This window comes from Shewanella putrefaciens (genome assembly GCF_016406325.1).
In the GTDB taxonomy this organism is placed as follows: domain Bacteria; phylum Pseudomonadota; class Gammaproteobacteria; order Enterobacterales; family Shewanellaceae; genus Shewanella; species Shewanella putrefaciens.
This window is the reverse complement of the sequence record NZ_CP066370.1, coordinates 865,072-922,742: the sequence shown is the minus strand read 5'-3', so window position 1 is coordinate 922,742 and position 57,671 is coordinate 865,072. Positions and strand designations below refer to the sequence as shown.

Annotated in this window: 48 protein-coding genes and 2 pseudogenes (2 of these 50 only partly in view); 29 read left to right on the top strand and 21 right to left on the bottom strand. The window is 44.0% G+C overall.

The features are described 5' to 3' along the window. On the top strand, positions 1-132 hold the 3' portion of the coding sequence (locus JEZ96_RS04220) for a DUF2474 domain-containing protein (RefSeq protein WP_014609997.1). The gene continues 3 nt to the left of window position 1, outside the view; 132 of the gene's 135 nt are visible here — the last part of the coding sequence; the start codon falls outside the window, past its left edge; it ends in the stop codon at positions 130-132. 465 nt (positions 133-597) lie between these two features. After that, entirely contained in the window at positions 598-1,005 is a 408-nt protein-coding gene (locus tag JEZ96_RS04215; protein WP_011790511.1) for a GreA/GreB family elongation factor, read from the top strand. A 618-nt stretch (positions 1,006-1,623) separates the two neighbouring features. Here JEZ96_RS04215 and JEZ96_RS04210 read toward each other — a convergent pair. Beyond that, positions 1,624-2,403, bottom strand: a complete 780-nt coding sequence (locus JEZ96_RS04210) for an AraC family transcriptional regulator (protein WP_011918779.1) — start codon at positions 2,401-2,403, stop codon at positions 1,624-1,626. Between the two features lie 182 nt (positions 2,404-2,585). Between JEZ96_RS04210 and JEZ96_RS04205 the strand changes: the two genes are divergently transcribed. The 7 genes and pseudogenes from JEZ96_RS04205 to JEZ96_RS04175 all read left to right on the top strand — a co-directional run. After that, entirely contained in the window at positions 2,586-3,476 is an 891-nt protein-coding gene (locus JEZ96_RS04205; protein ID WP_025008450.1) for a DMT family transporter, read from the top strand. Positions 3,477-3,629: 153 nt separating this feature from the next. Continuing rightward, entirely contained in the window at positions 3,630-5,261 is a 1,632-nt protein-coding gene (locus JEZ96_RS04200) for a methyl-accepting chemotaxis protein (RefSeq protein ID WP_061783031.1), read from the top strand. 344 nt (positions 5,262-5,605) lie between these two features. Then, positions 5,606-6,943 (top strand): Na+/H+ antiporter NhaC family protein, encoded by a 1,338-nt coding sequence (locus JEZ96_RS04195; RefSeq protein ID WP_011918776.1) that lies wholly within the window; start codon positions 5,606-5,608, stop codon positions 6,941-6,943. 177 nt (positions 6,944-7,120) lie between these two features. Next, complete coding sequence (locus JEZ96_RS04190; protein ID WP_011790516.1) at positions 7,121-7,819, top strand: hypothetical protein; 699 nt, start codon at positions 7,121-7,123, stop codon at positions 7,817-7,819. Positions 7,820-7,827: 8 nt separating this feature from the next. Further along, complete coding sequence (locus JEZ96_RS04185) at positions 7,828-8,556, top strand: 23S rRNA pseudouridine(2604) synthase RluF (protein WP_128090162.1); 729 nt, start codon at positions 7,828-7,830, stop codon at positions 8,554-8,556. Between the two features lie 884 nt (positions 8,557-9,440). After that, complete coding sequence (locus tag JEZ96_RS04180) at positions 9,441-9,758, top strand: YdeI/OmpD-associated family protein (RefSeq protein ID WP_025008449.1); 318 nt, start codon at positions 9,441-9,443, stop codon at positions 9,756-9,758. A 105-nt stretch (positions 9,759-9,863) separates the two neighbouring features. Then, positions 9,864-10,010 (top strand): annotated as a pseudogene (locus tag JEZ96_RS04175) (transposase); the annotation flags it as partial. A 552-nt stretch (positions 10,011-10,562) separates the two neighbouring features. On the opposite strand, the gene JEZ96_RS04170 reads toward JEZ96_RS04175, so the two are convergent. Next, positions 10,563-12,719: a S46 family peptidase gene (locus tag JEZ96_RS04170; protein ID WP_011790519.1), complete on the bottom strand. Its 2,157-nt coding sequence runs from the start codon at positions 12,717-12,719 to the stop codon at positions 10,563-10,565. 262 nt (positions 12,720-12,981) lie between these two features. Continuing rightward, on the bottom strand, positions 12,982-14,169 hold the full coding sequence (locus JEZ96_RS04165) for an amino acid permease (protein WP_128090163.1): 1,188 nt from the start codon (positions 14,167-14,169) through the stop codon (positions 12,982-12,984). Positions 14,170-14,872: 703 nt separating this feature from the next. Here JEZ96_RS04165 and JEZ96_RS04160 point away from each other — a divergent pair. The 3 genes from JEZ96_RS04160 to JEZ96_RS04150 all read left to right on the top strand — a co-directional run bounded on the left by JEZ96_RS04160 (position 14,873) and on the right by JEZ96_RS04150 (position 19,653). After that, entirely contained in the window at positions 14,873-15,427 is a 555-nt protein-coding gene (locus JEZ96_RS04160) for a TMEM165/GDT1 family protein (protein WP_025008447.1), read from the top strand. A gap of 200 nt (positions 15,428-15,627) precedes the next feature. Further along, positions 15,628-17,901, top strand: a complete 2,274-nt coding sequence (locus tag JEZ96_RS04155) for a hypothetical protein (RefSeq protein ID WP_128090164.1) — start codon at positions 15,628-15,630, stop codon at positions 17,899-17,901. A gap of 9 nt (positions 17,902-17,910) precedes the next feature. Continuing rightward, complete coding sequence (locus tag JEZ96_RS04150; RefSeq protein WP_025008446.1) at positions 17,911-19,653, top strand: toxin-antitoxin system YwqK family antitoxin; 1,743 nt, start codon at positions 17,911-17,913, stop codon at positions 19,651-19,653. Positions 19,654-19,763: 110 nt separating this feature from the next. Here JEZ96_RS04150 and JEZ96_RS04145 read toward each other — a convergent pair whose 3' ends face one another. Beyond that, complete coding sequence (locus JEZ96_RS04145) at positions 19,764-20,081, bottom strand: hypothetical protein (RefSeq protein WP_014609989.1); 318 nt, start codon at positions 20,079-20,081, stop codon at positions 19,764-19,766. A 228-nt stretch (positions 20,082-20,309) separates the two neighbouring features. On the opposite strand from JEZ96_RS04145, the gene JEZ96_RS04140 reads away from it, so the two are divergent. Beyond that, positions 20,310-21,407, top strand: a complete 1,098-nt coding sequence (locus tag JEZ96_RS04140) for a calcium:proton antiporter (RefSeq protein ID WP_025008445.1) — start codon at positions 20,310-20,312, stop codon at positions 21,405-21,407. A 37-nt stretch (positions 21,408-21,444) separates the two neighbouring features. Here JEZ96_RS04140 and JEZ96_RS04135 read toward each other — a convergent pair whose 3' ends face one another. From JEZ96_RS04135 to JEZ96_RS04120, 4 genes and pseudogenes are all read right to left on the bottom strand, one after another. Further along, positions 21,445-23,016, bottom strand: coding sequence for a rhomboid family intramembrane serine protease (locus tag JEZ96_RS04135; protein WP_011790525.1), 1,572 nt, complete (start codon positions 23,014-23,016; stop codon positions 21,445-21,447). A gap of 56 nt (positions 23,017-23,072) precedes the next feature. After that, positions 23,073-23,363, bottom strand: a complete 291-nt coding sequence (locus JEZ96_RS04130; protein ID WP_011790526.1) for a hypothetical protein — start codon at positions 23,361-23,363, stop codon at positions 23,073-23,075. Positions 23,364-23,423: 60 nt separating this feature from the next. Then, positions 23,424-23,954 carry a class I SAM-dependent methyltransferase gene (locus JEZ96_RS04125; RefSeq protein ID WP_025008443.1) on the bottom strand — a complete coding sequence of 177 codons (531 nt, stop codon included), beginning with the start codon at positions 23,952-23,954 and terminating at the stop codon, positions 23,424-23,426. Beyond that, positions 23,954-24,365 (bottom strand): annotated as a pseudogene (locus JEZ96_RS04120) (hypothetical protein). Before JEZ96_RS04120 ends, JEZ96_RS04125 begins: the two are co-directional and overlap by 1 nt. A 497-nt stretch (positions 24,366-24,862) precedes the next feature. On the opposite strand from JEZ96_RS04120, the gene fccA reads away from it, so the two are divergent. From fccA to JEZ96_RS04100, 4 genes are all read left to right on the top strand, one after another. Further along, a complete protein-coding gene (gene fccA / locus JEZ96_RS04115) occupies positions 24,863-26,656 on the top strand; it encodes a fumarate reductase flavoprotein subunit FccA (RefSeq protein WP_025008442.1) in 1,794 nt (597 codons plus the stop codon). 255 nt (positions 26,657-26,911) lie between these two features. Continuing rightward, on the top strand, positions 26,912-27,901 hold the full coding sequence (locus tag JEZ96_RS04110) for a 2-hydroxyacid dehydrogenase (protein WP_025008441.1): 990 nt from the start codon (positions 26,912-26,914) through the stop codon (positions 27,899-27,901). Positions 27,902-27,969: 68 nt separating this feature from the next. Next, positions 27,970-28,707 carry a dienelactone hydrolase family protein gene (locus JEZ96_RS04105; protein ID WP_061783288.1) on the top strand — a complete coding sequence of 246 codons (738 nt, stop codon included), beginning with the start codon at positions 27,970-27,972 and terminating at the stop codon, positions 28,705-28,707. 51 nt (positions 28,708-28,758) lie between these two features. Further along, complete coding sequence (locus JEZ96_RS04100; protein WP_011790532.1) at positions 28,759-29,046, top strand: hypothetical protein; 288 nt, start codon at positions 28,759-28,761, stop codon at positions 29,044-29,046. Positions 29,047-29,184: 138 nt separating this feature from the next. On the opposite strand, the gene JEZ96_RS04095 is transcribed toward JEZ96_RS04100, so the two are convergent. The 3 genes from JEZ96_RS04095 to JEZ96_RS04085 form a co-directional block, all read right to left on the bottom strand. Continuing rightward, positions 29,185-29,646 carry a hypothetical protein gene (locus tag JEZ96_RS04095; RefSeq protein WP_025008440.1) on the bottom strand — a complete coding sequence of 154 codons (462 nt, stop codon included), beginning with the start codon at positions 29,644-29,646 and terminating at the stop codon, positions 29,185-29,187. A gap of 91 nt (positions 29,647-29,737) precedes the next feature. Continuing rightward, positions 29,738-30,181 (bottom strand): hypothetical protein, encoded by a 444-nt coding sequence (locus JEZ96_RS04090; RefSeq protein WP_011918760.1) that lies wholly within the window; start codon positions 30,179-30,181, stop codon positions 29,738-29,740. Positions 30,182-30,197: 16 nt separating this feature from the next. Continuing rightward, positions 30,198-30,743, bottom strand: a complete 546-nt coding sequence (locus JEZ96_RS04085) for a mechanosensitive ion channel family protein (RefSeq protein ID WP_011790535.1) — start codon at positions 30,741-30,743, stop codon at positions 30,198-30,200. A 103-nt stretch (positions 30,744-30,846) separates the two neighbouring features. On the opposite strand from JEZ96_RS04085, the gene JEZ96_RS04080 reads away from it, so the two are divergent. From JEZ96_RS04080 to ahpF, 4 genes are all read left to right on the top strand, one after another. Further along, a complete protein-coding gene (locus tag JEZ96_RS04080) occupies positions 30,847-31,590 on the top strand; it encodes a spermidine synthase (RefSeq protein ID WP_011790536.1) in 744 nt (247 codons plus the stop codon). 89 nt (positions 31,591-31,679) lie between these two features. Continuing rightward, a complete protein-coding gene (locus tag JEZ96_RS04075; RefSeq protein WP_014609982.1) occupies positions 31,680-33,236 on the top strand; it encodes a leucyl aminopeptidase in 1,557 nt (518 codons plus the stop codon). A gap of 361 nt (positions 33,237-33,597) precedes the next feature. Next, a complete protein-coding gene (ahpC, locus tag JEZ96_RS04070) occupies positions 33,598-34,167 on the top strand; it encodes an alkyl hydroperoxide reductase subunit C (protein WP_011790538.1) in 570 nt (189 codons plus the stop codon). Positions 34,168-34,277: 110 nt separating this feature from the next. Further along, positions 34,278-35,849 carry an alkyl hydroperoxide reductase subunit F gene (gene ahpF, locus JEZ96_RS04065; protein WP_061783289.1) on the top strand — a complete coding sequence of 524 codons (1,572 nt, stop codon included), beginning with the start codon at positions 34,278-34,280 and terminating at the stop codon, positions 35,847-35,849. 68 nt (positions 35,850-35,917) lie between these two features. Here ahpF and JEZ96_RS04060 read toward each other — a convergent pair whose 3' ends face one another. The 6 genes from JEZ96_RS04060 to brnQ form a co-directional block, all read right to left on the bottom strand. Further along, a complete protein-coding gene (locus JEZ96_RS04060) occupies positions 35,918-36,346 on the bottom strand; it encodes a GNAT family N-acetyltransferase (protein WP_061783290.1) in 429 nt (142 codons plus the stop codon). A gap of 35 nt (positions 36,347-36,381) precedes the next feature. Then, entirely contained in the window at positions 36,382-36,711 is a 330-nt protein-coding gene (locus tag JEZ96_RS04055; RefSeq protein ID WP_061783291.1) for a hypothetical protein, read from the bottom strand. Between the two features lie 23 nt (positions 36,712-36,734). Continuing rightward, entirely contained in the window at positions 36,735-38,459 is a 1,725-nt protein-coding gene (gene recJ, locus JEZ96_RS04050; protein WP_061783295.1) for a single-stranded-DNA-specific exonuclease RecJ, read from the bottom strand. Positions 38,460-38,553: 94 nt separating this feature from the next. After that, positions 38,554-39,279, bottom strand: coding sequence for a bifunctional protein-disulfide isomerase/oxidoreductase DsbC (gene dsbC / locus JEZ96_RS04045; RefSeq protein ID WP_198779854.1), 726 nt, complete (start codon positions 39,277-39,279; stop codon positions 38,554-38,556). Between the two features lie 133 nt (positions 39,280-39,412). After that, positions 39,413-40,315 (bottom strand): site-specific tyrosine recombinase XerD, encoded by a 903-nt coding sequence (gene xerD, locus JEZ96_RS04040; protein WP_025008436.1) that lies wholly within the window; start codon positions 40,313-40,315, stop codon positions 39,413-39,415. A 90-nt stretch (positions 40,316-40,405) separates the two neighbouring features. After that, positions 40,406-41,821, bottom strand: a complete 1,416-nt coding sequence (gene brnQ, locus JEZ96_RS04035) for a branched-chain amino acid transport system II carrier protein (protein ID WP_061783292.1) — start codon at positions 41,819-41,821, stop codon at positions 40,406-40,408. A gap of 519 nt (positions 41,822-42,340) precedes the next feature. Between brnQ and JEZ96_RS04030 the strand changes: the two genes are divergently transcribed. The 6 genes from JEZ96_RS04030 (at position 42,341) to JEZ96_RS04005 (ending at position 52,487) form a co-directional block, all read left to right on the top strand. Then, the gene (locus JEZ96_RS04030) at positions 42,341-43,057 is read left to right on the top strand and encodes a tRNA1(Val) (adenine(37)-N6)-methyltransferase (RefSeq protein ID WP_025008434.1); all 717 of its coding nucleotides are present in this window, start codon (positions 42,341-42,343) and stop codon (positions 43,055-43,057) included. Positions 43,058-43,170: 113 nt separating this feature from the next. Beyond that, the gene (srmB, locus tag JEZ96_RS04025; protein ID WP_011790548.1) at positions 43,171-44,430 is read left to right on the top strand and encodes an ATP-dependent RNA helicase SrmB; all 1,260 of its coding nucleotides are present in this window, start codon (positions 43,171-43,173) and stop codon (positions 44,428-44,430) included. A gap of 365 nt (positions 44,431-44,795) precedes the next feature. Continuing rightward, the gene (locus JEZ96_RS04020; protein ID WP_011790549.1) at positions 44,796-46,007 is read left to right on the top strand and encodes an efflux RND transporter periplasmic adaptor subunit; all 1,212 of its coding nucleotides are present in this window, start codon (positions 44,796-44,798) and stop codon (positions 46,005-46,007) included. Continuing rightward, on the top strand, positions 46,007-49,198 hold the full coding sequence (locus JEZ96_RS04015; protein ID WP_061783294.1) for an efflux RND transporter permease subunit: 3,192 nt from the start codon (positions 46,007-46,009) through the stop codon (positions 49,196-49,198). Before JEZ96_RS04020 ends, JEZ96_RS04015 begins: the two co-directional genes overlap by 1 nt. 175 nt (positions 49,199-49,373) lie before the next feature. Next, positions 49,374-50,081, top strand: coding sequence for a TatD family nuclease-associated radical SAM protein (locus JEZ96_RS04010; RefSeq protein WP_011918753.1), 708 nt, complete (start codon positions 49,374-49,376; stop codon positions 50,079-50,081). Between the two features lie 168 nt (positions 50,082-50,249). Further along, positions 50,250-52,487: a PAS domain-containing protein gene (locus JEZ96_RS04005; RefSeq protein WP_011790552.1), complete on the top strand. Its 2,238-nt coding sequence runs from the start codon at positions 50,250-50,252 to the stop codon at positions 52,485-52,487. Here JEZ96_RS04005 and JEZ96_RS04000 read toward each other — a convergent pair. The 3 genes from JEZ96_RS04000 to JEZ96_RS03990 all read right to left on the bottom strand — a co-directional run bounded on the left by JEZ96_RS04000 (position 52,468) and on the right by JEZ96_RS03990 (position 55,233). Next, on the bottom strand, positions 52,468-53,871 hold the full coding sequence (locus tag JEZ96_RS04000) for a hypothetical protein (protein ID WP_014609970.1): 1,404 nt from the start codon (positions 53,869-53,871) through the stop codon (positions 52,468-52,470). The genes JEZ96_RS04005 and JEZ96_RS04000 overlap by 20 nt on opposite strands. Positions 53,872-53,966: 95 nt before the next feature. Further along, on the bottom strand, positions 53,967-54,497 hold the full coding sequence (locus JEZ96_RS03995; protein ID WP_011790554.1) for a hypothetical protein: 531 nt from the start codon (positions 54,495-54,497) through the stop codon (positions 53,967-53,969). Then, a complete protein-coding gene (locus tag JEZ96_RS03990; protein WP_011790555.1) occupies positions 54,490-55,233 on the bottom strand; it encodes a winged helix-turn-helix domain-containing protein in 744 nt (247 codons plus the stop codon). Before JEZ96_RS03990 ends, JEZ96_RS03995 begins: the two co-directional genes overlap by 8 nt. 446 nt (positions 55,234-55,679) lie before the next feature. Here JEZ96_RS03990 and JEZ96_RS03985 point away from each other — a divergent pair, with 446 nt between their 5' ends. Beyond that, positions 55,680-56,501 (top strand): hypothetical protein, encoded by an 822-nt coding sequence (locus JEZ96_RS03985; protein WP_011790556.1) that lies wholly within the window; start codon positions 55,680-55,682, stop codon positions 56,499-56,501. 10 nt (positions 56,502-56,511) lie between these two features. After that, positions 56,512-57,042 carry a hypothetical protein gene (locus JEZ96_RS03980; RefSeq protein WP_011790557.1) on the top strand — a complete coding sequence of 177 codons (531 nt, stop codon included), beginning with the start codon at positions 56,512-56,514 and terminating at the stop codon, positions 57,040-57,042. Between the two features lie 83 nt (positions 57,043-57,125). Here the strand turns inward: JEZ96_RS03980 and nhaD are convergent, their stop codons facing one another. Beyond that, positions 57,126-57,671: the end of a sodium:proton antiporter NhaD gene (gene nhaD / locus JEZ96_RS03975; protein WP_198779853.1), read on the bottom strand. 924 nt of this gene lie beyond the right edge of the window; the window shows 546 of its 1,470 coding nt (coding positions 925-1,470); its start codon lies off the right edge, out of view — the gene reads right to left on this strand; it ends in the stop codon at positions 57,126-57,128.

Genomic DNA, 57,671 nt, shown 5'->3' with positions numbered 1-57,671 from the left:
ACAACCCAAACGAAATCCCTCGCCTATCGACTCGGCTGGTTAGTGCTGATTTGGTGTACGAGCGTAAGCTGTCTGTTCCTCGTTTCTATGTGTATTAAGATTTTATTGACAGGAGCAGGACTGACAACTTGAATGTTACAAATCAAGATATACACACTTTTGTATTAACTCACTTCAGTGAAAGATGCTTGCCCCATAATGTAGATAATAATATAAAAAATAGTAAACCAAATAAGTTAGCAAGTAGGCTTGATTTATTTTTTCACTTGTCCTATGGTAGAGGCAATTATTTATTAGGCATTCATCAACTCCGTGTGGTGATGCTTTTTATATATAAACATTATTGATTTACCATTTCGATTAACTAATGACTGGAGATGTAAAACCTATGTTTAGCAATGCATTTTCATCACAATTTTTTTCGACACTCGTCCCTCATAACGACTTTACTACATTAGTGCGTCCAGCCCCTAAATGCCCAGTCTAAGCCGAGCGCAACTAGCGCTCGGCAGAATATTAAAATAAATATGAAAACATAGAATAATCTTTTTTTGGACTATTCTATCTATATTTTGTCTTAGTTACTTAGAGGCGGTCATGGCTTATTCTTTTTTTGGCGACATTTTTCAGTCTTTTGTGCTAAAAACCAAGTCATACTATTTACAAAATAGCTTTAATTCCTCACTACGCCCAACGGCATTAGCAGGGATTATCGCTAAGCTCGAATACTTAAAGAATGATACTTCAAGTAATAAAATTACTGTAGGACGCCAGATTTGCTTGATTAATTTACAGGATCAACAGGAATACCAAGTAGAACTGGTCTACCCGCAAAAACACAAACCGAGTGCGGGTCGCTTCTCAGTCATATCAGACTTGGGATCTAGCCTACTTGGACGAACGAAAGGTGAACTGGCACAGGTTAATATTCTAGGTAAACCTGTACTTTTTATGATTAAGGATGTCAGTTGCATCGTAAAAAAAACAAGTCAATCTGTGCAGTAATTACGTATTGATAGCATTTTATTTTTAGCATCCAGTATGTTCAATTCAGTGGCAACATACTATTCATTCACTTTTAGCTCCGCTAATAGTGGTATAGCTTAATATGAAAATAAAAGGAGATATTATTTTGAAGTTCTCAACTGGCCGCGACATTTACTCAAGGTAATTAATTTTTATTTAACCGTTTTTACCCATACTTTACTCTCAAAAGTCATGGCAGCGCTTTAGTGTAAAGAGGTAAAAATTGCTAAAGAGTATATTTTAAGCATCTTGTGTTAAATAGATCATTTACCTTGCTAAATGGAACATCTCAATTTAAGCCTGAAATAAAAATTGAGCCCAACTATTGAAACCGAATTGCGGCGCGGATTTAAATAGTTACTTCACTTTGGAGTCAAAAACCATGAGTAAAGAAAAAGCAAAAAAACCGCCAATGAAAACCTTAAAAGAGAAGCGTCAAGATAAACGGAACCGCCAAAAAGCATCCGACTAATTTATCTCACAATGTAAAAACCCTTAAATCCTCTCTTTAAATAGGCCAAAAAGAGGGTACCAATTAAATTGGTACCCTCTTTTATTTCACATTACAGGTACAACCTTAAATCTTCTTTATTTATGCTAACCCACGCGGCGGCGATACTGTTCAGGTGAGCACTGGGCATATTTTTTAAACATCACAATATAAGGTGAAGTTTGGTTGTAGCCGAGCGTTAACGCCACCTCCTTGATCGCAAGTCCCTGACGCAAGAGTTGTAATGAATAGATAAACTTATGCCTTTGTCTTAGCTCAGTAAAACTCATGCCCAGAATCTCATGGCAGCGGCGAGCTAAGGTGCGCTCAGTGGTATGTAACTCACTCGCCCAAGTTTTGAAAGTCTTTGGGTTTGCGGGATCGGCTTCAAGCGCCTGCAAGAGTGGCAGTAATAACTTATCGGTGGCCGTAGGAATAAATTGCGGTAACACTTGAGCTAAGGTCAGTTGATCGAGCAAGACCTCAACTAAGCGCTGATCGGTTAGCGTTTCTACTACTTTGATTTGCCGCTCACGAAAGTCATTGACTATCGATTGAGCTATCGGTGTTAAAGCTAAAAGACAAGGCTCAAGTGGAAGGTTTTGTGACCTTTTCGCCGTGATATTCATCGAACAATAGTGGATACTGCGGCGAGTGAAACTCTCATGCTCAATCTCCGCGGGTACCCAAATCGCATATTGCGAAGGGGACAAAAATCGTTGCCCTGCGGCATATAACTCCATAATACCTCCGCTAATTAACTGTAGTTGCCCCCATGAATGTTGATGTTTAGGTGTGACTGTATTTGGCACAAATGCTTCATAGTTAAAGAAAATATCAGCAAGCGGCTCTTGCTCAAGTTGTTGCGGATGAAAAACCGTTTGCATCTTATTTTTACCTCAAGCGATAACCACAAACCAATATGAGACAATAACGCACTGCAATGGTAAATCTGTCCGTATTGGAACTGACCTTGTCTTATAAGCGATATTTATATCACAACAGACCGTAGATAATAGCAATCACTTTGATTTTGTCGACCCTGACATCGATACACTAAGGTAAGACCATGTTGTATTTATTTCCTCTGCTAGCAGTATTCATTTGGGCTGGTAACTCTATCGTTAACAAACTTTCGTTTGGGACAATAGATCCAGAGGCAATCGCTTTTTACCGCTGGTTTTTTGCGATGCTATTATTAACACCCTTTATGGCGACGTCTGTATGGCAAAAACGCCAACAAATAACGCCCTTATTACCCAAGCTTGCTGCCTTGGCACTACTTGGTATGGTACTCAATCAGAGTTTGGCCTATTTTGCTGCGGCCACCACAACAGCTACCAATATGGCGTTAATTACCTCACTCGTACCTATGATTAGCCTGTTTTTAGCCGTGCCACTCCTAAAGCAAAAGCTCTCGCCAATGGCATTTAGTGGAATGTTAGTCTCATTGTTTGGATTAATTTTTATGCTCAGCCACGGCAATATCGTCGAGATTGCCATCGGAATAACCGAAGGGGATTTATTGCTGCTTTTTAGTGCCTTTGTTTATGCACTCTATGGTGTGTTACTTAAACGCTGGCAACTCCCATTATCAACTTGGGAATCGGTTTATATTCAAGGAATTATCGCGGTAATAATGCTAACACCGCTACTCTTTTGTAGTCCGAGTATGGCAATTACCAGCCAATCGGCACCACTGATACTTTACGCTGCTATCGCTGCCTCACTTTTAGCGCCATGGGCTTGGATCAATGGCATAAGTAAACTCGGTGCAGACCGTACTAGCGTATTTTTTAACTTAATGCCCATTTTGGCAGCCATACTTGCAGCTATCATCCTCAATGAAACTTTAGCTGTGTATCACTATATTGGCGGCTCTATGGTCATTTTTGGCGTCATGCTAGTGCAGATAAAACCTAAGCCTAAAGTCACCCCTACCCTAGCTTGTCCTGAATAATCCAAAGTAATGCGTCAACGCCTTGCTAACAGTGACCAAGGTGGTTTCGCTTATTTCAATGTGTACAAAATCCCATCGCAATCTGCTGCATGCAAAGGCAATTCTATAAATAACGGCTAAGCTATTTATTAAGTTATTAATGGAGATCGTCCTATGTTTAACAGTATTCGCGTTAAATTTTCCCTTATGTTTATCATTATGGCCGTGGTGCTCATTGTTATAGCCGTCACAGGAGCAATGCAAAATAGATCAACACTCAAGCAGATGCAGGAGTTTAGCCAATTGTTTAATCCTGCCATTTCAGCCATTTTGAATGCGGATCGCGATCTTTACCAAGCTCAACTCAGTCAAGAGGTTCTACTTCAAGAGGAATTAAGTGCTGAAAAACGTAAAAGTGAAATAGACAATTGGCAGGAAAATGTCGACCAAGCAAGGGATAGAATGGGTGAATTCAAACAAATTCTCAAAAACCACCCACAAGTACTGCAATCAACCAACGGCTTTGAAGCCCAATTCTCACTCTGGCATCAAGCCTCATCAGAGATCATTAATGCTGTTAAAAATAATGATTTTGAAAAGGCCAAACAGCTCCATACCACGAAAGCCAATAAAGAATTTAAATCATTAAGGAGTATTTATAATGCGGCAGGTGAGGCGGCAGATGATCGAGTCAAAGAACTCGATTTACTGGCCTCAGAGCAAGCGACAACGCAAACTAAAGTCTCCATTACCATTGCCTCTTTGGTCGCCATTATTGCCCTTGTACTCGCTTATTTCGGTCCGAAGATCATAGTGAACGCTATCCAAGATATTACCGATAGGATCAACGATATTGTTGATGGCGATGGTAACCTCACCCAAAGGATCCCCATCAAACGTCAGGATGAAATCGGTGAACTTGCCACTGCGTTTAACCAGTTTGTTGCTCAGCTACAAGAAATGGTTATCGCCATTATCAGCCAAACCAAAGATGTAAGCCAAACCGTTGAAAGCCTAGCGACTAAATCAACAACAACGATAAACATCAGCCATGAACAAGAGCAATTTGTTGATACCATTGTCACCGCCGTCAATGAAATGAGCGCCGCCGTAAGAGAAGTCGCCAGTAATGCACTGCATACTGCCACCGAGATCACTAAGGTCAATGATCAGACAATTGAAGGAAAAAATATCCTGGCGCAATCGGTTAATCATATTCAGCAACTTTCTGAATCCGTTAAAAATGCAGTCGCGGTTATTGAAAAACTGTCAGTCAACTCTGCAAATATCGCTTCCGTACTTGATGTTATCCGCTCTATTGCAGAACAAACCAACCTACTTGCGCTTAATGCAGCCATTGAAGCTGCTCGCGCTGGCGAACAAGGGCGTGGCTTTGCTGTCGTCGCCGATGAAGTACGGACGCTGGCGAGTCGCACTGAAACATCTACCCAAGATATTCAGCGCATGATTGAAGAGTTACAACGTGGGGTTAATGATGCGGTTAAAAGCATTGAATCGGGCGCGACGCTTACAACATCAACGGTGACGCTTGCCAGTCAAACGCAAGATGCCTTGGATGAAATCCTTAACTCCACCTCCAAAGTCAGTGAGATGTCCACTCAAACAGCCACCGCGACGGAAGAGCAAACTCATGTGACTGAAGAAATTAACCGCAACTTAACTGAATTATCTGATAAAACAAGATACTGTAACTTGGTGATCCAAGAAACTCAGCAAATTGTGGTTAACACTAAAGCCATTTGCAGCAATCTACAAAAAGAAGTGGCTCGATTTAAAGTGGCTTAAATCCGCTAAAGTGTCCTTGGGGATTTTCCCCTTGGACACATATGTAAAAGCACAAAACCCATACTCCACTGTATTTACTTATGGCATTCCAGTCTCTTCAAACAGTAAAGCAATCCTCAAGTTAACGTCCCAAAAGCCAATTCAATGACTTTAGACAACCGACTAATAACCAATAATTCACAACGGAAGTAAAAACATCTAGACGTCTAAATTGACAGGCTCGCAGGGATCAAATATGCTTCGCTCCAAGTTGCTAGGATATGATGCCGACGCGACACTAAATTTAAGCGAGTTTGACTGCCAAGGATCCCGCGGGTAAAACTCTGAAAAAAAGAGAGACAACATTGAGCCATTCAGCACAAACATCTTCAACAAATAGCCCTGCATCTTTTATTGCTTTGCTGCCACTATTTGTTTTTCTAGGTCTTTTTATTGGCGCAGGCGTCTATTTTCAACGTCAGGGCGTTGATTTTGCCTTCTATCAATTACCCAGTGTTATCGCCATTTTACCCGCCATCATTCTGGCGTTGATTTTATCAAAACAGAAATTAAATCAATCAATTGATACTTTTATTTCGGGCATTGGCCACAGCAATATCATTGCCATGTGTTTGATTTATCTTTTAGCAGGTGGCTTTGCCGCCGTGGCCAAAGCCACTGGCGGTGTCGATGCCACAGTCGCTTTGGGTTTATCCTTTATTCCATCAAACCTGTTATTACCCGGTTTCTTTGTGATTGCAGCCTTTATTGCCACCGCAATGGGCACCTCTATGGGAACCATTGCGGCCGTCGCCCCGATTGCATTGGGCGTTGCTGACCAAGCACAAATTGACTATGCCATCATGGCGGGTGCAGTCATGTCTGGTGCTTTATTTGGTGATAATTTATCGATTATTTCTGATACGACGATTGCCGCGACTCGCACCCAAGGCTGTGATATGAAAGATAAATTCCGCGAGAATTTAATTTTTGCAATCCCCGCATCCTTACTGACCTTAATCGCCTTTATCTTTGCAGGCCAAGGCCAAGCAGAGTTAGCAACACAAGATATCGATTTGATTAAAGTGCTTCCTTATCTGACCATTTTGATTTTAGCGGTCGCAGGATTAAATGTGTTTGTCGTCTTAACCCTTGGCATTTTACTCGCGGGAGTAACAGGCTTATTAACGATGGATTATGGCTTAATCCAGTTTGGTAAGGATATTTACGCAGGTTTTAGTAATATGCAGGAGATCTTTATCCTGTCTATGCTTGTGGGTGGTTTAGCGGCACTGATGCAACAACAAGGCGGCCTTGCCTTTGTGAGTAAACAAATTGAAAAGCTGATCACTCGTTTCTCTAAAGCACAGGGTGAAGCCTCATGCCGTGCTGCGGAACTGGGGATGGCAGGTATAGTCGCAGTGACTAACTCTTGTGTGGCTAACAACACGGTTTCTATCGTAGTGACGGGTGATATTGCCAAGGACTTAGCCGAAAAACATGGTGTCAGTCCAAAACGTGCAGCCAGTGTACTCGATATTTTTGCTTGTATTATCCAAGGGTTAATCCCCTATGGCGCTCAGGCGTTACTTATCGCATCGACATTTAGTATCACGCCGCTAGCAGCCGTTTCACACGCTTGGTACTGCATGATTTTAGCTGTAGTTGCCGTCGTTATTGTGATTTTCCGCAAACGACACTAAATGACACTAAGAGTACTGCAGCATTCCATCGAGTAGATGAAAACTGAACCAAGGAACGCTAAGCGTTCCTTGGGTATTTTGGGCGGCTATTTTATGTCAAACAGCACTTGCCTTCATTAAACAATTCAGGCAAGTTACCGCACTCCGTCCAGTCATAGCAGTATATTGTTAGTATCCATGAATCCTCTACATCACCAAGAGCCGAGTTATTACGATTTACATCGCCTGATCACTTGGTTAATTGTAGGCGCAGCCTTTCTCAGTGCCTCTGGAGTTTTAGTTGCGATTTATGCTGAATATCAACATGTTGGAATGAGAGTATTCCAAATGCGAGCCGATTTTCTAGGTGACTATATCAACTCCCCACTCGCCTATGTGTTTAATTTAAGTTTATTGGCAGCAGGAATATCTATGCTGATTTCAATGATAGGACTCTACCTGCTCAAACTCGACACTTTTAGCCAATATGTCGCACTAACAGGTGCTTGGGTGGGAACATCCGTAGTGCTAATGGGCATATTTCCCATTAATTTTTTGAGCATACACAGACTGGTTTCAACGAGTTATTTACTCAGCACCCTCACACTACATGCCCTAGTGATCATCGCAGGTTTGGCGCCTCGATTTATATGCCCAAAGCCGCTGTTTTATTTAAGTATTATCAGTTTTTGTAGTGCGATGAGTTTAAGCCTGCAATTAGATTGGTCGATATTGGATTTCCCCCCCTGCGAGCCTCAAACACATTTTTGCGCAGTATCGGCCAATATGTGGATCCAAACTAACCTCAATATTATTTGGTGCTTAAGCCTTGCCTTTGCCATGCGGCGTCTCTCAAAAATACTGTATCATCGCGCTCAACTACGCCAATTACTCTAAGATAATCCATGCGCTTAGCAAAATACCTTGCCCAATGCGGCATTGGCTCTCGCCGTGAAGCCTGCCGTTTGATTAATGCTGGGCGTATTACACTTAATGGCAAGATAGCCAAACATACCAACCTAGTTCAACGCGATGCTCAAGGTCTATGCCTTGATAGCATTTGCTTAGATGCAGAGCCCATAGTTGAAACAGAAGCACTCGCTTATTGGATATTCAATAAAGCTGTCGGCACCGATTGCCGTTTGCTTGAACAAGATAAAACGAGCTTATTGCATCTGCTTCCCAAAGCGCCAAGACTCTACCCCGTCGGCAGGCTAGATAAGGACTCCCGCGGCCTGTTACTGTTAACTAACGATGGTGAGCTGACCCATAAACTGATGCACCCCAGCTTTGCCCACAGTAAAACCTGCCATGTGCGCCTCGATAAGCCATTCACTGATGATTTTGTAGAACAAATGGCAAGTGGAGTGCGTTATAAAGATCTGCAAACCCTGCCCTGCCAAGTACGCCGCCTCAGTTTGGACAGCTTTGAAATCGTGCTGACTCAAGGATTAAATCGACAAATTCGGCATATGTCCAAGGCACTCGGGTATCGCGTTATCGATCTTGAGCGCGTCACTATAATGGCGCTGAATTTACGCGAATTAGCATCTGGTGAGTTACCAGAAGGGCAAATGCGGCCACTGACAAAATCGGAAATTGCAGAGCTAAAAGCAGCACTGGCAATAATATAAATTGATGGTGAGAATTTTACATTAAACCAATATCTGTTAATCGTCTGCCCCAAAGTAAGACCTTGGAGTTTTCTAAACTTCATTTGAATACTTTAATCAAAATCAAAGTCGTGGGGCTTCCCCCCTGATGTTTAATCAAGAGTCGACCAAGGATGACTGCTCGTCCTATCAAAAACGTCCATGTTAAACTGCCTGCTCGATATCCCTATCTCGCGCTCAAAACGGCCGTTGGATGCTCCAAGACGCTCCCCAACGGAGTTGAAAGCCCCTTGTGCTCATTGACAAATTTGCTATCGCTTCCGAAGTCACCGCTTTACATCCATGTAAAGCACCTCAGTTCGGCAATCCTTGCCTCTCGCTCATAAGCGCGAAAATCATCGATTCTCATTCGCCCCTGCACCTGCGAAAGCGAGTCGGTCATATATGACCGAACTCACACACTCTTTATTAAATCAAGAGCTCTATTCGCCCTGCGGTAACTCCGAGGGGAGGTGTATTCCTTGGAGTTTTGTGTCATTAGATAGCCATCCATCAGTAAAAAATAAGCGCAAAAAATGAGAAAGCTAAAATGATATCAAATAATTACCTATCAAACTGTATAAAAACCGCTACCGCAAAAAAGCAAATTCCTATAGCATCATTCATACCCATTTACACGGATGTGGCAGCGGCCATATTTGAGATTGAGTCAACAAGCGATTTATGCCCTGCAAACAGCGCAGCGCATAAATACTAAGACGTTATGTGTGCAAGAAAATAGAAGTTAAACGTTTCGGATAAATCGCAAAATCAAAAGCTATAAATCTGAAAGATCGATACTTTAGTTTTTTTGGATCGACAACTTGATACCACAATTTTTAAACTGTTGATGATGAGTTTTAAATATGAAATCAAAAATTTCTGGAGGTCTTGTACACGAATTACCTGTTGATTTAGCTACAACGTTAACTGAAAGAGATATTATAAATATCTGGGAAGAGTTAACGCCAATCAGCCGTAACGAATTTATTTGCTGGATTGAAGACGCCAAACAAGAAAAAACTAGAACAAAGCGAATTCTTCGGGCAGTTGAAGAATTACTAGAAGGAAAAAAGCGGCCGTGTTGTTGGGTAGGATGTATTCATCGAACGGATAAAAAACCTAGTAAATGGCAACAGGATGTTTTAATAGATAAAAAGCCCAATAAATCAAGTGCAAAGTAAAATTAAACGAGCACATAATCGGGTAGCCGGAGATGTCTAGCCTCCAGCCCCCACACCACCCTGAATGCAGCTCCGAACAAAACTGGACAACAAAACAGGACACCCAGCTTTAATAGCGCCAAGTTACTGACCAGATTAAATATCCACCATGACAATTGGCTTAAACTGACCACTGAGTTTGGTAAGCTGTTTCATGACCCAGTGGGAACGCTGCAAGAACTAACCGATTACTGCGAACATTTAGAAAAGTGACGACGGCACTTTGCGGCAAGCTGTCAGCACTTTCACAGCAACTGACAACGACTATATCCCTTCGACAGCCATCATCGCCTAACACCTTTCAAGCACTATGGGCTCACTTACCACGTCTGAAATACACTTTTTTTTGAAGGAATTAGCTCAATCTATTGCCTCAGATGCTGTCCCTGCGACTTTTGATGACTCTCATTCAAATCATTTGAACCAGAGCAGATTGCAGGCAAACTGAAAGTACATTATGTTGTTGATCTAAAATGGATGGCCGGATTTATTCGCTGACCAACATGTTCCAGCCGCAAACCGAGTTACGATGAATCCCCGCAATTAGCTCAAACCCAACCAATTAAAAATTTATATAAAACGGCTTTCTCACCACCAAATTACACCAAACGGTTTCCAACCTCAGAATACAAAAATAGCGATAAACTCAGTGAGTTTATCGCTATTTTTTGTGTTGTTATTGCAGTATTTTTTAAACGCTACATCACGCTTAAATGCTGATAATCCAGCCATTATAGGCCGCACCATTGCTGGTGCGGTAATGGATTACTTAACAATTTCCATCTCGGCTAATAGATTGTCAGCATGATCTAAATACTTCATTACCCACAGCATATAACGGCTATCAACTTGGATTGAGCGGTTGATATTATCGTCATAGGCCCAGTCACCGATAATGCTTTCATAGACGCCATCGAACAGCAGGCCTACTAATTCGGCGCGGCCGTTTAAGGTAGGTGAGCCAGAGTTACCGCCAGTAGTATCGAGCGTCGATAAAAAGTTCACTGGTACAGAATCAATTGATTTCACATAGAAATCACCGTATTGCTTCTGTTTGATCAGATCTAACTGCTTTTTAGGGGCATCGAAGGGATCAATACCAGTGTCTTTTTGCACTATTCCCTCTAAACGCGTGAATGGCAGTGCAACTAAACCATCTTTTGGTGCATAACCTTTCACATGGCCCACTGTCACACGTAGGCTTGAGTTCGCATCGGCATAAACAGGCTTACCTTGCTCAAGGTTGTAGGCAATAATGGCATCCATATATTGCGGACGCACCTTCATCAGCTCACCGGCTAATTCTTTTTCTTTCTTCTCCTCGCTCATATCGGTGTCATACATAGCGACGGCAAATTGAATAAAAGGATCTTTAGACGCTTTAAAATCAGCAACCGATTTATCCATCCATGCTAAACGTACATCTTTGTTGCCTAGATCGGTTTTGGCGTACATTTTATCGAGTGTTTTAGCTAACTTAGCTTCGCTGAATTTGCTGTCGATACCAAAGGCTTTATCCAGTGCGGGTAAGCGCTTGTTCTCAGGAAGGGCGGCATAGCGTTTAAGCATATCGAGCAACACGGCTTTATCAACGCTTGGCGCATAACGGCGATCGATTCGCTCCATACTCGCTTTAAAGCGCGTCATATCACGCTCTTGGAAACCAGGCTCACGTTCCATATCGGGCAGTTGCTTCTCATTGGCTAAACGGTATAAATCACGCGCCGTAGGCACCATAGTCGTATTGCCAATATAACTTAAGATCATGTCACGCTCTTGATGCTCATTACCTTTAGCAATTAGCGTATCTAACTCTGCTAAAGTTTTGCCGTATTTAGCTTCACGACTGCTGTCTTTAGCTATCCACGCTGCAAGTTCAGCCTCGCGAGCTTGACGGTCGGCCAGCATGGTCGATTTACCGTAAAACTCAATCATAGAAGTGAAATTTTTCGCGTAATTGGCAAGGCCTGCAATTTGGCTTTCGTACTTGATACGCTCGTCACTGCCCTCTGGGGCGGTATCTTTAATGATCTCAATAAAGCGCTCGCGCAGGATCTTACCTTGAGGATAAGCCCACTCGAATTGATTTTGCACTTCGTTGGCGGTGCGATATCTATTGGTACGGCCGGGGTAACCTGCGACCATTACAAAGTCACCATCACTCACGCCTTTAGCCGATACTTTTAGGAAGCTTTTGGGTTCATATGGCACGTTATCCGCGCTAAATTCCGCCGGTTTTCCCGCTTTAGAGACATAAGCACGATAGAAAGAAAAATCGCCAGTGTGACGTGGCCACATCCAGTTATCGACATCGCCGCCGTATTTACCCACACTTCCGGCTGGGTTATAAACTAAGCGCACGTCACGAATTTCGAGTTGTTTGACAAGATAATATTCGAGGCCACCGTGAAAGCTATAAACCTGACAGCGATAGCCATCTTCCTTTTCACATTCAGCGACTAAGGCTTTTTCTTGTTGCTCAACACCTTGATAAAACTCATTACCTACTTTGGACTCAAGCCCTGCCTTAATACGCTCGGTCACATTGGTGACATCTTCAGTCACATAAATGCGAGAACCGGGGGTTGCAGGTAATTCATCGGCAAATGTCTTAGCTAAAAAGCCATCTTGGAGCAGGTTTTTGTCAGGGGTAGAATTATATTGAATCGCACCATAGGCACAGTGATGATTCGTGACTACCAAACCCTTTGGCGATACGAATGATGCTGTGCAACCGCCAAGGCTTATCACGGCATTCATCGGGAATTCGGTCAGTTTAGAAATTGATTTGGCATCAATTTCTAATCCCTTTGCTTTTAGCTCATCGGCCATCGCGGGTAACTGGTGGGGCTGCCACATACCTTCGTCCGCTTGAGCGCCAAAACTAGCGGCAACGGCAACTGTAAGTAACCATTTTTTCATTGTGTTAAGTCCGTTTTATGTGAATAAAGCCGCGCGCAAGCTAGGCTATTTTGTTGTCATTAATCGTCTATTGAAGGGCGAAAGACCCTCAACCTGATTGCCTTAAAACCTGTAAAAGCAAAAAGTCAGGCACAGGGCCTGACTTTATCACATGATACACAGCTTCCAACAGACTTTGACAAACTCGCTTACAAAGCAAATACATCTGAGTAATAGTACAGGCTCAACTTGCTTTTAAAACGGCTCAGATAATCACGCTCGATTAGAGCGCCACAAATAGCTGTGCACCAATAATAACTGCCCCTAAAAGGCCTGCTAACGCCAATGCCATCGAACCACCAGCAACTTGATAACCTAATGCCTGAGGTTGACGCTGACGAAGGGCCATAGCGATCGGCAAAAAGACAATCATCACAACTAAAGGGACGGCCGCAAACCCCAGTACTGCCACAAAACCTTCGGGCACATATAGCGCGCACAATAAGGGTGGCACAAAAGTTAATAACCAAGTTTGAATACGGCCAAAGACCGTATTTTTGGCACGGGTCAGCTCGGCGACAAAGTCATACAAACTTAAGGTTACCCCAAGGAAAGAAGTAATTAAGGCTAAATCAGCAAATAATGAAATACATTTACTTATCCAAGGCGTGTGTGCAATTTCTTGCAAAGCGGTGACAAGGGCGGGTAACGATCCGTTAAAACCGCTAATCTCTGCGCCTCCCACTGTACCTAAAGTCACCAACAACCAAAACACATAGCAAGCCAATGGAATTGTCGAACCGATTAACAACACCTTGCGCAGTGAAACCACATCCCCATCTAAGTAGAGCACTAAGGTTGCAATACACACATGGAAGCCAAAAGAGGTGAATACCACAGGAATGGCCGCCATCCAACTGCTGGTCATAGACTCCGCAATCGCCCCCGTTGCCATACTAGCAAGACTCACTTCGGGTAATAAAAACAGCACCACAACCACGAGCAATAAAATCATCAAAGAAAATAGTAAGCGTGAAATCTTATCAACCCAAGCCACACCTAGCGCCGCAAATCCACCGAGAACCAATGTAAACAACAGTACTGCAACTTGGTTATCCAGCACTATACCGAACATATTTTGCGCTTTTAATACTAACAGGGATGACCCCCCTGTCAGATAAGCTGCTGTTAGTGCGAACAATAAACTTAAAAATGATGCACCTTGGATAATCTGGCCCTTTTTACCGAGTAGCTTACCCGTAATGGCGTGCACATTGTCACCCACACCAGAGCGCAAATTGATTTCGAGCATTAACAACGAGGTATAAGCGGAAATGCCCCAAATAACCACCAGTAATAAAATTGCCGGAATAATCCCTAAAGCAGCAGTAGCTAAAGGCAAAGCTAACATGCCTGCGCCAATTGCCGTACCAGCAACAATGGCAATTGAACCGAGTATTTTTAAATTCACACAATCATCCTATTCAAGTTTTACTTATTATTTTTATCAATATTGTTGCATCGATTTGAAGGATAAAGCCCTGCGTCACTATGTCGTCATTAGATTAAAAGCGTCATAAAACTTAAAGCATCCAATCAGATCTTGATTAAACAGATCAATTGGCCCCAATAGCTTTTGAATATTTCAACTCAGTCGCCATTGAGGCTAACTAAATCGTTTGAAGAAAAGTGACGTGACTTTCAATGGTGTGACCCTAATAAAGTACCGATTAAATACATCGATAAAGAGATAACTTGGGACATTAACAGAGCCAAACCCAGTGGGCAAGCCAGTTATCAATAAAGCTGAATGGAATTTTGTATCGCAACAACTTAATCGCGATTGAGCAAACAAAAAATACAAAGTTATCAAATCCTCTTCATTATTCATGCTCATAGCGCCATAAATCACACCAAAGAGGAACTCAGGCGCCATTTACATCCCGCCCTTGAAACTCTGCTTCACTTCGTTATAATGCACGCCTCGCTTCGGGGGAGTAGCTAACTGGATTTCGAGCCATCGTTATCTAGGGTGAGTATCAACATACTTGGCAACAGGCCATGGTATTCACAGCAAGTCATTGATTTGCCAAGCAAGACCTGAGCACAATAACCGCACCTAGGGGTGGACGGTCTATTGTGCTTATGTCTAAACCACCCCTAAAGGATCACACTTGGAAGCACTACTTGCCTCAACCTTTACGGTTGCTATCGCCGAAATTGGTGATAAAACTCAATTGCTTGCACTATTACTCGCCGCAAGATTTCAAAATAAAACCGCGATAATTTTAGGTATTTTGCTATCAACCTTGTTTAACCATTTTGCCGCAGCTTGGGTTGGTCAATGGGCCATCACTTGGGTAAACCCCGATCTTGCTCGCTATTTAGTTGCCGCCTCCTTCTTTGCCATTGCACTCTGGGTATTAATTCCTGACAAAGTGGACGCGGAGGAAAGTGGTTTTTATAAAATGGGGCCATTTTTAGCCACATTTATCTTATTTTTCATTGCAGAGATGGGAGATAAAACTCAGATAGCCACAGTGGTATTAGCCGCAAAATACGATGCCCTCGCCATGGTGGTTGCTGGTACAACTTTAGGCATGTTGATCGCCAATGTTCCTGTTGTGATTGCAGGGCACTTTAGCGCAGAAAAATTACCTATGCACTGGATCCATCGTGGCTGCGCTGTATTATTCGCTCTATTAGGCGTAGCAACACTGCTGTTTTAATGCTCGAACCATTCTATGGGATAACCCATCTGGTTTATCCCATAGAATGTCTCCCCCCACGACGCTACCTTGATTAACGCAAAGATATTTTTCTGACGGGTATCTAATTTATTCCCCTGAGATATTTTTGTGTATAATGCCATCAATTCACAAATTAATAATTTTACATTTCAACAACATAAGTTGCAGATGGAGTTCTAATGGCTATAAGGATATGCAGGGTAATTTGTACCACTATCACGATCACGCTTGGGTTAACGGCTTGCGATAATTCGCTTTCAAGCAAGTCAGCTAGCATCCCCACTCAAAGTGAATATCAGATTATTTCCACCGTCAGCCTCGATGATGGCTTTGAAACCCGCAAAGTGATGCAGGCGCGATTGCTGCTGGATTACCAATTACAAGATGAAGCAGGTAAAGCGGCCAGCTTAACGACGCCATTAACCCATAACGCCCGCTTTTTTCTCCAACCTAACCTGTTGCAAATAAGCGACTATGGCTTGCCTATTCCGGTGAGTAATATCGACCCTAAAAGCAAGTCCAATGAAATCGTGCAATTGGTTAAAGACGGCTTTAATGTGGAGTTCAGCAAGGGTGAAGTCCGTCAACTGACGCCCATCGCGAAGGCGGATCAAAAAGAGGTTATCGAGCTATTTGAGCACTGGACTAATCTTAAGTCACTGTTTGAACAGGCTCCAACTTTGCCCGTGGCGCTAGAGCCTAAGGTCGGTTATAGCATTAGCGCCCCCATGGACGCACGCCTAACTTGGACAGTTGAGAGAGTGACCGAAGATAAGTTATTTGCAGTAGTTCAAGGTGAAAAAGACAACTTTAAGGCCTATGGCAAGTTCGAGCTTAACCGCAAAACCGGTTGGTTAGAGAGCATGGCTTTTTTTCAACAGGAAGTGCAGCAAGGCAGTACTCTCACCCGCCGCATCGCCATGGCGCCCAAGGATAGCCCTTATATCATGAGCATGCTTTGGCATGCCGACGCTAGGTACGATGCCGAGCGTGATATAGATGATCTGCAAAAAGAACTCTACCCCATTAGCGATGTTCCGCGGGAATATAAAGCCCATGATAAGGACTTTATAAAATCCTTATTACCTGATCAGCAAGGCATTCTTGATAATATTGGCCCATGGGGCGCTGACACGCCAGAAGTGCTGCAATTGCGCTTTGTGCATAATATGAGCCCGCGATATGTGGTTGCTAATGTGAATTATGAAGACTTAGCCGCCTTTGATGCCAGCGGAAATCCGATAGATATTCACTTCTGGCAGCACAGCAAAGGTATGGCGATGAATTTCAACCGCTCGATTGAGTCTTCGGTGGATCTTATCGCCACAGGCTGGGACAACACCGCCAATAAACTTAAACAGATAGACCATATCACCGCCAAGCTGACCCTTATCCCTGAAAGCAATAAGATAGTCGAAAAATCGTGGGATGAACTGGTCGCCACTCCCTATACCTTTGGCGATGCGAGCCTCACGATTCAGGTGCTCGACGCCGAGGCAAAGCTATTTAAAGTCGTAACAAAGCAGAGTAAGACTAAAAACATTAATCTTCCTTTTCAGCAACTTAAAGGAAAGATGGCCGAAGCCCGTCGCGATGGTGATTATCCTAAATGGTTAACGGTGACGGATAAGGAACTGCTGAGGGAATTAATCGGTGTCGATGATCCTCATCACCTTAGCACCCGCGCCCTGCTACTTAAGCTAGATGAAATCCCTAAAACCGTTGTAATACTGGAGAGCCAGCCACAGCCGGAGTTAAGCCAAACCAAGAACATCCGCTTTGTGACCTTTACCGACTACAACCAAAATCTGGCCAATCCCTTAAGCGAGTTTGGCGATTCGAGCCTCAATAACTTCCTCTATCAAGATCTTGAGCCATCAAACGCCGAAATCAGTGCGATCCAAGGGATAAAACCTGAGACTGACAATGGCCATAATCTGTATATTCCTATGTCAGCCGCATTAGCGAGTGCCTGTAAACCTGAAATAGAACAAGGTTTTAAAGAGGGGAAACACGAAGTCACTTGGCTGTTTGAGCATAATGCCCCAAACGGACCAGCCTATACCCTGATGACGCCCGACCGTGAGCGGCAGTTTTTCTACGATAAACACATCCAAGGAAAAATCCATTGCCAAGGTGATATCAGTTGGCAACCCTTAGAGCAGGCAGCTAACCCACGTCCTTGGTTAATCGATGTACAAGCTTGGCTAACAAAAACCGGTTATGGTGACGAGCCGAGTAAAGATCTTAAGAACTACTTTAAAGTCGAGGATGCCCAAGGCAAATCCCTAACAATTCGACTGCCCGAAACCACCGAACTGCGGATTAAAGAGGCGCTGGTCGATGGCCGCTATTTGAGTGTTGCGGGCCCTGCCGCGAAGGTGAGTTATATGACGCTCTCTCAAAACCCCGTCGATATCCCCTATGAATTCACCTTTAAACCTTTGCCATAAGGAGCGGTTATGCGTCTATTTACAGTAAAACGGCTCCTTGGAGCACTGGTACTTGTCTGTATCACTATCAGTACCAATGCCAATGCAGAAAACGTGCTACTCGATGAACATTGGAAGATCATCAAAAATAAAAAGTTAGCTCGCTATTATTTAAAGCAATCGACTGAAGTGATTGACGGAAATTATAAGGCCGAGATTTATTACAAAGACAACGATATGCTTTTCTGCGCCAGTTCCCTCGCCGATAACAATATCGGTAAAACACTCACCAGTGAACAATTCCGCGGTGCTTATCAATGTTACTTTGAGGATGGCAAACCCTATGAACAAGGCTTTCGCAATGGGCAAGGCCAACTTCATGGCTTGCTCAAAAAATATATAGCAACGGGCCAATTGTATGTTGAATCCCACTATGAAAATGGTGTGAAACAAGGCCCAGAAACAGGTTATTGGGAAGGTGGAAAGATCCGTTACAAAACCACCTATCAAGATGGTAAAGAGGTCGGCATAAGCGAGCTCTTTGATAGCGAGGGAAAGCTTAGGGGCAAGGTCTGTAATAGCGGCACTTGTGTTACTCAGTACTATGATAATGGCAACTTGCACCTCGAAACCCCAATGGTGGACGGGCTCACACATGGCAACGAAACAAACTGGGCGTTTGGTAAAATCATCTCGACCCAAGCTTATGTCAAAGGTAAGAAACACGGGGATTACTTCGAATATTTCGGTGATGGCAAGGTAAAGCGCCACTACCGCTACCACAATGACTATAAAGTCGGTGAACAGCTGGATTACTATGAAAATGGCCAGATAGCACAAAAGGAAATCATAGAAGCACCATGGAATGTGACCTTATCGATTAAATACGATGAAAAGGGTAACATGCTCAGTTCAACCGAAGAAAAACACCAAAACAACAGCTGGGTTTACCGTAAGCATCAACGCTTTAGTGACGGTCAACTTACCTCTAACATCGAAGAAGACAAGCTTAAAAAATGGGTTCTCAACGAAATATTTGAGCAAGGTGAGTTAATTAGCCGCAGCGAGCATATCGATAACCAATTGACCGGTTTATATCTGCAAACCCTAAACCGTAGTCAAACTGTAAAAGTGATTACCCGGGAATATTTTAAAGAGGGTAAGCGCGAAGGCCCCTACGAAATGCTGAAAATTAAGCATGAAACAGGGGAACAATGGCTGGCCGAGCAAGGCCAATATGCCAACGACAAGCCCTCAGGCAAATGGAAAAAACAACAAGAGGATGCCACCCTCACCTTTAGTTATGATACCCAAGGGGAACTCCATGGCGAGTTCCGCAATCAGACAAGTTCAGGGCAATTGCTTGAATTAATAAACTTTAACCATGGCAAACCCGAAGGATTAGTCCAACGCTATGCCACTGACGGCCAATTGTATGAAAAGGGCGAATACCGCAATGGGCAGCAGGATGGCGACTGGGTGTATACCCATGGAGAGTTCGGTTTCAACCCAAGGCCAAATCCTGAGAGACGTTATTGGTACGGTCGCTTCGACCAAGGTAAACAAGTCGGCCATTGGGAACTGCGTAATACCGAAGACTATTTGCTTGAAATTGCTAATTATGACGAGCAGAGCAGGTTTCATGGTAAACAATACGAGTTCAGGGATAATGGCTGGATACAAGTGATTAATAGCTACCATCATGGCAAGTTTTTAAATCAGGAAATACCGCCCCCGGTGATTACCTCGGACCATGTCTTCCCCATCTTTTAGTCTACGGTTTTTGAGTGTGCGACTTTTAGCTTAAGCCGCAGAGTTAATCCATTAATAAAAACCAAACCGCTGTGCACTGTATTGAGTGCACAGCACAGTAGGCAGCTCTACTACCATATCAATATTTTAAACATTGCTAAAATGACGAATACAGAAAGCAATCCCAGCCAGCCGATACAACGAGTCACCACTTCTGGTGACTTGGTATTGAAATGCGGAAAGAGGATAGCGCCAACGGATAACATAGGCACCAAACCGTATAATTTACCTATATGGGATGATGTAACACTCGGGAAAGGTGGGACAAACTCATATATAAGTATATAAACCCCATAGAGCAGTATCGCCATATAGGCTTGTCGATCTCGGTGTTGTTCAAATCCAAAATACAAAATCACAATCACACAAAAAATAACTATATTAATCAAATCACTACCTTCATAAATCGGTTTTTAGTTAAGGCTAGAAGATGAATCACTTCAGCATAATCATATTTATACCACCCTTAACGATAACCGTCGTAGGCAGACTTAGTTAAAATAAAAAACCTTAGCATCAACACCTCAACTGTAAAATCTAAAAGAAGTTTAATGCAAAGTGTGCCATAACCAGTGTCTATACTAACGGCCTTTTTTTTCGTTTAGGACACATTGCCTATGAAGACATTTATGAAAGACGAGTTAGCCCTACTACTGGGAATACTGACCTTAGTATTCTTTAAAACCGGTGGCGATAGCTTACTCGCCGATGGCACCGCCCTCTCGACCTATATCCCCGTTTCGCTCGCCCTATTGGGTGTTGTAACTTGGGCTATTTTCTCTGTGGTACGCCACTCAGATGCGCTAGCGATTAAACTTGGCGATCCCTATGGCACCTTAATCTTAACTTTATCGGTCATTTCACTCGAAGTGGTGATGATCTCCTCCGTGATGCTGACCGGAGAACCCAATCCTGTCATGGCGCGCGACACTATGTTCGCCGTCGTCATGTTAATCATCAATGGTTTAGTGGGCTTTACATTATTACTTGGCGGCTGGCGTTACCATACCCAGCATTTCAATTTAGATGGCGTAAAATCCTATCTCGTGGCGATTATTCCCCTCGCCCTACTCTGTTTAGTGCTGCCCAATTTTACCGAAGGTGGCACTATCGGTGGCATGTCTAAAGCCATGTCTTGGATGCTGATCATTATTTCGATTCTGCTCTATGGCGTCTTTTTAGTGGTACAGACAAAGAGCCATAGCCATTTCTTTGTCGATGCCGATCATGAAGACCATGAGGAACACCACGGCATACTGCGCAGTAATGCTTACCATACGATTCTATTAATTGGCTATTTGTTGGTGGTCATCTTGCTGGCAAAAACCTTAGCTATGCCCATCAATTACAGCGTAGCAACCCTAGGCGCTCCACAGGCATTAGGGGGCTTTATTGTCGCCTGCTTGATTTTATCACCCGAAGCGGTAGGAGGCTTTAAGGCCGCGTTAAACAATCAATTACAGCGGGCGATGAATCTGTATTTTGGCTCAGTGCTCGCGACGATTGCACTCACAGTCCCCGCGGTATTAATTATTGGCAGCGTGATAGATCAAGAAGTCCATTTAGGCCTGTCACCCGCCGACATGGTGCTGTTAATCACCAGTTTAATGGTCTGTAAGGTCAGCTTTAGTAGCGGTCGTACCAATGCACTGCACGGCGCGACTCATATAGTGCTGTTTATCGTGTATTTGTTCTTAATGTTTGAACATGCCTAAACATTAACAGAAACATCCTTCAACGGCCGAGAAGTATTTATTTTCTTCTCGGCTTTTGTTTTTTAGTGGGCTGAGGTTTTCGAATATACGGCAGTAAAAGAAACCCAAGCAGTAAACCACTAACGAATCCGCCAATATGAGCCGCATTGTCAACGCCACCCAAAAAACCAGAAACTACACTTGCAGTGACAAATATCGCTACATTGATACTTAAGATAAAATGAATTTCTTTAGCAAAAACCCGCTTCCAAACCCAAATCACTAATATCCCGAAAAGTCCCATAATGGCGCCCGATGCTCCCACACTTATAGTGGCATCATACCAACAGAGACTCGCAACACTCGCCAGAATCCCCGAGACTAAATACACCAACAACAGTCGCCATTTACCCAGCAAAGGCTCAATAAAGGTACCGACGAAAAACAATCCGTAAAGATTCAGCACTAAGTGCGCTAAGCCGCCGTGGATAAAGCTACTCGTGACTAAGCGCCACCACTCACCCGCAAGCACGTTAGGCCGAAAATTAGCCCCCCACTCAAGCAAAAAATGGCTCTGAAAATGAATAACATGCGAGCTTGACCATGCCATAAAGATAAACACGAATGCATTGAGAGACATCAGTACTGGCGTGACCATAAAACCGGCTTTAGGGCGGATGAACTCAAGCCATGACTGTAATTCAGAGGTGGTATTCCGATGATCCAATTGTTTTGCTAATGCCCCTGAGTTCAACGCCACTTCATCCAGTTTGACCCGTCGCAACATCACATACCACACCAATGCTCCAACCAACAGCCAGCCGATAATCCACGCTAGTTTATGACCATTTCGCGCCTCAAAGGGAGTGAATGCTGGCATAAAAATAGTCCGATATTCAGCTTGGTAGCTGGGGCTGTTTTGTGCGGCAGAGAGCAAATCCGAATAAAGTGAAGAGGGGCCGAGACGATCTAGATAATTAAACGCATGGGGATCAAACTCGTCAAACTCGGTTTGTATACGTGTTAAGAACGCTTGAAATTGCGCTTCTTTTTCATCAGGTTCGAGTCGATTACTGATCTCTTCTTGGTATATTTTGCCATACCATGCCAGAGCGGGAGCGCGGTGGCTATCTGCCTCGCTCGCAAAAATGGGGATGGCGATATACAGCTTGATCGTTAGTCTGTTATTACTCCTACCTGTTACTTCAAAGCTACGCTGTAAACCGATTTGCGTTTTATCGATATAAGACCGTTTTAATTGATAAAACTGCGTCGGAGGGTGCAGCATGATTTCCTGTATCGAATCAAGCTGAGTTAACTTGCCCGTTACCGTCTTTAGGTATGCCTGAGCAATGATGGTAGGAACTGCAATATAAATTGAAGCAATTAGAAGATATATAAAGCGTGAATGACTGCCCGTAAAGTTAAGCAGTTTAAGCCTAGGCCGAAGGAAAAAAAACAACAATCCACCGGGAAGCAACAGAGGTAACCAAAAATACCCAAGGTCTTCATCTACATTAAATAATTGCAGTAAAAACCAATGGATAAGGCTATAGCCTAAAATAAATAATCCACTGAGATATAAAACAGGAAAATAAAGTAGTTGGCGTTTTTTAAACTCTAGATCCACACGCAATCATCCTTGAACACATCTTAAGTAAAGTAGTCACAAATCAGGAAAATAAACTAGGAAAATGCATTACCATTGACATGCATAATGGTAAACGTCCACACCACAAACGCTAATGGAATATGCACTAACGCATAGAAAAACTGATCGAGCCTTCCCATCCCTTTCGCCAACCAAATTAAGTACATATGTAATGCAATAATCAGAGGAAACAGCGCAAATAATGGGTATAACGCTACTGGGCTAGCATCCGCCAACACGCTATGACTGAGCAGCGCCCAACCCACCATAATGGCTGTCGTTATCGGTGGAGTGGCAATGCGGTATTGCTCTGGATAGGGAAACATCCTGCGGCCTCTACTTTTACTTTGTGCATGGATAGATTTAGGATCGGACAGGATAGCATACTACCACTTTTGAGCGATTATCTGTGCTTTAAAGCTCATACGATCCGAATGAGATTCACTCAATTGTCCTTCAAAGTAATGCAAAGGTTGCCAGTTGGCAAATGCTGATTTGAGTTCATGTTCAATCAATAAAAAATCCGGGTTACGTGGCCGCCCTATTTCAGCTTGGCGCCATGTAAAAGTTTCATAAACAACAAACCCTTTGGATTTAACACTTGCGGCGATCTGTGCCAGCAAAGGCCGATGTAAATAATTAAACACCAACACAATATCAAATGCTTCGACAGGCAAAATTGGTGCCGAATGGGCCTCTAAATCCCACTGAAGTTTATGCGCATTAGGATGCTCAACATACAAACGAGACAGATCGCTATCGACAAAAGTAACATCGGCTCCCTGTGCTAAGAACCACAGGCCATTACGGCCAGAACCGCAAGCTAAATCAAGCACATTCAAGCCCACTAAAGATGGCCAAGGGAATTGAGTTATTAATGCCGATGGCTTTAAAAGTGCACAATCTGTTTGGAGCATTAGCCTTTAATCTCTTTTTTAGTTTCAATTTGTCGACGATGCACAATCGAATAATGCCTGAGTCCAGCGGGACCATGGGAAACGATAACAGATAAAAACAAGACGAGTATAAGCAGCTCAGGTTTATAATTTGCGAGTGGTATAAACAAACAAAGCAAACCTAATTTAACCAAGGTTAACACACCCTTAAGCTGAATAAGCCAACGCCAATCCCGTACGACTTCCCAACACATCAATATGCTTCCTGTCGACATTGCAATATACCAGTAATTCAGCCACAGGAGTTTTTCTACGCCGAGTAATATTCCTCCCCCCCGCACCGACAACACCAAGTATATGCAACGCCCTTAAGCTTGTTTTACTCAGTCGCTGTATCCAAAAACGTCTCTCTGACACATGATCGCTACGCATAAATTTAACCTTTAAAAATCATACAGCTAACATACTGGCAAAATAAACAATAAATTTCCACCCCAATTACTGGCGAAATATCACTTATTGCATAATACTTAACTCGGTAAATATTTACGTATTTACACTAAACTACAATCAAATAAAAATACAACTAAACATATTTCAAAACTTTCAAAACTTTCAAAACTTTCAAAACTAATTCAAATAGCCGAATACTAGCCCGTATAAATATGTTAACTAAAGCAAGTTTCACCCTATCAAATAAGTGATTTATTTCAGTTTGATTTTGTTTTTTTCATCATATTGCACAATTTAGATATGTTATTTTCGATATAACAATAATTATGTGACACAAATACACATATACCTCTTTAGATAGTGCTAACTTTGTTAGCGGAGAATGCTCTAAAGTGCGTGAGCTATGTAAAATACCAATATCACGCCACGATGAATAACCCTTATTAAGTAGATGAATGTACGGCGGAGGAACTATCATGTTCACAAGAAAGATTCAAAAAACAGCACTAGCCATGCTGATCTCAGGCGCAATGGCCGGAACGGCCTATGCAGCGCCGGAAGTGCTAGCCGATTTTCACGGTGAAATGGGTGGCTGCGATAGCTGCCACGTATCAGACAAAGGTGGCGTTACCAACGACAACCTGACCCATGAAAATGCCCAATGTGTTAGCTGCCACGGTGATTTAAAAGAATTAGCCGCCGCCGCACCTAAAGATAAAGTATCCCCCCATAAATCTCACTTAATTGGTGAAATTGCTTGTACTAGCTGTCATAAAGGCCATGAAAAATCAGTAACTTACTGTGACGCTTGCCATAGCTTTGGCTTTGATATGCCATACGGTGGTAAATGGGAACGTAAGTTTGTGCCTGTTGATGCAGACAAAGCTGCTCAAGATAAAGCCATTGCCGCTGGCGCAAAAGAAACCACAGATGTGGTTATTATTGGTTCAGGTGGTGCAGGTCTAGCTGCTGCCGTATCTGCCCGTGATGCTGGCGCAAACGTCATTCTACTTGAAAAAGAACCTGTACCAGGTGGTAATACTAAACTGGCTGCAGGCGGTATGAACGCTGCAGAAACGAAGCCACAAGCTAAGTTAGGTATTGAAGATAAGAAACAAATCATGATCGACGACACCATGAAAGGTGGCCGTAATATTAACGATCCTGAATTAGTCAAAACCTTAGCGAACAACTCATCAGACTCTATCGATTGGTTAACCTCTATGGGTGCCGATATGACAGACGTTGGCCGTATGGGTGGCGCAAGTGTTAACCGTAGCCATCGTCCTACTGGCGGTGCAGGTGTGGGTGCCCATGTCGCACAAGTTCTATGGGATAACGCCGTAAAACGCGGCACTGATATTCGCTTAAACAGCCGTGTAGTACGTATTCTTGAAGATGCGAGTGGTAAAATTACTGGCGTATTAGTGAAAGGCGAATACACAGGTTATTACGTGATCAAAGCCGATGCAGTTGTTATTGCTGCAGGTGGTTTTGCTAAAAACAATGATCGCGTAGCGAAGTACGATCCTAAGTTAAAAGGCTTTAAAGCAACTAACCACCCAGGTGCCACAGGTGACGGCTTAGACGTAGCATTGCAAGCTGGTGCGGCAACTCGCGACTTAGAATTTATTCAAGCTCACCCAACCTACTCTCCTGCAGGCGGTGTGATGATCACTGAAGCGGTACGTGGTAACGGGGCTATCGTGGTTAACCGTGAAGGTAACCGCTTTATGAACGAAATCACCACCCGTGACAAAGCGTCTGCGGCGATTCTGCAACAAAAAGGCGAAAGTGCTTATTTGGTATTTGATGATTCAATCCGTAAGAGCTTAAAAGCCATCGAAGGCTATGTTCACCTGAACATTGTTAAAGAAGGCAAAACGATTGAAGATCTGGCTAAACAGTTAGATATTCCAGCCGCAGAACTGGCTAAAACAGTCACAGCTTACAACGGTTTCGTTAAATCAGGTAAAGATGCTCAATTTGAACGTCCTGATTTACCACGTGAATTAGTTGTAGCGCCTTTCTATGCTCTCGAAATCGCGCCAGCGGTTCACCACACTATGGGTGGTGTAGTGATTGATACTAAGGCTGAAGTGAAGAGCGAGAAAACGGGTAAACCTATTGATGGTTTATATGCAGCAGGTGAAGTGACCGGTGGTGTTCACGGCGCTAACCGCTTAGGCGGTAACGCTATCTCTGATATCGTAACTTACGGCCGTATCGCGGGTACCTCTGCAGCAAAATACGCTAAAGATAAAAAGTAAAATGCAATCATCAGGGCTAAAGGACTAGCCCAAGGCTCACATAGCACGACTATTAATATGAGAGCCGTTGCTTGATCCTCAAGCAAACTCAACAAACCAATAAGCGAGCCGTCAGGGGCTCGCTTTTTTTATGTCCAATTGATGATAAAGGTCACTCTTTTAGCGGGGTAAACCTCAAGGTTAAGGACAAAAAAAGCGAACTCACTTACACTCATTAGCAGATAACAATATCAGGCAACGGGGTAGGTGATTGAAATGAGAATTGGATTTTTTAGCGCAAAACAATATGACATAGAATATTTTAACCGTACCAATGTCGCCTTTGGTGCGCAAATAGAGTATTTCGATTATCGTCTATGCATGCAAACGGTGAAACTTGCCGAAGGTTTTGACATCATCTGCGCCTTTGTTAACGATTCACTCTGCGAAGAAGTACTCGTAGAACTCGCCAAGGGTGGCACAAAAATTATTGCCATGCGCTGTGCGGGCTTTAACAACGTCGATTTAGTCGCTGCTAAACGCTTAGGTATGAAAGTCGTTAACGTGCCCGCCTATTCACCTGAATCTGTGGCCGAGCACACTGTCGCACTGATGTTGACCTTAAATCGTAAAATCCATAAAGCATATCAACGTACCCGCGATGCTAATTTTTCACTCGAAGGTTTAGTCGGTTTTAATATGTTCGGCAAAACCGTTGGCGTGATTGGTACAGGTAAAATCGGCGTGGCAACCATCAAGGTATTACTCGGTTTTGGCTGTAAAGTCATTGCGTTTGATCCTTTTATTAACCCAGCCGTGTTAGCCCTTAATGTGGAATATCAAGATCTCGATTCGCTTTATGCCAACAGCGATATCATCAGCTTACATTGCCCGTTAACGGCAGATAACCATCACTTACTCAATAAAGAAAGCTTCGCTAAGATGAAACCCGGGGTGATGGTGATTAACACTAGCCGCGGTGGCTTACTCAATGCCTTTGATGCAATGGAAGCCTTAAAGCTGGGCCAAATTGGTTCATTGGGGCTTGATGTGTACGAAAATGAAAAGGGGTTATTCTTTGAGGATAAATCGAATGAAATCATCCAAGACGATGTATTCCGCCGTTTATCTGCTTGCCACAATGTGATTTTCACTGGGCACCAAGCCTTCCTCACCGAAGAAGCCTTAAGTGCTATCGCTAAAACAACCTTGAGCAATCTAAAAGCACTCAGTGCGAGCGAATTGTCAGGTAACGAATTGTTTTAACTGACAGATAAAATCCTGACTGCTAAAGTGAGGCTTCAGCGTTTGAAGCCTCATAGCGGAATATAAATATGTTAGTAACTCAGCAAACTCAAGATATCTCAACGCCATCCGGCCCGATGCGCACCTATATCTACCGCCCTGATGCACAAGGCCAGTTCCCTTGTATCATCTTCTATTCCGAAATATTTCAGCAAACCGCCCCCATCGCTCGCGCCGCCACGATTCTTGCCGGCCATGGTTTTGCCGTATTAGTGCCTGAAGTATTCCATGAACTCAACCCCATAGGCACAGTACTCGCCTATGATGAATCGGGTAAAGACAAAGGCAACGCCGATAAATTTGCCAAACCTTTAGAGCACCACGATAGCGACACCCAAGCCCTAGTCGATTTTGCCACTCAACAAGCTTACTGCAATGGCAAAGTAGGCAGCATGGGCGTGTGTATTGGCGGCCACTTAGCCTATCGCGCCGCACTCAACCCCGCTATTTTAGGCGCATTTTGCCTCTATCCAACCGACATTCACTCCAACACTCTACCCTGCGCTTACGGCAATGACTCACTGAGCCGCAGCGGTGATGTTCAAGGGGAATTAGTGTTAGTGTTCGGCAAGCAAGATCCCCATGTATCACCAGAGGGGCGAGTGTTAATCCACCAGCAATTAATGGCACTGAACCGTAACTTCACTTGGCTTGAAGTCAACGCCCAACACGCCTTTATGCGTGATGAAGGTGAACGCTATGATCCCGCACTCGCACTGCAAATGTACCTGCAAGCGGTAGCTTTTTTTCAAAGAGTGCTTCACTAGGTCATAGATTAAACATACTAGATATTAACTACTTAAGGAAAGAGTAGAAAAATGAAACCCTATAAAAATTTATCCTCAAAAAACTTAGCGTTACTGTTAATGATTACCCGAGTAACAACCGTTGTTTCGTTGCTAGCCGTCGCGCTTTCATTAATTGGCCTAGCGAGTCAGTTTTGGATGACACGTGGATTTGGTCTTAACTTTTGGTCGACTGTGGGCATAGCAACACTTATCCCCTCTCTACAAGTACTTTTTGGCTCCGGTATCATAGCGGCTATCATTGCATTTGAAGAATCCTACCGCCAAAAGTCAGAAGCCTTTATCGCCTCGTTAAAATAGCGTTTAGGGCTGCCCACAATACACCTAACGAACTACATTTTTTAAATCAAATGAATCACTAAAACCTTAACTAATATTATGATTTTAGTGATTCATCCTTTCATATATTAAACTGCTAGTCATACATTCAGATAATCACTATTCGGAATATATTTCATCGATAACGCCATCTAAAACACCTATCTGTAAAAGGGGAAAACCTTCACCCCAAGAAATATCATATCCAATCGAAATGGCATTCGTACCAAGCTTACCAATACCAAGACTGTATTCATTATTTGCATGAACTTCGATCAAGCATGGCAACAAAAATGCCCAAACATTGGATGAGGAGAGCTCAATATCTGCAGGAACAATGTCAGAAGAGGTAAGAAAATGAATAATCCTAGCAGTTGCATCTTTTCTAATCAGCTCTGCATTATTGATGAGTTTATCGAATGCCTCACATTGGGATACTGTTGGCCCCTCTTTTGTCCCCCAAATACGTATGAGAAAACCATCCCCTAAATAAGGTATATCTAACTTCCTTTCCCAGATTTTTGATTGACCATTTCCTGAAATATCACCAAAAGGAAAAATGGTTATTGACTTTGCAAACATGCGAACTCCAAATAACTAAGGTTGCCAACCATGGCCAGATCTATCAAGTTTGCCCAAAATTATATACACGTATTACTCTGACTGTTCTCAATTACAAAGCAGTCATTATTTCCTTTAATTTTCGTGAATATTTTTTGCTGCCTGATACTCTTATTTTTTTAAGGTAACGTTCTAGTTCATCTTGCTTTTCAATTAAGAGGCAGAACTCAATAATGTATATCACCAAGAAATTTTTATAACAAGGCAGTGTTGCGATAACATCATTATTGCTCTCGTGCTCATCTGGTGCATCAATAAAAGTATCAATCTTTTTATCGAAGAAACGAGTAAATAGTGGCACGTTCAATGACACTATCTTCTCCATCTCTAAAATAGAAAACTCGGCGGCGTTTATTTTTTGTGCATCATAGGCTAATAACACTTTAGGTAGATCACATTCATTTACATTTACTTTGCTATTCTTTTTTGCATAGACGAGTAATGAACTATAAAGTTCAGTATCAATCAATTTGCCAACATCTTCTTCACTGACCATGTATTTTTATCCTTTGTTACTCAGGATCAAACTTCTTTTTGCCTTCGAGTAAAGCCTGACGCTCTGCAAGCGGACTTTGATCTGAGAGCTTTAACACTGCCTTTTGCAGCATGAGGTTATTGGGATACGTGATGGTATCGCCATTGTCGCGATGAATAAGCACGTGAAACAGCGCAATTTCGATAATCACCCCGCTGATATCTTCATCCTTATCAACCACCCGAATACGCTCGCCAATGCGGTAAGGAAATACGAAAAAAATCAGCACGCCTGCCGTTAAGTTACTCAATATTGACCACTGGGCGACCAAGGCGACCCCCATCACCGCAAACGCCGATGAAACAAAGAGTGATACATCCTGATAACCAAGCCCCAGCGAGACCGCCATCAAAGACAGCGTAATAAAAAACATCACATAGGAAATAAACCGAGTCACCAAACTGGTCCGTGCGACACTCACTTGCTTCATTTGCGCGAGTTTTCTCACCCAATGGGTTAACGCACGCTGTAAAAAGAGAAACACTGCAAGATAAATAAAGGCAAGCAGGATTTGATTTGTCATAATAGCCACTCAATTTTTGAAACCGTCTGAATTCTAACTTTTTTGCGTAACCAGTTATACCACCCGCAAACAAGCCAAGCAGCAAACAGAGTAACAACACACTATGGTCGATTCTACCCTCTTACATGAAACCCAAGATTCATTTGGCCCAATTCGCGTGCTCGATTACGATGACTCACGAATACTGTCTTTTGGGGATAATGATGAGCAGAGTAAAATTCTTAAGGCTGCGCCCCATATTCCTCAGCACACTTATGTGCAAGCCATGTTGTTGGTTTTACTGTTTTGTAAGCCCAAGAGCGCTATTGTTTTAGGTTTAGGCGGCGGCTCAATTATTCACTCACTGCGCAATTTCGACGCGGCAATAAAGTTAACAGCGGTGGAATTACGCCCCGCGGTGATTGAGTTAGCTAAGCGCTATTTTCAGCTGCCGATAGGTAAAAAGCTCAATCTTATCAATGATGATGCTATTGCTTTTTTAGCTGCTGGTGATCATAAAAAAGTGGATGTAATTTTTGCCGATATTTATACGGCCAAAGGCGTTGAAACAGGGCAGCTTTCGCCAATATTCCTTGAACAGTGCACTAACCTCATCAAACCCAACGGTTATTTAGTGCTGAACTGCTGGAAAGAACATAGCCAAAATCGCGAGTTGTTAGCCGACTTACAACAACACTTTGCCCATGTGAACGCTTGCCTCACAGGCGGCGGCAATTGGGTGATTTTTGCTAGCCAATCTCCTCAAATATTAGGCACCTCGGCACTCAAAAATCATGCTCAATCTTTATCGCAACAATTGGGTTTTGCCCTTGATCGATCACTGACACGATTTGGGCCTTGGATTTAATATTAATATCAGCAAAATAGCGTAAATTAGTTAACCCTAAGGCTGAGCTTTGTTATTCTTTACATTCTCCTATGATATGAGTTGTCACCATGAAAAATAAGCACAAATTTATGTTAAGCGTTATGGCTCTGGCGTGCCTTAACTCTCTCAATGCTAACGCCGAAACCTTTAGTTTTGACACTCGTAGTTCACTGAATTCAGATACATTAGTGTTATTCCAAAGTGTAGATTCTACTACCTATGGTATCGATTTTTTACCTCAATCGACCCAAGATCAGTTAAATCTCGCCACAGCAGATAACAGTTTTGCGGGCAAACAAGGAGAGATTTTAGAGATTTTAGTCCCGAGTGAAATTGATGCTAAACGGGTATTATTGGTGGGTATTGGCGATGCCACATCCTTAACGCCCGGAGAGATTAATAATATCGGTGGAAATCTAGCGGCAAAGCTAGAAACTGTTCCCCAAGCCAGTGTGCGCGTGCTCACCAAAGGCTTAAGTGCTACACCACTATTTGCCTCTGAGCTTGCCCATGGTATTGAGCTACGTAGTTACCGTTATACCCAGTTCAAGGCTAGCAACCATAGCGAAAAAAACTATCAAATCGCAGTCGATAACTTAAGTGCCAACCAAAAACACCGTAAAAATCTAGAGGCTATTGAAGCTGGTGTGTTTTTAGCGCGCGATCTGACCAATGCCCCTGCTGGAATCATGTACCCCGAAAGTTTCGCCAACGAAGCGCGTAAACTTAAATCTCTCGGCGTAAAGGTGACTGTACTCGAAGCGAAAGATATCGAGCGGTTAAACCTTGGGGCATTAGCGGCGGTAGGCAAAGGCAGTGAACGTCCACCTAGGTTAGTTGTCGCCCACTGGCCCGGTAGTAAAGAAGCCCCCATTGCGCTAGTCGGCAAAGGCATCACCTTCGATTCTGGCGGTTACAATATTAAAGCGACAGGCACTTCCATCGCACGCATGAAGTCTGATATGGCGGGCGCCGCCACTGTACTGGGCACCATTAAGGCGATGGCGGTTCAAAAAGCGCCTGTAAATGTGGTCGCGATTATGCCCATGGCAGAAAACATGATATCTGGCCATGCAATGATCCCAGGCGATGTGATTACAACGGCTCAAGGTTTAACGGTTGAAGTGCTTAATACCGATGGAGAAGGCCGCTTAGTATTAGCGGATGGCTTATGGTATGCCCGCGAAAATTATAAGCCGTCGGTGATTATTGATGTTGCAACACTGACAGGCTCAAAAGTGAGCGCATTAGGTAGCGTTTACGCTGGCCTATTTACAGATTCCGAACCATTGGTGCAGCAACTTACCTATGCAGGTCAACAGGTTGGCGAGAAAGTGTGGCGCCTACCTTTAGATCAAGCCTATGGCGATGAAATAAAATCTACCATTGCCGATTTGAAAAACACAGGTAAAGAAGGCAGCGCAGGCGCATCCTCTGCAGCTATGTTCTTAAAGCATTTCGCTGGTGAACAACCTTGGGCGCATCTCGATATAGCGGGCAACGCCTTAACCGCGACCGATACCGCCGTTGTGCCTACGGGCGCCACAGGTTACGGCGTGCGCTTACTCAGCACTTGGTTAACGCAACCCAAAGCACTGAACGAAAACCTAGCACCTAGCACCTAGCACCTAGCACCTAGCACCTAGCACCTAGCACCTCAGTATCTTGTTTTAATTGTATTTATATTGAAGGGATATCATTGATATCCCTTTTTATATCCGCAATTTATGACCCACTAAAAGACGATTGGTAAAAGCCAAAAGCACAATAAAATCAAACCCAAGGTACACCAAACTCAAGCCCACCGCGGAAAAACCGATTAAGTTCGCTGCAGAATAATCAATATTCGACTAAATCGATTAGGATGATAGTTTTTATCCGTTATATTAATCCCATATGAGTCGGTACTATGCTCCACATCAACGGGACGCAAGCAAACGTCTTCGTTATGAACTTAAGTAATCATCAACTAAATGGAAGCATAAAATGACTCAATCAATTATCAACAGCACAATCAAACCATTCAAAGCCACTGCTTACCACAATGGTGAGTTCGTTCCAGTAACTGAACAAGATCTGTTAGGTAAATGGTCAGTTGTATTCTTCTATCCAGCAGACTTCACCTTCGTTTGTCCAACTGAATTAGGCGACATGGCGGATCACTACGAAAAACTGCAAGGTATGGGCGTTGAAGTTTACTCAGTATCAACTGACACACACTTCACTCACAAAGCGTGGCATGACACGTCAGACACCATCAAGAAGATCAACTTCCCAATGCTGGCTGACCCAACAGGCACTATCAGCCGTAACTTTGGCGTGATGATCGAAGAAGATGGTTTGGCACTGCGTGGGACTTTCGTGATTAACCCAGAAGGTCAAATCAAAGTGGCTGAAATTCACGATTTAGGTATCGGCCGCAGCGCGCAAGAACTGGTTCGTAAGATCCAAGCTGCTCAATATGTTGCGACTCACGATGGCGAAGTTTGCCCAGCAAAATGGCAACCAGGTGACGAAACTTTAGCACCTTCTTTAGACCTCGTTGGCAAAATCTAATTTAGTCCGCAAAGCGTTAACCTTGCCAATCTAGTCCCGCCCCCCTGCAAGGGTCTAGATTGGCACCTCTCCCGCGTATTCATCTTTTTTAGCGATTTTGGAGTTATCACATGTTAGATGCGAATTTGAAAAATCAACTGCAAACCTATCTGCAAAACCTCAAGAGACCAGTTGAACTTGTCGTGTCTGCAGATGAGAGCAAAAAGTCTCAAGAATTAAAAAGTTTAGCTAATGACATTGTCAGCCTATCTTCTCTGGTGAGCCTGAAAGAAATTCAGGGGGAACGCACCCCGGCGATGACAGTGATAAACCCAGAGCTTAAAACGCAAATCAGCTTTGCTGGTCTGCCTATGGGTCACGAATTTACCTCACTCGTGCTGGCCTTACTGCACACGGGTGGGCACCCAATCAAACTGAGCGATGATATCATCGAGCAGATCCGCAATCTGCCGGGCAAATATGCCTTTGAAACTTATGTATCACTGACCTGCCAAAACTGCCCAGACGTAGTTCAGGCACTGAATATGATGGCGGCCATTAACCCGAATATCACCAACGTGATGATTGATGGTGCCCTATTCCAAGAAGAAGTAGCGAGCCGTAATATTATGGCCGTACCTTCTGTCTACTTAAATGGCGAAGTGTTTGCCGCAGGTCGCATCAGCATAGGTGAGATTTTAAATAAACTGGACACCAATGCAGCCAGCCGCAAGGCCGATGAAATTAATGAAAAAGCCCCCTTCGAAGTCTTAGTCGTTGGCGGCGGCCCCGCTGGCGCAGCAGCAGCCATTTATGCAGCACGTAAAGGACTTCGCACTGGTATTGTTGCCGACAAGTTTGGCGGCCAAGTCGCTGAAACCGTGGGTATCGAGAACTTTATTTCGGTCAAAGCGACCGAAGGTCCAAAGCTAGTAGCGAACCTTGAAGCCCATGTGCGTGACTATGAAGTTGATATCATGGATAATCAAAAAGCCGTGTCATTGACGACTGACGGTTTGTTCGAACTTGAACTGGCAAGCGGCGCTAAATTACGTAGCCGTACCGTATTGCTGGCAACAGGCGCTCGCTGGCGCGAAATGAACGTCCCCGGTGAGAAAGAATACCGTGGTAAAGGCGTGGCTTACTGCCCACACTGTGACGGCCCATTATTTAAAGGCAAGCGTGTGGCGGTGATCGGCGGCGGTAACTCGGGTATAGAAGCAGCCATCGATTTAGCAAATATAGTAGAACATGTAACAGTACTGGAATTTGATAAAACCCTGCGCGCCGACGATGTGCTGCAACGTAAAGCCGCATCTATGGGTAACATTAAAATCATTACCCAAGCGATGACCACTGAAGTGACTGGCGATGGCACTCGGGTGAATGGCCTAAACTACACCGACCGGGCGACGGGTGAAAGCCACCATATCGCGCTGGCAGGGATCTTCGTGCAGATTGGGCTAGTACCCAATGCGGAATGGTTAAAAGGCACAGTGGAATTAACCCCAAGGGGCGAAATCATCGTCGATGAACGCGGCCAAACCTCTGTACCAGGCGTGTTTGCAGCAGGTGACGTGACTAACTCACCTTTCAAGCAAATTATCATTGCCATGGGCAGCGGCGCGACCGCATCACTGGGGGCATTTGATTACTTAATTCGCCACAGCGATGAAGAGACCGCCGCGACCAAAGCAGCTTAAGGCTTCGTTAACAGACATCAAAGCTAACGCCAACAAAATAGCCAGCATTTGCTGGCTATTTTTTGATGTCAACTAAGGCATTGATAAGGATTTTCTAACCGAATTTGCATTAAGGTTTCTGGTGCATCGACCGCTTTAAATCCAAACTGGGCATAAAGCCCATGGGCATCGCGGGTGGCGAGCATTATGCGTCTTAAGCCTTGCAGCTCAGGATGTTCCATAATTGCTGCCATCATCAACTTGCTTAAACCTAAACCGCGGTGGGATCCGAGTACAAACACATCGGCAAGGTAGGCAAAAGTAGCTTTATCGGTAATTAAGCGGCCAAAGGCCACTTGCAGATTATCCTTATCAAAGACCCCAAAGCATAAACTGTTACTAAGCGCTGTACGCAACAGCGCCTTGGGTATTCCCTGCGCCCAATAGCTATTACTAATAAAGCCATGGATAACCTCAAAATCCATTTCAGATTGCTCTGTACTGACTCGGTATTCCATTTGTCACTCCAATATATCGATAAATGCCGCTTAACCTAGGTCTGTTTTGCACTGATAAATAGCATAAAAGCCATCGCAAATAACACCACTTTAGCTAATGAATACAAAGCCCCCGCTAACGTACCACCACCATGATAACTAAAGGCTAAGTGACGATTGATTTCAAAATGAAAGGATTTAGCTAAATGACGGTAAGCGAGAAAATAAAATAAGGAGGCAACAGGCCAAATCCCGATAAGCAGCACTTGCCCCTGTGCCTTAGAGGCGAGTAAGGTTGATATAAGAGGAATGCTTAGACAAGCTGCATATATCCAAGCAAAACGCTTAAGTAGCTGGCGGATTTTTTTATCAGATAATGATTTCAACTGAACTCCTTGTCATCTGAGGCTTACATAGCTTCGATTTGTTCAACCATCAGTTGCAGCGAAAAATTGCCGCGATACTCATTCACATCGAGTTTATAGACAATTCGAGCATGATTAATTGTCGCATCGGGCCAAGTGTGCAAATCCACATTAAAGGCAATGGCATCGAGCATCACAGTGCCGCATTGGGTTTCGAGCACAAGCTTAAGGTGGCGCTCACCAACAAGGCGCTGCTGCACTATTTTAAAATAACCATCAAAGAGCGGCTCTTCGAAAGCTTGTCCCCAAGGCCCCGCATTGCGCAATAGCTGAGCAATTTCAAGATTCAACTCTGTAGGAGTGAGTTCCCCATCGGACCAAAGCTCGCCCGTTAATAACTCAGGTTTAAGCTGTTCACGCACCGCATCATCATAGGCTTTAGCAAATGTCGCAAAACTGCCCGCTTTGAGCGATAAACCCGCCGCCATAGCATGACCGCCAAATTTGATAATCAATCCTGGATGGCGAGTGTTCACTAACTCGAGCAAGTCGCGCATATGCAAGCCTTTTATCGAACGCGCCGAACCTTTAATTTCACCATTGCCCGCATCGGCAAAGGCAATCACGGGTCTATGATATTTGTCTTTAATGCGCGAGGCCAAAATCCCGATAACGCCTTGATGCCAATCTTCTTGAAATAAGGCGATACCCCAAGGTAATTCAGCTTCGTTGAGCTTTAAATGCTCTAGGCTTTTTAAGGCTTCCTGCTGCATACCAACTTCCAGCTCGCGGCGCTCTTGGTTTAACCCATCAAGCTCTGCGGCCATACGCCGAGCGTACATTATATCTTCACAAAGTAGCGTTTCGACCCCAAGCGCCATTTCATCGAGACGACCCGCAGCATTAAGCCTTGGCCCCACGGCAAAACCAAAGTCAGATGCGACAATGCGCGCCGGATTTCGCTTAGCCACCTCAAGCAGCGCGGTAATCCCTACACGGCAACGTCCGGCTCGCACGCGCTGCAGTCCCGCCTCGACCAAAATTCGATTATTGGCATCGAGTGATACCACATCGGCAACAGTGCCTAGGGCGACAATATCGAGCAGCGTGCCTAAATTGGGCTCAGCGATGCCACGGATTTGGTACCAGTTTCGCGTCCGAAGTTCTGCCCTTAGTGCTGTCATCAAATAAAAGGCAACGCCAACCCCCGCGATTGATTTACTGGCAAATGGACAGCCCGGTTGGTTAGGGTTCACTATCGCATCGGCAGCCGGTAATTCATGGCCAGGCAAATGATGGTCGGTAATAATCACTTGCATACCAAAGGCTTTAGCCGCTGCAACACCTTCTATTGAGGAAATACCATTATCAACTGTAATTAATAGTTCAGCCTGTTTCGAGGCGGCAACCGCGACAATTTCAGGGCTGAGTCCATAACCATAATCAAAGCGATTGGGGATCAAATAATCCACTTTCAGAGCGCCCATCATCCGTAGCGCTAACATACACACACTCGTTGATGTTGCACCGTCGGCATCAAAGTCACCCACGATTAAAATCGACTTATTCGCCTGCATCGCATCAGCAATAATGGCTGCGGCCTCAATCAAGCCTTTCATCGTTTCTGGGCGTAAAAGCCCTTGAAGCGCAAGCTCGCATTCATGGGGCATGACACCTCGGCGAGCATAAAGCTGCTTTAACAGAGGTGGAAGATGGACGGGTAAATGACTGTCATCAACGGTTGGGCGACGGACTATCTTATGGATCAAGGGACTCAAACTCTCATTAAATCGTGGCAATAAGATAACAAAAAGGTGAGTTTTAAGCTCACCTTTCGTGGGATAAATTTAACCCTGATTTGAATTATTGGCGCATATCTAAGGTGCGTAATAAATCTTCAGGTGGTTGATAACCTGGGATCATACTGCCATCGGCTAGGATCATCGCTGGTGTACCATTAACACCAAAACTTGTGCCTAATGCATATTGCTCGGCAATTTTAGCATCGCAGGTGGCAGCAGGCACTGTTTGACCCGCTTTGGCATTCGTCATGGCTTTTAATGGATCTTTAGCACACCAGATAGCCTGCATCTCATCGGCATTAGCCGAAGGCACACCCGCGCGCGGAAAAGCTAAATAACGTACTGTAATACCTAGCTTATTATATTCATCCATTTGGCTATGTAACTTACAGCAATAACCACAACTGACATCGGTAAATACGGTAATGACATGTTTTTCATTTTTAGCTTTGTAGACCAACATATGATCTTCAAGCGGTTTCATCATCGCGATACGTGGGCCAGCTAATGCGGCTTCTGTCAGGTTTTTCATGCCTTTATCGATATCATATACATTACCGTGGAATAGCTTTGAGCCATCACGACTAATATAAAGTACGCCACGGTTCGTCATGGCTTGATACAAACCTTCCACCGGAGCATCCTGCATCGAAATCACTTCGACATCTAACATCTCACTGAGTTTTTGCTTAATCGCAGCAGTATCAGGAGAAGTGGTGGTTGCTGCGCTGGCGAGTGGTGCAACAAGGAGTGTAAAAACCAATGATAATGCTGGGGTCAACTTCATGGGACATCCTATAAATTGTGTCACGATAACGAGATATTGGGCCGTTCTAGCTCGAGATACTCAATAGACCCTGTATGGTGGCAAAAAGTTACAGACAAGCCATACAGAATGCAAATTTATACTGTAACTAAATTCAACCTCTTGGATGATGCTGTTGGTGCAACTCCTGCAATCTTGCCCGTGCAACATGGGTATAAATCTGGGTTGTTGATAAATCACTGTGACCCAAAAGCAATTGCACGACTCGCAGATCGGCACCATGGTTGAGTAAATGTGTCGCAAAGGCATGGCGTAATGTGTGGGGTGAAAGCGCAGTTTCAATCCCCGCCCGCAGCGCATAAAGTTTAATGCGGTGCCAAAAGGTTTGCCGCGTCATCATCTGCCCACGGTTAGACGGGAACACCACATCGGATTGTTTATGACCAAGTAATTCCTGCCGCGCAAATTTTAAATAGGCTTCCACCTCTGTAACTGCCAATTCACCTAGTGGCACTAAACGCTCTTTGCCACCTTTGCCCACAATCCTCACTAAACCTTGGCGTAGGCTCATCTGCTCCATCGTCAAACCAACAAGCTCGCTCACCCTCAAGCCCGTTGCATATAGCAGTTCGAGCATAGCCTTATCGCGACATTCTACGGGATCATCAACATTGGGCTCGGCGAGCAATCTATCTACCTGAGATTCGCTTAAAGAATGGGGTAAATGACGCGTTAACTTGGGCGACTCTATCAAAGCCATAGGATCGGCAGTAATCTGTTTAGTCAGCACTAAATAGGTAAAGAAACGCCGTAAACTACTGAGTAATCTTGCGCTGCTGCTACGAGCAAAATTTTGCTCCAATCTGAATGCTAAATAGGACCGAACATCTGCCACAGTAGCCTCAATCAAGGTGACACCATGGCGACGTTGATAGCGATCAAAATGGCGCAAATCGGTACGGTAGGCTGACAACGTATTGTCACTCAATCCCTTGCTCGACCATAGGTCATCAAGAAAAGCATCAATAAGTGGATCGCTCTGATATGTCTTAGGCACACATACTCCATAAAAAAAACGGCGTATTCTTATATTAAGGATACGCCGTTGATATTAACTTAATTCACCCGCTACTGGCAGCGTCTTTGTTTATGCCGCAGTGATCGTTTTTGCACCGCCACCACGAATAATTAAACACAACACAATCACCACTAAGGTTGGCAATAACCAAGCCATCCCCTCTTCATACAGAGGTAAAATCGACAATGTGGGTGACATACCACTGACCACATCGATAAAGCTCTGCGCCGCTTCCGTCACGCCTTTACCATCTTCACCCTTTAGACTTTTAGCTGCGATTTTCATCCCATCGAAGATACCAAATAGCAGCGCGACAGAGAGAGTCATACGGTGAGCAAACTGTGGCCGTGGAAAGTATTCGGTTAAGAACGTCACCGCAACCAGTGCAATCGCCACAGGATAAACGGCCATCAACACCGGAATACTGATATTAATCAGTTGTGAAAGCCCGACGTTAGCAATCAAGGCACAAATAGCACTTAACACAACCACTAAGAAACGATAAGAAAGTTTTGGCATTAACTCATTAAAAAACTCAGAGCATGCACTCACAAGTCCCACCGCCGTAGTTAAGCAGGCCAGAGACACCACAGCCGACAGCAACAAAGTACCTAGGCTGCCAAACTCGTGGGTAACATAGTTTGTTAATATTTCACCACCGTTTTTAGCGCCTACGGCAATATCACCCGCCGTCGCACCTAAAAAGAACAATGACACATAAACAAAGGCAAGACCGGCGGCAGCGATAAAGGCGGCGCGAATGAGGTACTTTGTCTGCGCACTCGGCTGTTCAATGCCCTTTTTACGCAAAATATCAATAATCAACATACCAAACATGAGTGAGGCCAAAGTATCCATGGTGTTGTAGCCTTCCAGAATACCTTTCGTCAAAGGATGTTTCTGGTAATCCCCCACGGCCAGCCCTACATCTGATGCAGGTAAAAAAAGTACAGACGCAGCAAGGCTAACGAGTAACAACAGTAGAATAGGGGTCAGAACTTTACCAACACTATCAAGCAACTTGCCAGGAAACAACGCGAGTAACATAGTGACTGTAAAGAAGCACAACGTGTAGATAAGTTGCGACAGGTTAAGCTCAACATTACCGACTAACATTGTTGTGGTCGTGTTATCGATAAAAGGTTTAGCGCCAATCTCATAAGCCACTAAACCTGTTCGTGGCGCCGCAAATGCAGGACCAATAATAATATAAATCGCAATAGCCAATGCCGTTGCTGCAAATACTGGCAACATTGCCATAACCTTACCTTGAGCCTTAGCGACTGCGATGAGTCCCACTAAAGGTAAACCTACGGCGGTAATCAAAAAGCCTAGCATAGCAAGAGGCATATTCTCGCCAGCTAACATGCCAGCAAACGGTGGGAATATTAAATTTCCCGCCCCTAAAAAAAACGCAAAGGTCATAAAACCTAAACCTAATGTATCCCCGATACTCATCTGATTGTCTTGCACTGGAAGCCCCATCTTGTCTTATTGTTTTTTTACAAACTTAAGTGATTATGTGTCGATTAGCTATAGCTAAAACAAAGCCCATCCGGAGTGCAAATCTATGTTTACACAATTCCGTGGTAAATATGACTGATATCAGCCGAGTTTATAAACAAAGATGGAATAAAAAATAGCAGCAATAGCCTATTTTTACCTCAAGAAACCCGTTTACCTATCCGTTAACCATAAAAGTGATTAAAAATGGGGGCAGAACTAATACCAGACTTAAAAAACCAATGCAAGTTTACAAGAGGAATTTACTCAAAAAAGTAAAGTAATGCTAACTAACTGCTAATTTGAGGTTACAAAGCTAATAAATTTAACAGTCAATTAAGTGAAATCGGTAAAAGTTGTCCGAGAAGCATCGCGAATATTCATACAAAATACACAATAACGGCTGTTTAAAAGCGTTAGCCAAAAACGCGAAGTCGGATTTAGAATATACGCCACTCAATCGCACTTTATATCCGAAATCCAACCTAAAACTGATCACCCATGGCATTTACTTTCAAACAGTTTCATATCAATGACCTTAACTGCGGCATGGCCGTCAGTACCGATGCAGTGGTCTTGGGTGCTTGGGCGCCGCTGACCAACGCGAAACAGATCTTAGACATAGGTGCAGGTAGTGGCATATTGGGTTTAATGGCGGCTCAACGCAGCCAAGCCAACATTACTTGTATCGAATTAGACGATACGGCTGCCATCGCTTGCCAACACAATATTGCTCAAAGTCCTTGGGCATCGCGGATACGCTTAGTGCAAGGGAGTATTCAGCAGCTTAGTCAAGCAGAGGAATATCAAGGCTATTTTGATCATATTATCTGTAATCCCCCCTATTTTGAGCATGGCCCTCAGGCACAATTATCCCAAAGAGCGATGGCTCGCCACACCGATCAATTAAGCTTTAACGAATTACTCGCAGCAATTGAGCAATGCCTCTCACCCAATGGGCTCGCTAGCTTGATCCTGCCAATACAAAGCCTACATAATTTTAATTATTTACTAAGCCAATCTAGGCTCGAGTGGGTAGAAAGAGTCGATATCAAAAGTGTTGAAGGCAAAAGGGCCAATCGGGTGTTATGCCTACTGACAGCACAAACTCACCGTACTGTTGAGCCTAAAGTGAGCGAACTCACCCTGCGCGATACCTCTGGGCAATATAGCCAAGCTATGGTGCACTTAACCCAAGATTTTTACCTTAAGCTCTGATCTCGCGATTCATCACTAAGCGCGAAGATAAACACAGGAGAGATAGATAAGTTATTTAAGTTAACCAACATAACCTTTATAATGCTCGGCTATTATCCGTCGAGACGCCGTGCATGCAATTTGAAGATTTCCACCTTGACCCAAGTTTACTCGAGTCATTAAAAGCCATGGGGCATCATTCGCCCACCACAATTCAGCAAGAAACTATCCCCTATGCGCTAGAACAGAGGGATATTCTGGCACGCGCCCCGACTGGTACAGGCAAAACCGCAAGCTTTTTACTGCCTGCACTACAACATTTAATCGATTTCCCCCGTCGATTTTCGGGCCAAGCACGCATATTAATTCTCACCCCCACCCGTGAGTTAGCGAGCCAAATTCATCGCTATGCTTGCCACTTAGCCACGGACCAAGGGCTAGATATTGCCATCATTACTGGTGGTGTTCCCTACGCACCGCAGGAAGAAGCGCTAGCAGGGAACGTAGATATTCTGGTTGCGACGCCTGGCCGCTTGATGGAATACCTAGATAAAGGCAAATTCAGCGCTGAAGAAGTTGACATACTGATCATCGATGAAGCCGATCGTATGCTCGATATGGGATTTTCATCCGTCGTCCAAGCCATCGCACTCGAAGCCCAAGGTCGTAAACAAAATATGCTGTTCTCGGCGACCTTAGAAGGCGGCGGTGTGCAGCGTTTTGCCCGCGAAGTGTTAAAAGATCCAATCGAAATCGATGTCGATGCGCCCCGTAGCGAAAAGGCAAAAATCCACCAATGGATCCATTTAGCCGACGATAAAGAGCATAAGTTTGCTCTACTCTGCCATTTGCTGCGCCAAGAAGATGTCAAACGCACTATTGTGTTTGTAAAAACCCGTGACATAGTCACTAGCTTAGAAGGCCAGTTACTCAAAGCCGGCATTCCCTGCGCCTTCATGCGTGGCGATATGGAACAAAAGAAACGTTTCCAAGCATTGAGTCGCTTTACTAAAGGTGAAGTCAACGTATTGCTCGCAACCGATGTTGCCGCCCGCGGTATCGATATCGACGACATTACTCATGTGATCAACTTTGATATGCCTCGCTCTGCCGATACCTATATTCACCGAATTGGTCGAACTGGCCGCGCTGGCGCCAAAGGTACTGCAATTTCGCTTGCCGAAGCCCACGATATGCGTATCGTCGGTAAAATCGAGCGTTATATTGAGCAACCATTAAAACGCCGAGTGATTGAAGAGTTACGTCCAAAGAATAAAGAAGCGCGCACACCGGGCAAGAAAAAAGCCAAAGTGAAAGCGAAAGAAGCGGCAAAGAAAACAAGCAAAAAAGAAGCGGCCAAGAAAGCGAGTAAAATCGCCCGCAAAAAGAAATAATACATGACTTAAAATAGTTAAACTAAAGCCGCTGAAATGCGGCTTTTTTATTACTTACATTTAACTCTACTCATTAATTGGGTTGGCTACGCCCTTTAATATTAGAATATAGAGAATGAAATACGGCTGATTTAGCGCTATTGCCCTCAGTAGGTATTATTTATTATTTCAATAGTTTCCAATTATCTAACTGAACCTTCCGACACTTTATCGCTCTAATTTTCGCTCAAATGCTAATACATAATCAGTATATGTGTCCCCACATCAGTTTTAGACACATTTAGTTTACAAAAATAAATTTATTGGTAGGTCAGACTCTGATACTTTAAGCCCATTACGCTATTTAGCATGGATATTGCCATAACATGATGAAAACTCTACTACGGAGACTGTCTCCTTTTTTTATTCTGCTGCTATTTGTTGTTGGCGCAGCCTTGTTGATGAAAACAAAGGAGGCGCCTGAACAAAAGCCTGAAGAAATCCCCATCCCTATCGTTGATGTGATCAAAGTTGAACAGCAAACGGTATCGTTAAACCTGCCTTCCTATGGCGTTGTAACACCTAAGTATAAAACCCAGTTAGTCACTGAGGTTCAAGGCAGAATGCTCACCATTTCGCCTCATTTTGTTGCAGGTGGCATTGTCAAGAAAGGCGATCAATTGGCTCAAATTGAACCCTCTGATTATGAAGCCGATTTAATGCAAGCAGAAGCGACACTGGCACAAGCCACTGCTGCATTGAATGAAGAAATTGCCCGTGGTGAAGTCGCTAAAATTGAGTTCAAGGGCTATGACAAAGGGTTACCGCCCGAGTTAGGTTTACGTATTCCGCAACTCAAAAAAGAACAAGCTAATGTGAAATACGCCCAAGCGGCATTGGCACGTGCACAACGTAATCTTGAACGCACCGTTATCCGAGCTCCCTTTGATGGCATAATCAAAGCCAGAAACGTCGATTTAGGTCAATACGTTAGTCTAGGGACAAACCTAGGTGAACTGTACGACACACGCATTGCCGAAATCCGCTTACCGATTTCTAATGACGATCTTGCCTATTTAGAGTCCGTCGATAATCCAGATACTGAAGTGACCTTAAGTGCCTCACTCGCAGGTAAAGAAAACACTTGGTCAGGGAATATCATTCGTAGTGAAGGCGTGATCGATGCAGAAAATCGTATGGTTTACTTGGTCGCAGAGATTAAAGATCCTTACTTACGTGAGCAGAAAATCGCCGGCAGTTTACCGTTAAAATACGGCAGTTTTGTCAATGCCGTGATTAAAGGTCGCACAGTCGATGGCATAGTCAAACTGCCAAGGCATGTGGTTCGCAACGACCAAGTGGTCCTGATTGATGATAAAAATATCGTTGAAATGCGCCATGTTAATGTCGTCCGCAGCGATTTAGAAAATGTCTATATCAAAGACAGCTTAAAAACCGGTGAACGGGTTGCCACAAGCCACTCAAACACTATGGCTAATGGCCAATTAGTTAAGGTGCTAGGCGAAGCGGCATTACCCGTTAGCGTGCCTAAAGATGATACGCCAGAGTCCAGCCTTGCCGCTACTGGAGTCAAATAATGGAGACTCCAAAAGGGATTATCGCTTGGTTTGCCCGAAACAGTGTGGCAGCTAACCTTTTGATGTGGGCGCTACTGATTGGCGGCCTTTTTAGTACCGTACTGATCAATAAGGAAGTATTTCCTTCATTCAACCTGAATTTACTGAGTATTTCTGTCGCATACCCAGGCGCTGCCCCTCAGGAAATTGAAGAAGGCATCAATATCAAAATTGAAGAAGCCATCCAAGATATCAACGGCATTAAGAAGGTGACTTCGGTTGCCAGTGAAGGTGTAGGATCAATTACCATCGAAGTTGAAGATGGCTACGATGTACAAAACGTCTTAGACGAGGCCAAACTTAGGCTAGATGCTATCTCCACCTTCCCTGTGAATATCGAAAAACCCAATATTTATCAGATCAAACCCGAAAATAACGTTATTTGGGTATCTGTTTATGGCGATATGACACTGCATGATATGAAGGAATTAGCTAAATCGGTTCGTGACGATTTAACTCAATTGCCTGCCGTGACTCGCGCCAAAGTCACTGGAGTTCGAGATTATGAAATCAGTATCGAAGTCTCTGAGGATAAGTTACGTGAATATGGCCTAACCTTCTCACAGGTCGCACTAGCAGTACAAAATTCCTCCATCGATTTGCCCGGCGGTTCGATTCGTGCCGAGGATGGCGATATTCTGCTGCGTACTAAAGGCCAAGCCTACACGGGGGATGACTTTGCCAATATAGTGCTGACCACCCGCGCCGATGGCAGTCGAGTGATGTTGCCCCAAGTGGCAACAATCAAAGACGATTTTGAAGAACGCTTGGAATACACCCGCTTTAATGGCAAACCCGCAGCCATTATCGAAGTCATCAGTATTGATGATCAAAACGCCTTAGATATTGCTGCCCAAGTTAAACAATATGTCGAGAACCGACGCGCTACACTGCCAGCGAATGCACAGCTCGACACTTGGGGGGATATGACCCATTACCTCCAAGGCCGTTTAAATATGATGATGTCAAACATGTTCTACGGCGCTTTGCTGGTTTTTCTTATCTTGGCCTTGTTCCTCGATCTGAAACTGGCATTCTGGGTGATGGTGGGACTACCAGTGTGCTTCCTCGGCACTATGCTCATCATGCCGCTAGAACCTTTCTCTATGACCATCAACATGTTGACCCTATTCGCCTTTATCCTTGTACTCGGGATTGTGGTGGATGATGCCATTGTTATTGGCGAAAGTGCATACAGTGAAGTGGAACGCCACGGCCACTCAATCGATCATGTGATCCGTGGTGCCCAAAAAGTCGCTATGCCAGCGACCTTTGGGGTATTAACTACAATCGCAGCCTTTATTCCTATGTTGCTAGTTTCGGGTCCTATGGGGATCATTTGGAAATCTATCGGCATGGTGGTAATCATGTGCCTTGCATTCTCCTTAGTCGAATCTAAATTTATTCTTCCTGCGCATTTAGCACATATGAAGTTTAAAAAACCGGGTGAGCCTAGGGGAGCATTTGGGCGTTTCAAGGCAAAATTTAACAACGGTGTACAACACTTTATTTACCACCATTATCGTCATTTTCTCGAGTTTTGTATCAAGCACCGCTATAACGTCGTCGCCGCCTTTATTGGAGTATTGATTTTATCCATTGCCCTCGTCGCGAGCGGTAAAGTGCGTTGGGTATTCTTCCCCGATATTCCATCTGATTTTATTCAAGTTCAGCTTGAAATGGACGAAGGTAGCTCCGAGCCAAACACCCTGAAAGTGGTGCAGAGCATTGAAGAAGCGCTGTATCAAATGAATGCCAAGATGGAGAAAGAAAACGGCTATCAAGTTGTCAAACATAGCTTTATCAATATGAGTTCTCGCACTTCAGCATTTATCTTTGCCGAACTCACCAAGGGTGAAGATAGAGAAGTTGATGGTGTTACCATTGCGGCCGCTTGGCGTGAACAGCTCCCTGAACTGCTATCCGTTAAAAAGCTGAATTTTGATGCCAGTACTAATGCTGGTGGCGGTGGGGATATTTCTTTTAGATTAACCTCAACGGATCTCGAAGAGTTATCCGCAGCATCGCGCGATCTCAAACAAAAGCTGGCAACCTATGAAGGTGTATATGATATTGCAGACAACTTCTCATCGGGTAGCCACGAGATTCGCTTAAAAATACGCCCAGAAGCCGAAGCCCTTGGCCTAACACTTTCCGATTTAGCTCGTCAGGTACGTTATGGGTTTTATGGCTATGAGGCACAACGTATTTTACGTAATAAAGAAGAAATTAAAGTCATGGTGCGCTACCCATTAGAGCAGCGTCGAACCGTCGGCTATTTGGAGAATATGCTGATCCGTACTCCACAAGGCGCATCAGTCCCCTTCTCCACTGTGGCACAAATTGAAAAAGGAGACTCCTATGCTTCTATCACCCGTGTAGATGGTAAAAGAGCCATTACTATCACGGCAAATGCCAATAAAAACAAAGTTGAACCTTCCAAGGTGGTACAGGAAATTCAAAAAGATTATCTGCCACAATTGCAGGCCAAGTATCCCAAAATTCAAACGGCATTAGATGGCGGCAGCTTGGATGAGCAAAATGCCATGGTGGGGTTAATACAGGGCTTTTTCTTTGCCCTGTTCACCATTTATGCTTTGATGGCGGTTCCGCTCAAGTCCTACAGCCAACCACTGATCATCATGTCGGTCATCCCCTTTGGGATTATCGGAGCACTCTTTGGTCATTTAGTTCAAGGGCTCGCAATGAGCGTATTAAGCCTTTGTGGCATAGTGGCATTGGCGGGAGTGGTAGTAAACGACTCATTGATTTTGGTCGACTTTGTTAACAGAGCGCGGGAGCAAGGGCTTTCGGTCAGACAGGCGGCAATCGACTCTGGCTGCTATCGCTTTAGGGCAATTATTCTGACATCACTCACGACCTTCGTTGGACTCGTGCCCATTATTCTCGAACGCAGTTTACAGGCACAAATAGTGATCCCAATGGCAACCTCTCTCGCCTTTGGTATCTTATTTTCGACAGTCGTAACACTGATCTTAGTCCCGCTGCTCTATATCATTCTTGATGATGCTAAACGTACCGGTAGTCGATTTTTCCACTGGTGGTGGCGTCCTAAAAAAGCTGAAGATATGCATATAGACACGGCAGGCACTCACACTGTGGAGTTTAGGTCCCTAAACGAAAAGCGATAACAGGAATGTCCTAGAAAAAAGAGAGCCTTAGCTCTCTTTTTTTATGCAAATGCTGTTGAACTTATATCTAACAGTGTTTTATGAAAACTAAAGTTGCGATCTACGTGGCAGTTATCCTAAAGGGCTTTCGTTAAACTCTCCATAAGTCATCGCCTCAGCAAATAGAACGTATATTATGCCGAATTCAGTCCCTTCCAAGAGTAAGAACGAGGCTCATATAAAAGCCACCGAGACCCTACCTAATGGTCATGTCACCCAAGAAGTGTGCACAAATGAAACCTGTGCGACTGAAACCTTAGTCTACGATATTCGCAAGAGCCGCTATCTCAATATCACAGGACGCTGCACCCTACGTTGTGTTTTCTGTCCAAAACATAATGGCAGTAAGCAGATCCATGAATATCAACTCGCTTTAACCCACCAGCCAAAGCCAGAAGAAATTATCCCATTGTTAGGCAATGTCCATGATTTTGAGGAATATGTCTTCTGTGGGTACGGTGAACCTACATTAAATCTACCGACCCTTATTGCCGTAGCCAAAGAGATCAAACAAAGGGGTGGCCGAGTACGAGTCAATACTGATGGCCTAGGTAATCTCGTTCACCGCCGTAATATTTTGCCCGAATTAGCCGAATGTGTAGACAGCTTATCGATTTCGCTTAATGCGGATAATGAGGCTGCCTATAACCAACATTGCCGCCCCAAATTGGCTGATTCCTACCATGCTGTAAATGCTTTTATTGCCCTAGCCCCCCATTATATCGAAACAGTACAAGTGTCTGCGATTGAAGGATTAGAGGGGGTAGATATTGATCTCTGCCGTGAACAGGTGCTCGCAAATGGTTGTGATTTCAAACACAGAATCTTAGGCGCGCTTGGATAAATGAATAGCATCAATCGCGTATTCAAGTCGACAAATGAATGGTTATAAACATTCTTATGCTTTAGACCTTGCTCTTCTCAGCTATCTGTACTGCGTAACAATTCTTTCGCGTTGACTCTTTCGTGTTAACATAGCCCAATTAATGGCTCATAAACGCATAATCGGCCCATGCTGAAGACAACCTCAAGCATACACACCTTAGCACCACGACTCTCACTAGCCCAAGGGCTGCATTGGTCACATCAACGCTTGCTAGCCATTGCAAGCCAGCTATCTATGCTATTGATTTGCATGCTAATAATAACTAATTTAATCATTACATTAGGGGAGCGCCGTCTCCAAGAAGAATGGGCAACGCAGCGATACAGTGAGCTACAAACCATTGGCACCTTAATTACAGACAAAGTCGCCTTTCAACAATTTAGAACCCAATTATTCGCTAAGGATGAGTTACTTAAGCAATACTTAAAAAATCCAACGACTGCACAACAACGAAAGTTACAGGAAAGTTGGCAAGAGCTAGTTCAACATATCCCAGAATTACTCGGGATTGCGCTGTTTGATCCTCAAGGCAATTATACCTTTTCTACTCCCGCTAACTTCAGCACTGAGGCATTACCCCCTTCGCTACTTAATACTAGCCGTAGCATGGGTGGACGAGAGGTTTATACTTCACCGCTTGAGTTCGTTCCCCTCAACGGGATGTTAGAGCCATATATGTACCAAATGGTCTGGCTTGAAAAGCCGGATCAAAGTTCAATGGGCTACCTTGTTACCTACAATTCCACTGTACAAATGCTTGAGGCAATAAAACCTGCATTTTCGAGTGATAAATCCCCAATGTTAGTACTCGATACCCAAGGGTTACTTTATGCGGGGGTGAGCAATCTCGCCCCACTTGCCAATATGCCAGAAACCTTAGGCGCTAGCCTACGCCAAAGTAATCCAGCGCTGTGGCGAGAAATGTCGATGAATAATTTTGGCCAGTTCCATGGTGATGAAGCGACCTTTGTCTATCTTAAAGTGGAACTAACCGCGCAGCATGAAACTCGGCGTCAATACTTCTTACTTTCCTATATTCGTCATGCCGATATCGCAGCACGCTTTGCACAATGGCAAAACATTGTGATAGTTGCAGCCTTAATACTCACCTTATTAGCAGCATGGGTTATATTGCTAAGTCATATGTATCGTCTTCAACAACGGTCACGCCAATATAGTATCGATGTTGCTAATGGACTCTTTAATAGTGATATAGGTTTTATTCTTGCTAACGAACAAGCGAGGATCATTAGCGCAAATTCAAACGCGTCTGAATGGACCTTAGTGCCACTGGATGAAATGACAGACCGTAGCTTACAAAGAACGCTTTGTTTAGACGATGTCACCCAAGCCCAAATCATGGATCAGGTGTACAGACAAGGACAGTGGGCAGGAGAAATCTCACTCGAAAGCATTGGTGGCCCAATGCTACGAGCCCAAATACGCCAAGCACCGCGAGTCGGCAGAGGGTTGCCCCATTTATTGGTGACGCTCACAGATATCAGTGAACTGGTTAGCAGTAAAGAACAAGCCTTCTTGAGTGATTTACTCTGTGATAATACGGTTGCCACTGCGCTGACAGATGCCAATGGCAAACTCATTAAGATCAACCCCGTATTCGATAGCCTTATGCAACTTAATGGTGAACTCAACCATGATCTTGCCACACTACTTGCCAATGATATTGGTAACCAGTGGCAACGGATAACGGCACAAATTAGTATGCAAGGCCAGTGGCAAGGGCAAATTCTTTGCTCACCTAATCTGCGTCACTCAAATTGCTTGCAAGCAACGCTTAAGGGACATGTTGCTGCCGATGGTGAAATTGACTTTATTATCTGCACCTTAGAGCAAGCGGCTGTTCGTATTCACGGTATCGAGCCACGTAACTATGTTCCCCACCGTAGTACTATTTTACTCAGCCTCTCTGATTTAGAACGCTATTTCACCTCGTTATCTCCCCAAAGCCGCAACCACTCAAGTTTGTTGCTGATGGATATCAATCCGGAAGGGATGTTGAGCCATATGAGCGATATCGATCAACTCGAAACTCGCCAACAGGAAGTCGAAGTGCAACTATTGCTTGAAATACCAGCACACTATCAAATTCTACACTGGCAACTCGGCAAACTTATTGTGATTTTACCGGACACAGATGCAACCCAAGCCCATCATTTTGCGCTTAACACAATGGAAAAGTTAAATAGTAACGGATTAGGTGAAGGGATAACCATAGGTATTGCAGGTTATAAAGAGGGCCAAACATTAGAGCAATACCTCAGCAATGCTGAAGTTGCACTCAAACGTGCAAAGCAAAATAATGATCAAAATATTGGCCAAGCCTTTACTCGTCGTCAGCCTTAATGGTTCCTGAATTGATAGCGTCAGGCAGTTGACTCTGTGTAATTTCAATAATGGCAGAGCGATTCATGGTGATCTTATAACGTGTATATTGTGGCTCCTCGCGTCCCTCTCGCAACACTAAAATTAAGTTAACTTGATAGCGGCGTTCAACCGATTCATGGCTAATTTTACCTTCAACTTCCTTGTAAATTTTTGCTTTTCCCCGTTCTAAGTAACGGGCAAAAGGGACGAAACTAAAATTGACCTGTTCCTGAATGGTCGAATAGCCAGCTTGAAACTCACTGTGGTTAACTTTCGTCGCAATCTTATAATGCAAGATTTCGGCATCGACTTTATTTTGGCTATGTCTGTGCTTTAAGATCTCACTCACTTTATCAGGTAAATCCTGCTGACGCATAAACTCTAACCATACTAACTGCTTAGCTATCACAGCCTGACTTGTTGTATCCCGTAAAATACGGCTCCAGCGGGGGCGTCCACGTTGAATAAATCGCCACATGGCATTACGCACATCATCCTTAAAGATTTCCCTAAAGCCATAAATCACCGCCAACGTCAGAACTAACGCGATAGTAAAACCGCTAAAGGCTCCCTGAGCTTTAATGATGAGCGCCGATACCACTAACATCACTAAGGCAGTTGCTAAGCCAGTGGTAAACTTTTTAAGGCCAATACCCAATGGCTTTAACTCTTCTTTAAGCACGACCCCTTGCTGGATTAAACGACGTAATAACAGCATCTTATTTGAAATACGATTAGGATCCTGTTTAGTTTGCGTCGAGTTATAGTTATTCGCATCACGGTAGGCGCATTCATTGCGACAAAGTGTTAAAACACGTTCTTGGATATCAGAAAAATCGCTCGTTCGAGTGGCATGGGCAAGCACTTTTAGCAGTTGCTGCTCGCAGAACCAAGACAGGTAATTATCGGCGTTTTCAAAGTAAGATTTCCACTTAGGATCTCCAGGCTCATTACGGCGAAACTTCTTCAATAACAAACCAATCTGCTCACATAACTCATCGAGGGCAAGGTAAAAATGCGCCACATCAGTAAGCTGATGGAGTTCTTTCACATCATTTTCAACTGCAACAGCAAATTGATAAGCAAACAGATTAAGGTATAACCTGAACTCTTCCACTGTCCGTCGATTTAAACTCGCGAAACGACCTTGAACTAAAGGCAAATGTAAGCCTTCAGAATAATATGAGCGACGGCCAACGATTGAACTGTAATAGTATTCTTCTTCATCTAAGGTGCGCGAACCTATGCCCATCTCCTTCGGTAGAAAGAAATAGAGATCAAGCTGACGACTATCCCCTTTTTCCATCTGGTGGCTGAACTTAATGGATAGGGATTCTTCTTGTTTAACGCGAATCTTAGACACAAAGACCTTTAATACCCTCACACTGTGGGGCTAAGCAGTTGTAAACCAATGGGGATAAAACATAATCTAAACTGAAATCCAACCAAATACACTGATTAAATTCGGCTATTAACGATTCGACAGCCACAAACAGTATTGCTAGGTTGAAATAACACCACGGCATAATCTTGGCTAGCATCACTGTCGAGTATCTCAATGCTAAGATTATGCCTTCCAGATTCACTAAAATGTAAGCTGCTGATGTATGAAAGATATTTCATGTGTTCTGGCCAATCTTTTTTTGCCACATCCTCTGACTCTGTTTTGGTTTTAACCGACACATTATAGGTCATACTGTTGGGTTTCATACTCTTTACCTCTCCCTGCATTAACAGCATACCTGCGCTCGTGCCATCAAGATGAAAGTAACGGTAATTAATTTGTGCATTGCCCGCAGAGATAAGCACATCGACTAATAAATAAAACTTTCCATCATCTTCTGCATTATCGTGACGATCATAAAGTTCTGAACTGCAATTAAATATGATGGCCTTATTCGAGACAGATTGCATATAGATCACGCCACAAGCCACAATCAATGCGGATAGGATCGCCAGATTAATCGTCCACTTTAACCATTTAGCCACAGATCCCAACCTCCTGCAGCCACTGAGCATCAATAAACTCTTTAGGTCTTCTGAGATCCGCGATCTTGATATTACGGATAACAGACTGTCCCAGTTTATGCCCTCGTAGGGTTATATAAAACAATTGCTTATCATGGGACAGCGAGGTATAAACATCGGCCCAATCGCTGCGTTTACAAGCGGTAAGTCCCTGCCCTAAGCGCTCGCCTAACTCGAATAATAATGTATTGTTGGTTTTTGAATTGGCATATAAATACAAACGAATATGTTGACCTGATTCAAGGGGAAGTTCAGTTGACATTAAAGGCTCTGTCGGTATGGTCCGATCAATGTGACTGATATAAAAAAGAGAGAGCGCTAACATTAAACCAAAAAGTAATGACACTCCCCACCAAGAAATGGATTGCAATCCTTTCTGATGAAATTGCCTAGGTAATTGGCCATGGGGACTGTGCAGTAAGTAGCCTTGGCCCTTAACGGTTTCAATCAAACTTTCGTACTGAGGCCCCAAAAAGGAACGGAGCATAAACACGGCCCTTGCAACAGACGTGTCAGTTAACGGCGGGTGAGCACCATCACCCGTTTTCAGCATATGCTTAGAGACCAGTTTCCCTTGATGTTCCACAAGTAAACTTAGCACCTGCAGTTCAGCTCGAGGAAGATGCCATGACTCATCTCTGGACTGCTCGATAAGCAAACCCCGCTCACGATCAAACCAGCAGCCCCCCAGTTGCATAATATCCTCCCAAGCTCATAAAAATATGGGGTTAAGTCTATGCAAGATATCTAATTATTACTGTGATCTTGCTAACCCAAAGAGTGCAAATAATATAATTTCGTGAAACACCCCTCAGGTCAGGCCTAATTAAATGAAAATTTGCTTTGGCTCACAGGGATAAATGTGATTTTAGCGTGTAGAAATAAGCGATAAATGGATTTAAATTCACATAAATACAACAAATACCGTGACACAAACCCTATTTAAATCGATTTAACTCATTATAAAAAATTCATTAGCAGACAAAACAGATTAATATTTCATCCTTCGATTGATATTTTTTTGGTAAATATCCTTCTTTACAAATCACAATATTTATCCCTGCAAGCCCTAAACTCATCCTCACAAATGTTGCTTTACCATTTGATAAATAAAAGTAATTACATAATAAGAGGACATAGAAGATGAGTATGAATCGACGCCAAGCATTAACCCGTATTATCGGTATTAGCACCGCGGCAGCGGGCGCCACGCTGATGGGAACCTCTGTTCTTGCTGCAACCAATGCCGATGGTCAATATCAATTAGCAATAGGTGAAAAACTCAAGTATGTACCACTTGATCCTATGGCAACCGCAAAATTAGCCTACGAAACGGGTGGCGGTTGTATGCACCAAGTGTTTCACGCCGTTGTGACTATGCTAGCCCAATCCAATAGTGCAGATGCCGACAAGTTCAAGACAATACCAACGGCTTTAGCCGCTTATGGTTTTGCGGGTGTTACGGGACAAGGTACGCTCTGCGGCAACCTTAATGCGATAGGTATGCTCGTGAATATTTTAGATGACATAAATGGTCATAATAATGCGGTGATTGCCAACACCTTCCGCTATTACGAAAATACAACATTGCCTTTATCCTCAGCGGAATTTGTTGCAGGTATTGGCTCTACCGCAGAAAAAACGGCCCTTGTCGGCAGTTCATCAAAAGCAAAAAGCGTTTTATGCCACTCATCAATCAGTAATTGGTCGAAAGCTTCTGGCTTATCATTCGCGAAGAAAGGTGAACGCTGCTACCGCTTATCCGCCTCGATGGCCTACTACTTAGTCGATGTATTGAACCGCGCCTATCAAGGGGAAAATATCGCCGCCCTCAATGGCAGTAAGCCAACACCCGATGCACAGGAATGCCAACAATGCCATGGTAGTACAACCACTTTTGGCTCAGCAGCCAGTGTGAAAACGGATATGGAATGCACCACTTGCCATACTGGGCACTTTAATTAAGGGGGCTGTGATGAAATACCCATTACTCGCAGTGACCTTAGCGACACTAATGCTCGCAGGATGTGGCAGTGACAGCAATAAAGTGGAGGAAGAAACGCCACCAGCACCACCGCCACCACCTCCGGTTGAAAATGCGGTGAATATTGATGATGCCACCCAAATCAATCTTAAACTCGAGCAATTTAACGTTAGCACTGGAACCATTCAGTTTTCCCTAACAGATGCACAGCAAGAAGCCATCACAGCGGCAAAAAACTATGATATTTACTATTTTGGTTTTCCCGACAAAACCAAGGAATCCCCTAATCCTAAAGCATGGAAACGCTGGCATGTGACTCAAAGTTATCGTTGCCAAAGCCTTGGTGAATGCAGTGGTAAATTGACTGAGGTTGCCGGCGGAAAATATCAATTTGAAATCGCAGGCTTAGATTGGAAACAGCAGGATCCAAGTCGTTCAGTGGCACACATTAAACTGGCGATCCAGATCTACGGGGCAAAAGCCAATAACGAGCTGAGTTTAATTCAAGTTCAACCACAATAATCTCTCATCAAATCTCCAAACCAAAAGAGGCATCCGATGGATGCCTCTTTTTCGATTATATTTCAAAAACTTAAGCGACATTTTTAGAACATCGCGGCATTCATCCACATATGTACCAAGATACTCGCCGCATAACCCAAGGCGATGACTGGCGTCCAACGTAAATGCGCACCAAAAGTATAAATCCCCCTAGCCTGCCCCATAAGGGCCACCCCAGCAGCACTGCCGATGGATAATAAACTGCCCCCAACACCAGCAGTCAAGGTCACTAGCAACCACTGCCCTAAGCTCATATCAGGATTCATCGTCAATACCGCAAACATCACCGGAATATTATCAACAACCGATGATAAAACCCCTATCGCGATATTGGCATAAGTGACATCCCAGTGCTGGTACATGGCTTCAGACACTAAGCTCAAATACCCCATAAAACCTAAGCCGCCCACACATAACACCACACCATAAAAAAACAGCAGCGTATCCCACTCTGCGCGGGCAATACGGTTAAATACATCAAAAGGCACGACACTACCCAGTTGTTGTAAACGCAATTCATCGTGTCTTAATTCTGCTTTAGCACGTTCGCGCGCTACCGAGCGATCGAAGGTCTTACGCAGGTAGAAACC

Excerpts from the sequence above, each read along its gene's own strand:
- JEZ96_RS04215 (WP_011790511.1), top strand. The coding sequence starts at position 598 with ATGGCTTATTCTTTTTTTGGCGACATTTTTCAGTCTTTTGTGCTAAAA.
- JEZ96_RS04210 (WP_011918779.1), bottom strand. The coding sequence starts at position 2,403 with ATGCAAACGGTTTTTCATCCGCAACAACTTGAGCAAGAGCCGCTTGCT.
- JEZ96_RS04205 (WP_025008450.1), top strand. The coding sequence starts at position 2,586 with ATGTTGTATTTATTTCCTCTGCTAGCAGTATTCATTTGGGCTGGTAAC.
- JEZ96_RS04200 (WP_061783031.1), top strand. The coding sequence starts at position 3,630 with ATGTTTAACAGTATTCGCGTTAAATTTTCCCTTATGTTTATCATTATG.
- JEZ96_RS04190 (WP_011790516.1), top strand. The coding sequence starts at position 7,121 with ATGAATCCTCTACATCACCAAGAGCCGAGTTATTACGATTTACATCGC.
- JEZ96_RS04185 (WP_128090162.1), top strand. The coding sequence starts at position 7,828 with ATGCGCTTAGCAAAATACCTTGCCCAATGCGGCATTGGCTCTCGCCGT.
- JEZ96_RS04180 (WP_025008449.1), top strand. The coding sequence starts at position 9,441 with ATGAAATCAAAAATTTCTGGAGGTCTTGTACACGAATTACCTGTTGAT.
- JEZ96_RS04170 (WP_011790519.1), bottom strand. The coding sequence starts at position 12,719 with ATGAAAAAATGGTTACTTACAGTTGCCGTTGCCGCTAGTTTTGGCGCT.
- JEZ96_RS04155 (WP_128090164.1), top strand. The coding sequence starts at position 15,628 with ATGGCTATAAGGATATGCAGGGTAATTTGTACCACTATCACGATCACG.
- JEZ96_RS04150 (WP_025008446.1), top strand. The coding sequence starts at position 17,911 with ATGCGTCTATTTACAGTAAAACGGCTCCTTGGAGCACTGGTACTTGTC.
- JEZ96_RS04140 (WP_025008445.1), top strand. The coding sequence starts at position 20,310 with ATGAAGACATTTATGAAAGACGAGTTAGCCCTACTACTGGGAATACTG.
- JEZ96_RS04130 (WP_011790526.1), bottom strand. The coding sequence starts at position 23,363 with ATGTTTCCCTATCCAGAGCAATACCGCATTGCCACTCCACCGATAACG.
- JEZ96_RS04125 (WP_025008443.1), bottom strand. The coding sequence starts at position 23,954 with ATGCTCCAAACAGATTGTGCACTTTTAAAGCCATCGGCATTAATAACT.
- fccA (WP_025008442.1), top strand. The coding sequence starts at position 24,863 with ATGTTCACAAGAAAGATTCAAAAAACAGCACTAGCCATGCTGATCTCA.
- JEZ96_RS04110 (WP_025008441.1), top strand. The coding sequence starts at position 26,912 with ATGAGAATTGGATTTTTTAGCGCAAAACAATATGACATAGAATATTTT.
- JEZ96_RS04105 (WP_061783288.1), top strand. The coding sequence starts at position 27,970 with ATGTTAGTAACTCAGCAAACTCAAGATATCTCAACGCCATCCGGCCCG.
- JEZ96_RS04100 (WP_011790532.1), top strand. The coding sequence starts at position 28,759 with ATGAAACCCTATAAAAATTTATCCTCAAAAAACTTAGCGTTACTGTTA.
- JEZ96_RS04095 (WP_025008440.1), bottom strand. The coding sequence starts at position 29,646 with ATGTTTGCAAAGTCAATAACCATTTTTCCTTTTGGTGATATTTCAGGA.
- JEZ96_RS04090 (WP_011918760.1), bottom strand. The coding sequence starts at position 30,181 with ATGGTCAGTGAAGAAGATGTTGGCAAATTGATTGATACTGAACTTTAT.
- JEZ96_RS04085 (WP_011790535.1), bottom strand. The coding sequence starts at position 30,743 with ATGACAAATCAAATCCTGCTTGCCTTTATTTATCTTGCAGTGTTTCTC.
- JEZ96_RS04080 (WP_011790536.1), top strand. The coding sequence starts at position 30,847 with ATGGTCGATTCTACCCTCTTACATGAAACCCAAGATTCATTTGGCCCA.
- JEZ96_RS04075 (WP_014609982.1), top strand. The coding sequence starts at position 31,680 with ATGAAAAATAAGCACAAATTTATGTTAAGCGTTATGGCTCTGGCGTGC.
- ahpC (WP_011790538.1), top strand. The coding sequence starts at position 33,598 with ATGACTCAATCAATTATCAACAGCACAATCAAACCATTCAAAGCCACT.
- ahpF (WP_061783289.1), top strand. The coding sequence starts at position 34,278 with ATGTTAGATGCGAATTTGAAAAATCAACTGCAAACCTATCTGCAAAAC.
- JEZ96_RS04060 (WP_061783290.1), bottom strand. The coding sequence starts at position 36,346 with ATGGAATACCGAGTCAGTACAGAGCAATCTGAAATGGATTTTGAGGTT.
- dsbC (WP_198779854.1), bottom strand. The coding sequence starts at position 39,279 with ATGAAGTTGACCCCAGCATTATCATTGGTTTTTACACTCCTTGTTGCA.
- brnQ (WP_061783292.1), bottom strand. The coding sequence starts at position 41,821 with ATGGGGCTTCCAGTGCAAGACAATCAGATGAGTATCGGGGATACATTA.
- JEZ96_RS04030 (WP_025008434.1), top strand. The coding sequence starts at position 42,341 with ATGGCATTTACTTTCAAACAGTTTCATATCAATGACCTTAACTGCGGC.
- srmB (WP_011790548.1), top strand. The coding sequence starts at position 43,171 with ATGCAATTTGAAGATTTCCACCTTGACCCAAGTTTACTCGAGTCATTA.
- JEZ96_RS04020 (WP_011790549.1), top strand. The coding sequence starts at position 44,796 with ATGATGAAAACTCTACTACGGAGACTGTCTCCTTTTTTTATTCTGCTG.
- JEZ96_RS04015 (WP_061783294.1), top strand. The coding sequence starts at position 46,007 with ATGGAGACTCCAAAAGGGATTATCGCTTGGTTTGCCCGAAACAGTGTG.
- JEZ96_RS04010 (WP_011918753.1), top strand. The coding sequence starts at position 49,374 with ATGCCGAATTCAGTCCCTTCCAAGAGTAAGAACGAGGCTCATATAAAA.
- JEZ96_RS04005 (WP_011790552.1), top strand. The coding sequence starts at position 50,250 with ATGCTGAAGACAACCTCAAGCATACACACCTTAGCACCACGACTCTCA.
- JEZ96_RS03990 (WP_011790555.1), bottom strand. The coding sequence starts at position 55,233 with ATGCAACTGGGGGGCTGCTGGTTTGATCGTGAGCGGGGTTTGCTTATC.
- JEZ96_RS03985 (WP_011790556.1), top strand. The coding sequence starts at position 55,680 with ATGAGTATGAATCGACGCCAAGCATTAACCCGTATTATCGGTATTAGC.
- JEZ96_RS03980 (WP_011790557.1), top strand. The coding sequence starts at position 56,512 with ATGAAATACCCATTACTCGCAGTGACCTTAGCGACACTAATGCTCGCA.